This is a genomic window from Actinomadura sp. NPDC048955 (assembly GCF_040649435.1).
Taxonomy (GTDB): domain Bacteria; phylum Actinomycetota; class Actinomycetes; order Streptosporangiales; family Streptosporangiaceae; genus Spirillospora; species Spirillospora luteofluorescens.
In genome coordinates, this window is record NZ_JBEZJI010000024.1 from 1 (window position 1) to 54,868 (window position 54,868).

55 protein-coding genes, 1 rRNA gene and 1 pseudogene (1 of these 57 cut by a window edge) are annotated in these 54,868 nt (G+C 73.9%); 37 read left to right on the forward strand and 20 right to left on the reverse strand.

Annotated features, from left to right (window positions below; all coding sequences use genetic code 11):
* Positions 1-105: ribosomal RNA gene (rrf, locus tag AB0C84_RS22635) — 5S ribosomal RNA — on the forward strand; the annotation flags it as partial.
* 376 nt (positions 106-481) lie between these two features.
* Here the strand turns inward: rrf and AB0C84_RS22640 are convergent.
* The 4 genes from AB0C84_RS22640 to AB0C84_RS22655 form a co-directional block, all read right to left on the reverse strand.
* Positions 482-685, reverse strand: coding sequence for a hypothetical protein (locus tag AB0C84_RS22640; RefSeq protein ID WP_361069564.1), 204 nt, complete (start codon positions 683-685; stop codon positions 482-484).
* A gap of 291 nt (positions 686-976) precedes the next feature.
* The gene (locus AB0C84_RS22645; RefSeq protein ID WP_361069567.1) at positions 977-1,483 is read right to left on the reverse strand and encodes a tetratricopeptide repeat protein; all 507 of its coding nucleotides are present in this window, start codon (positions 1,481-1,483) and stop codon (positions 977-979) included.
* Positions 1,484-1,499: 16 nt separating this feature from the next.
* Positions 1,500-2,756, reverse strand: coding sequence for a cytochrome P450 (locus AB0C84_RS22650; protein ID WP_361069570.1), 1,257 nt, complete (start codon positions 2,754-2,756; stop codon positions 1,500-1,502).
* 233 nt (positions 2,757-2,989) lie between these two features.
* Entirely contained in the window at positions 2,990-4,222 is a 1,233-nt protein-coding gene (locus AB0C84_RS22655; RefSeq protein ID WP_361069573.1) for an MFS transporter, read from the reverse strand.
* A gap of 65 nt (positions 4,223-4,287) precedes the next feature.
* Between AB0C84_RS22655 and AB0C84_RS22660 the strand changes: the two genes are divergently transcribed.
* The 8 genes from AB0C84_RS22660 (at position 4,288) to AB0C84_RS22695 (ending at position 13,706) form a co-directional block, all read left to right on the forward strand.
* Positions 4,288-4,872: a TetR/AcrR family transcriptional regulator gene (locus tag AB0C84_RS22660; RefSeq protein ID WP_361069576.1), complete on the forward strand. Its 585-nt coding sequence runs from the start codon at positions 4,288-4,290 to the stop codon at positions 4,870-4,872.
* 185 nt (positions 4,873-5,057) lie between these two features.
* The gene (locus AB0C84_RS22665) at positions 5,058-6,083 is read left to right on the forward strand and encodes a M4 family metallopeptidase (RefSeq protein WP_361069579.1); all 1,026 of its coding nucleotides are present in this window, start codon (positions 5,058-5,060) and stop codon (positions 6,081-6,083) included.
* Between the two features lie 55 nt (positions 6,084-6,138).
* A complete protein-coding gene (locus AB0C84_RS22670; RefSeq protein ID WP_361069582.1) occupies positions 6,139-6,762 on the forward strand; it encodes a LysE family translocator in 624 nt (207 codons plus the stop codon).
* Between the two features lie 85 nt (positions 6,763-6,847).
* Positions 6,848-8,149, forward strand: a complete 1,302-nt coding sequence (gene murA, locus AB0C84_RS22675; protein WP_179848413.1) for a UDP-N-acetylglucosamine 1-carboxyvinyltransferase — start codon at positions 6,848-6,850, stop codon at positions 8,147-8,149.
* A 204-nt stretch (positions 8,150-8,353) separates the two neighbouring features.
* Positions 8,354-9,508 (forward strand): cytochrome P450, encoded by a 1,155-nt coding sequence (locus tag AB0C84_RS22680; RefSeq protein ID WP_361069586.1) that lies wholly within the window; start codon positions 8,354-8,356, stop codon positions 9,506-9,508.
* Between the two features lie 49 nt (positions 9,509-9,557).
* On the forward strand, positions 9,558-10,421 hold the full coding sequence (locus tag AB0C84_RS22685; RefSeq protein ID WP_361069589.1) for a hypothetical protein: 864 nt from the start codon (positions 9,558-9,560) through the stop codon (positions 10,419-10,421).
* Positions 10,422-10,498: 77 nt separating this feature from the next.
* Positions 10,499-12,100 (forward strand): acyl--CoA ligase family protein, encoded by a 1,602-nt coding sequence (locus tag AB0C84_RS22690; RefSeq protein WP_361069592.1) that lies wholly within the window; start codon positions 10,499-10,501, stop codon positions 12,098-12,100.
* A 106-nt stretch (positions 12,101-12,206) separates the two neighbouring features.
* Positions 12,207-13,706 (forward strand): FAD-dependent monooxygenase, encoded by a 1,500-nt coding sequence (locus AB0C84_RS22695; protein WP_361069595.1) that lies wholly within the window; start codon positions 12,207-12,209, stop codon positions 13,704-13,706.
* Here AB0C84_RS22695 and AB0C84_RS22700 read toward each other — a convergent pair whose 3' ends face one another.
* The gene (locus tag AB0C84_RS22700) at positions 13,707-14,114 is read right to left on the reverse strand and encodes a DUF2795 domain-containing protein (protein ID WP_258943270.1); all 408 of its coding nucleotides are present in this window, start codon (positions 14,112-14,114) and stop codon (positions 13,707-13,709) included.
* Between the two features lie 96 nt (positions 14,115-14,210).
* Here AB0C84_RS22700 and AB0C84_RS22705 point away from each other — a divergent pair, with 96 nt between their 5' ends.
* Positions 14,211-14,570 carry a hypothetical protein gene (locus AB0C84_RS22705; protein WP_258943271.1) on the forward strand — a complete coding sequence of 120 codons (360 nt, stop codon included), beginning with the start codon at positions 14,211-14,213 and terminating at the stop codon, positions 14,568-14,570.
* 15 nt (positions 14,571-14,585) lie between these two features.
* Here the strand turns inward: AB0C84_RS22705 and AB0C84_RS22710 are convergent, their stop codons facing one another.
* Positions 14,586-15,980, reverse strand: coding sequence for a cytochrome (locus tag AB0C84_RS22710; protein WP_361069600.1), 1,395 nt, complete (start codon positions 15,978-15,980; stop codon positions 14,586-14,588).
* Between the two features lie 142 nt (positions 15,981-16,122).
* Between AB0C84_RS22710 and AB0C84_RS22715 the strand changes: the two genes are divergently transcribed.
* Complete coding sequence (locus AB0C84_RS22715; protein ID WP_179848420.1) at positions 16,123-16,311, forward strand: DUF5302 domain-containing protein; 189 nt, start codon at positions 16,123-16,125, stop codon at positions 16,309-16,311.
* Positions 16,312-16,411: 100 nt separating this feature from the next.
* Here AB0C84_RS22715 and AB0C84_RS22720 read toward each other — a convergent pair whose 3' ends face one another.
* The 3 genes from AB0C84_RS22720 to AB0C84_RS22730 form a co-directional block, all read right to left on the reverse strand.
* A complete protein-coding gene (locus tag AB0C84_RS22720; RefSeq protein ID WP_361069604.1) occupies positions 16,412-17,050 on the reverse strand; it encodes a pyridoxamine 5'-phosphate oxidase family protein in 639 nt (212 codons plus the stop codon).
* Positions 17,051-17,118: 68 nt separating this feature from the next.
* Positions 17,119-18,156, reverse strand: a complete 1,038-nt coding sequence (locus AB0C84_RS22725; protein WP_179848422.1) for an MBL fold metallo-hydrolase — start codon at positions 18,154-18,156, stop codon at positions 17,119-17,121.
* Between the two features lie 64 nt (positions 18,157-18,220).
* On the reverse strand, positions 18,221-19,156 hold the full coding sequence (locus AB0C84_RS22730; protein WP_361069608.1) for a hypothetical protein: 936 nt from the start codon (positions 19,154-19,156) through the stop codon (positions 18,221-18,223).
* Between the two features lie 101 nt (positions 19,157-19,257).
* On the opposite strand from AB0C84_RS22730, the gene AB0C84_RS22735 reads away from it, so the two are divergent.
* The 3 genes from AB0C84_RS22735 to AB0C84_RS22745 all read left to right on the forward strand — a co-directional run bounded on the left by AB0C84_RS22735 (position 19,258) and on the right by AB0C84_RS22745 (position 21,819).
* Positions 19,258-19,902 carry a PadR family transcriptional regulator gene (locus AB0C84_RS22735; RefSeq protein ID WP_361069611.1) on the forward strand — a complete coding sequence of 215 codons (645 nt, stop codon included), beginning with the start codon at positions 19,258-19,260 and terminating at the stop codon, positions 19,900-19,902.
* Positions 19,903-20,053: 151 nt separating this feature from the next.
* Positions 20,054-21,046, forward strand: coding sequence for an ATP-binding cassette domain-containing protein (locus tag AB0C84_RS22740; protein ID WP_361069614.1), 993 nt, complete (start codon positions 20,054-20,056; stop codon positions 21,044-21,046).
* Positions 21,043-21,819, forward strand: a complete 777-nt coding sequence (locus AB0C84_RS22745) for an ABC transporter permease (RefSeq protein ID WP_361069617.1) — start codon at positions 21,043-21,045, stop codon at positions 21,817-21,819. Before AB0C84_RS22740 ends, AB0C84_RS22745 begins: the two co-directional genes overlap by 4 nt.
* Before the next feature lie 57 nt (positions 21,820-21,876).
* Here AB0C84_RS22745 and AB0C84_RS22750 read toward each other — a convergent pair whose 3' ends face one another.
* Positions 21,877-23,277 (reverse strand): M20/M25/M40 family metallo-hydrolase, encoded by a 1,401-nt coding sequence (locus AB0C84_RS22750; protein ID WP_361069620.1) that lies wholly within the window; start codon positions 23,275-23,277, stop codon positions 21,877-21,879.
* Positions 23,278-23,518: 241 nt separating this feature from the next.
* On the opposite strand from AB0C84_RS22750, the gene AB0C84_RS22755 reads away from it, so the two are divergent.
* From AB0C84_RS22755 to AB0C84_RS22790, 8 genes are all read left to right on the forward strand, one after another.
* On the forward strand, positions 23,519-25,102 hold the full coding sequence (locus AB0C84_RS22755) for an ABC transporter substrate-binding protein (RefSeq protein ID WP_258943278.1): 1,584 nt from the start codon (positions 23,519-23,521) through the stop codon (positions 25,100-25,102).
* Positions 25,103-25,108: 6 nt separating this feature from the next.
* On the forward strand, positions 25,109-26,035 hold the full coding sequence (locus tag AB0C84_RS22760; RefSeq protein WP_179848428.1) for an ABC transporter permease: 927 nt from the start codon (positions 25,109-25,111) through the stop codon (positions 26,033-26,035).
* Between the two features lie 7 nt (positions 26,036-26,042).
* On the forward strand, positions 26,043-27,005 hold the full coding sequence (locus AB0C84_RS22765; RefSeq protein WP_179848429.1) for an ABC transporter permease: 963 nt from the start codon (positions 26,043-26,045) through the stop codon (positions 27,003-27,005).
* An 8-nt stretch (positions 27,006-27,013) separates the two neighbouring features.
* A complete protein-coding gene (locus AB0C84_RS22770) occupies positions 27,014-28,048 on the forward strand; it encodes an ABC transporter ATP-binding protein (RefSeq protein WP_361069625.1) in 1,035 nt (344 codons plus the stop codon).
* Positions 28,032-29,060: a dipeptide ABC transporter ATP-binding protein gene (locus tag AB0C84_RS22775; RefSeq protein WP_179848431.1), complete on the forward strand. Its 1,029-nt coding sequence runs from the start codon at positions 28,032-28,034 to the stop codon at positions 29,058-29,060. Before AB0C84_RS22770 ends, AB0C84_RS22775 begins: the two co-directional genes overlap by 17 nt.
* Positions 29,061-29,103: 43 nt before the next feature.
* Positions 29,104-29,964, forward strand: a complete 861-nt coding sequence (locus AB0C84_RS22780; protein ID WP_361069628.1) for a fused MFS/spermidine synthase — start codon at positions 29,104-29,106, stop codon at positions 29,962-29,964.
* Positions 29,965-30,012: 48 nt separating this feature from the next.
* Positions 30,013-30,786: an NAD(P)H-binding protein gene (locus AB0C84_RS22785; RefSeq protein ID WP_361069631.1), complete on the forward strand. Its 774-nt coding sequence runs from the start codon at positions 30,013-30,015 to the stop codon at positions 30,784-30,786.
* Positions 30,787-30,879: 93 nt separating this feature from the next.
* Positions 30,880-32,847, forward strand: coding sequence for an ATP-binding SpoIIE family protein phosphatase (locus tag AB0C84_RS22790; RefSeq protein ID WP_361069634.1), 1,968 nt, complete (start codon positions 30,880-30,882; stop codon positions 32,845-32,847).
* A gap of 7 nt (positions 32,848-32,854) precedes the next feature.
* On the opposite strand, the gene AB0C84_RS22795 is transcribed toward AB0C84_RS22790, so the two are convergent.
* The 5 genes from AB0C84_RS22795 to AB0C84_RS22815 all read right to left on the reverse strand — a co-directional run bounded on the left by AB0C84_RS22795 (position 32,855) and on the right by AB0C84_RS22815 (position 38,326).
* A complete protein-coding gene (locus tag AB0C84_RS22795; RefSeq protein ID WP_361069637.1) occupies positions 32,855-33,994 on the reverse strand; it encodes a hypothetical protein in 1,140 nt (379 codons plus the stop codon).
* A 28-nt stretch (positions 33,995-34,022) separates the two neighbouring features.
* Complete coding sequence (locus AB0C84_RS22800; RefSeq protein WP_361069641.1) at positions 34,023-34,862, reverse strand: DUF4253 domain-containing protein; 840 nt, start codon at positions 34,860-34,862, stop codon at positions 34,023-34,025.
* 112 nt (positions 34,863-34,974) lie between these two features.
* Positions 34,975-35,145 (reverse strand): hypothetical protein, encoded by a 171-nt coding sequence (locus tag AB0C84_RS22805; protein ID WP_179848436.1) that lies wholly within the window; start codon positions 35,143-35,145, stop codon positions 34,975-34,977.
* 11 nt (positions 35,146-35,156) lie between these two features.
* Positions 35,157-37,598, reverse strand: coding sequence for an ABC transporter permease (locus AB0C84_RS22810; protein ID WP_361069645.1), 2,442 nt, complete (start codon positions 37,596-37,598; stop codon positions 35,157-35,159).
* Complete coding sequence (locus AB0C84_RS22815) at positions 37,595-38,326, reverse strand: ABC transporter ATP-binding protein (protein WP_218905815.1); 732 nt, start codon at positions 38,324-38,326, stop codon at positions 37,595-37,597. Before AB0C84_RS22815 ends, AB0C84_RS22810 begins: the two co-directional genes overlap by 4 nt.
* 173 nt (positions 38,327-38,499) lie before the next feature.
* Here AB0C84_RS22815 and AB0C84_RS22820 point away from each other — a divergent pair, with 173 nt between their 5' ends.
* From AB0C84_RS22820 to AB0C84_RS22830, 3 genes are read left to right on the forward strand one after another with little or no spacing between them, the layout of a single operon-like run.
* The gene (locus AB0C84_RS22820) at positions 38,500-39,720 is read left to right on the forward strand and encodes a sensor domain-containing protein (protein ID WP_361069649.1); all 1,221 of its coding nucleotides are present in this window, start codon (positions 38,500-38,502) and stop codon (positions 39,718-39,720) included.
* Positions 39,708-40,346, forward strand: coding sequence for a response regulator transcription factor (locus tag AB0C84_RS22825; RefSeq protein ID WP_179848439.1), 639 nt, complete (start codon positions 39,708-39,710; stop codon positions 40,344-40,346). The genes AB0C84_RS22820 and AB0C84_RS22825 overlap by 13 nt, the downstream gene beginning before the upstream one ends.
* Entirely contained in the window at positions 40,343-40,786 is a 444-nt protein-coding gene (locus AB0C84_RS22830) for an NUDIX hydrolase (RefSeq protein ID WP_361069654.1), read from the forward strand. The genes AB0C84_RS22825 and AB0C84_RS22830 overlap by 4 nt, the downstream gene beginning before the upstream one ends.
* Here AB0C84_RS22830 and AB0C84_RS22835 read toward each other — a convergent pair.
* Positions 40,783-42,117: an aminotransferase class I/II-fold pyridoxal phosphate-dependent enzyme gene (locus AB0C84_RS22835; RefSeq protein WP_361069657.1), complete on the reverse strand. Its 1,335-nt coding sequence runs from the start codon at positions 42,115-42,117 to the stop codon at positions 40,783-40,785. The two genes, AB0C84_RS22830 and AB0C84_RS22835, sit on opposite strands and share 4 nt — an antisense overlap.
* 130 nt (positions 42,118-42,247) lie before the next feature.
* Here AB0C84_RS22835 and AB0C84_RS22840 point away from each other — a divergent pair, with 130 nt between their 5' ends.
* The 6 genes from AB0C84_RS22840 (at position 42,248) to AB0C84_RS22865 (ending at position 47,667) form a co-directional block, all read left to right on the forward strand.
* Positions 42,248-43,186, forward strand: a complete 939-nt coding sequence (locus AB0C84_RS22840; protein WP_361069660.1) for a hypothetical protein — start codon at positions 42,248-42,250, stop codon at positions 43,184-43,186.
* Complete coding sequence (locus AB0C84_RS22845) at positions 43,183-43,992, forward strand: deaminated glutathione amidase (protein WP_258943292.1); 810 nt, start codon at positions 43,183-43,185, stop codon at positions 43,990-43,992. The genes AB0C84_RS22840 and AB0C84_RS22845 overlap by 4 nt, the downstream gene beginning before the upstream one ends.
* Positions 43,989-44,930, forward strand: a complete 942-nt coding sequence (locus tag AB0C84_RS22850) for an ABC transporter substrate-binding protein (protein ID WP_361069664.1) — start codon at positions 43,989-43,991, stop codon at positions 44,928-44,930. Before AB0C84_RS22845 ends, AB0C84_RS22850 begins: the two co-directional genes overlap by 4 nt.
* Positions 44,931-44,943: 13 nt before the next feature.
* Complete coding sequence (locus AB0C84_RS22855; RefSeq protein WP_179848444.1) at positions 44,944-45,876, forward strand: amino acid ABC transporter permease; 933 nt, start codon at positions 44,944-44,946, stop codon at positions 45,874-45,876.
* A gap of 35 nt (positions 45,877-45,911) precedes the next feature.
* The gene (locus AB0C84_RS22860) at positions 45,912-46,664 is read left to right on the forward strand and encodes an amino acid ABC transporter ATP-binding protein (protein WP_361069819.1); all 753 of its coding nucleotides are present in this window, start codon (positions 45,912-45,914) and stop codon (positions 46,662-46,664) included.
* A 133-nt stretch (positions 46,665-46,797) separates the two neighbouring features.
* Positions 46,798-47,667: an alpha/beta hydrolase gene (locus AB0C84_RS22865; protein WP_361069667.1), complete on the forward strand. Its 870-nt coding sequence runs from the start codon at positions 46,798-46,800 to the stop codon at positions 47,665-47,667.
* Here AB0C84_RS22865 and AB0C84_RS22870 read toward each other — a convergent pair whose 3' ends face one another.
* From AB0C84_RS22870 to AB0C84_RS22885, 4 genes and pseudogenes are all read right to left on the reverse strand, one after another.
* Positions 47,668-48,597: a LysR substrate-binding domain-containing protein gene (locus AB0C84_RS22870; protein WP_258943295.1), complete on the reverse strand. Its 930-nt coding sequence runs from the start codon at positions 48,595-48,597 to the stop codon at positions 47,668-47,670.
* Between the two features lie 44 nt (positions 48,598-48,641).
* A pseudogene (locus AB0C84_RS22875) lies at positions 48,642-49,238 on the reverse strand (ABC transporter ATP-binding protein); the annotation flags it as partial.
* A 70-nt stretch (positions 49,239-49,308) separates the two neighbouring features.
* Positions 49,309-49,629, reverse strand: a complete 321-nt coding sequence (locus tag AB0C84_RS22880; RefSeq protein ID WP_361069670.1) for a hypothetical protein — start codon at positions 49,627-49,629, stop codon at positions 49,309-49,311.
* A 103-nt stretch (positions 49,630-49,732) separates the two neighbouring features.
* On the reverse strand, positions 49,733-50,020 hold the full coding sequence (locus tag AB0C84_RS22885; RefSeq protein WP_179848449.1) for a hypothetical protein: 288 nt from the start codon (positions 50,018-50,020) through the stop codon (positions 49,733-49,735).
* A 211-nt stretch (positions 50,021-50,231) separates the two neighbouring features.
* Here AB0C84_RS22885 and AB0C84_RS22890 point away from each other — a divergent pair, with 211 nt between their 5' ends.
* The 6 genes in view from AB0C84_RS22890 to AB0C84_RS22915 are tightly spaced (at most 11 nt apart) and all read left to right on the forward strand, a layout consistent with a single transcriptional unit that may run on beyond the window.
* On the forward strand, positions 50,232-51,668 hold the full coding sequence (locus AB0C84_RS22890; protein WP_338742928.1) for a 2-hydroxymuconic semialdehyde dehydrogenase: 1,437 nt from the start codon (positions 50,232-50,234) through the stop codon (positions 51,666-51,668).
* Between the two features lie 11 nt (positions 51,669-51,679).
* Positions 51,680-52,465 (forward strand): fumarylacetoacetate hydrolase family protein, encoded by a 786-nt coding sequence (locus AB0C84_RS22895; RefSeq protein WP_361069675.1) that lies wholly within the window; start codon positions 51,680-51,682, stop codon positions 52,463-52,465.
* The gene (locus AB0C84_RS22900; protein ID WP_361069678.1) at positions 52,465-53,208 is read left to right on the forward strand and encodes a fumarylacetoacetate hydrolase family protein; all 744 of its coding nucleotides are present in this window, start codon (positions 52,465-52,467) and stop codon (positions 53,206-53,208) included. The genes AB0C84_RS22895 and AB0C84_RS22900 overlap by 1 nt, the downstream gene beginning before the upstream one ends.
* Positions 53,208-53,651, forward strand: a complete 444-nt coding sequence (locus AB0C84_RS22905) for a RidA family protein (RefSeq protein WP_361069681.1) — start codon at positions 53,208-53,210, stop codon at positions 53,649-53,651. Before AB0C84_RS22900 ends, AB0C84_RS22905 begins: the two co-directional genes overlap by 1 nt.
* Positions 53,648-54,220, forward strand: a complete 573-nt coding sequence (locus tag AB0C84_RS22910) for a 3-hydroxyanthranilate 3,4-dioxygenase (protein ID WP_179848453.1) — start codon at positions 53,648-53,650, stop codon at positions 54,218-54,220. Before AB0C84_RS22905 ends, AB0C84_RS22910 begins: the two co-directional genes overlap by 4 nt.
* Positions 54,213-54,868, forward strand: partial view of an amidohydrolase family protein gene (locus tag AB0C84_RS22915; protein ID WP_361069685.1) — the 5' portion only. 391 nt of this gene lie beyond the right edge of the window; only the first 656 of its 1,047 coding nucleotides appear in the window; its start codon is at positions 54,213-54,215; its stop codon lies beyond the right edge, outside the window. Before AB0C84_RS22910 ends, AB0C84_RS22915 begins: the two co-directional genes overlap by 8 nt.

Genomic DNA, 54,868 nt, shown 5'->3' on the forward strand with positions numbered 1-54,868 from the left:
GGCGAGGGGGAAACACCCGGTCCCATCCCGAACCCGGAAGTTAAGCCCTTCAGCGCCGATGGTACTGCATGGGAGACCGTGTGGGAGAGTAGGACACCGCCGGACACATATTGTAGAAAGGCCCCGCCGTTACCGGCGGGGCCTTTCTCATTTCACCGGGTCGACGCTTCGGTGTTAAATCAGGGTACGGCCGCCGGTTCGGCCGGGCAGTGAATCGCGCGAGGTCGAGTCCTTCTCCAGTCCTGACAAGGGGACTCCCACCACATCGAGGCCGAACGTGCGGCTGCCTGCTCCGAGCAGGGGCCGGAGCGGCGCACACACAGGCCGGCCCTGGTTCGCCCGGTCTTTCGCCCGCCCGCGGATCAAGGGGACGCGGGGCCGATGAGCCGGTTGGCTATGGGTGCCCGCAGCTCTTCGTGCGCTGCATGATCGCCCTACGCTGAGGCCGCCGTGCTGCCCGCTGGATGGCTGAGCCGGGCCGTCAACTCCGCGCGGGTCCCGATGCCACTTGGAGGCGATCGGCCATCGCGCCGATTCGCTCGGCGAGTTCCGGCGGGTCGTGCACCCCGAAATCGATGTCCATCAGTGCGGCCCACACGACGATCTCGTCCAGGCTGGTCGAGCCGCACCGCTGGACGGAGGTGGGCGCATCGATGGGCTCGATCTTTCCCGCCGTCGGCGGCAAGGCGCTCGGCCTCGACCTTTCCGGCCGCGTGCACGGTCAGTCGTGGCTGCGTGCTCGGGTCCGGGTAGCGGGAAGTCCGCGCGAGGCGGGGAGGGCCGCCGGACGGAGGGAGCTAGGACCAGGTCTCGAAGTGGCTCGGTCAAGCGCGCGAACGCGTGACCCTGGCCGGTGGAGCGAAGCCGGAGGCGAGCGAAACCGGGCAGATCGCGAAGCGATGCCGCGTTCGCCCAGGCCCGGTCACGTAGCGAGCCTCAAGGCGAGCGAAGTGGGCCGGGACTGAGAAAACACAGCCTAGTCGGCGGGATCGTTTTGAGTCAGGGCCGCCGCGTAGTTGGCGAGCGAGCGGTTGTAGCGGGGGAGGTGGCGCGACAGGGCGCCGAGTGCGAGGCCGGCCGCCTCGCGTTCGCGTCCGACGTCGGTGAGTGCGAGCGCGAGGAACGCGGTGACGGCGTCGTCGAGTTCGTCGGAGCCGGCCTCGCGTTCCGCGGTCAGGAGGGCGACGCTCTCGTCGGCGCGGCCGAGATTGCGGAGCGTGCTGGCGTACTGGATCGTCGCCTGCCTGCGCCGCGCTTCGGGGAGCCCCGCGGCGAAGGCCCGCCGGTAGTGGTCGGCGGCCTCCGCCTCGTTGCCGATCGAGTCGTGCGCGGACGCCAGCTCGTACTCGCCGACGGGGTCGCCGGGCGGGAGCTCGGCGGTCAGGGCCTCGACCTTCCCGAGGAAGATCTTGGGGTCGTGGTCGTCGAAGGCGCCCCAGAGGTCGGCCATTCGCTGTTCCCATTCGGGCGCGGGACTGGTCATGATCGCCAGGATACGGTCACCGCTCCGGTTCCTGGGGGGCGAGGTCGAGCCAGAGCGCGACCGGATGCCGGATCGACGTGGCGGTGTTCCAGTCGACGTCGTGCGGCGCGTGGTGCAGCCGGGCGTCGGGGAAGCGGCGGGTGAGTTCTCGCAGGGCGGTGGTCAGCTCCAGCCGGGCCAGCGGGGCGCCCAGGCAGACATGGGGACCGCCTCCGAAGGCGAGATGGTGGTTCGGGGTGCGCTGGAAGTCGATGTGCTCGGGATCCTCGAACACGTCCGGGTCGCGGTTGGCGCGGTCGACCGCCGGAATGACCAGGTCGCCCGCCCGCAGGCGAACGCCTCCGAGGTCCACTTCGCGGACGGCCCGACGCGGCTGGGCGGATTCGAAGGCCGTGCCGGGAGTGGTGCGCAGCAGTTCCTCGACCGCGCCGGGAATGCGGTGAGGCTGTGCCGTGAGGAGCCGGTAGAGGGTGTCGCCTCCCTGCTCTCTGGTGGTGAGCAGCCGGAACAGGAAGCCCGCGATCGCGGCGGCCGTGGTCTCCCAGCCCGCGATGACGACACTGGCGGCCAGGAGCGCCGGCTCTTCCAGGCCGGTCTGCCGGCGGACGGCGTTCGCGGCGATCACAGAGAGGAGACCGACGTCCTCGGAGCCGGGGTCGACATCGGACATGAGGCCGCCGAGGCGTCCGGCCATGTAGGCGGTCATCTCCAGCATGGCGCGCTCGTTGTCGGCGGCGCGGTCGGCGCCCGTGGAGAGGAACATGTCCCCCCACGTCCTGAACAGCGGCAGGTCGTCGTCGGGCAAGCCCATGGCGCTGCCGATGACGCCGAGGGTGAGGGGCATGGCGAGCTGCTCGTTGACCTCGATCGGATCGCCCGCCTGGACGAGCGCGTCGAGCAGCCGGGAGGTGAGGCGCTCGACGGTGGGGCGGTACCGGTCGATGCGGGCGGGCGCGAAGGCGTTGCCGATCAGGTCGCGGTGCGCGCGGTGCTCCCGGCCGTCCCGCGCCAGCATCGTCGGGGGCGTGTGCGGGTAGGGCGGGATCGCGTCCGCCCCCGCGCGCTGGAACGTGTCCTGCTCGCGCAGGACGCGCCGGCATTCCGCGTGCCCGGTGACCAGGAACGCCTCGTGCCCTTCCGGGAGGCGGACGCGGGAGACCGGGGCGAGCCCGTCGTAGAGGGCGGACAGCCCCATCGGGTCGGCGGGCCGGCGCCCGTCGACCGGGACGTCCTGACAGGGGAACGGGTAGCGCGGATGATCGGTGGCCGTCACGTCGCTCCTCGCGGGTTCTCGCCGGGATGCTCATCTGCCGCCTCGAAGGTCGGCCGAGCCCCCGGGTCTGTCAACCCGGGACGAGATCGATGTGGCGCCGGAGACACCTGAGGTCCCCGCAACTCGCGTGCAACGTGGGATGCGGAAGGATTGGACCGTTCGGCCACGGCCGGAATCAGGGTCGCGCCGGTGCCAACCCACACACCGCACCGGCGCGACCGCCGGGCCGCAGGTCACACGTTCGCGTCGCGGTTCCTGGCGGCGCCGAGCCCCTTCTCCGGGACGGATTTCCGCGCGCCGCGCCCGGCGAGTCCGAACAGCCCCAGCGCCCCCAGGGCGCAGGCCGCCGCGGCGAGCGGGAGCGAGCCCGGTCCCAGAGTGCCGAGCAGCCAGCCGCCGAGGCCCGCGCCCAGCGAGGCGCCGACGTAGACCGCGCTGCTGCTGAGCGCCAGCACCTGCGGGCCGGTCTCCGCGCCGGCCAGCGCGAGGACGCGCGCCTGGACGGGCGGAGGGACGGCCCAGGCCGCCGCCGACCACACCAGCAGCAGCGGGACGATCAGCAGCAGCTGCGCCGGACGCAGCGACCAGGCCAGCGCCAGTCCCGCCATCGCCGCGACGAAGGCGGCCGAGGCGATCGCGAACGCCCTCAGCGGGCCGGCACGGTCGACGAGGGAGCCGCTGAGTCGCCCGCCCGCGATGCCCGCGGCGCCGGTGAGGACCAGGAGGCCGCCGAGGCCGGACGGGCTGACGCCCGCCGTCTCGTCGAGGAACGGCGCCAGATATGTCTGGATCATCAGGTTGCCGAGCACCGCGGCGACGGCGGCGAGCAGCGCGCACGCGATGGCGGGGCGGGCCAGGGGGCGGAGGCGTTCGCCCAGGCCGGCCGCGGGCGACGGAGCCGTGTCCGGCAGGGCGGCGCGCAGGAACGCCAGGGCGGCGAGGCCGAGGAGGCCGCCCAGCACGAAGGTGGCCCTCCAGCCGAGTGCCGCACCGGTCCACGTCCCGAGCGGGACGCCGACGACGACGGCGCCGGTGAGTCCGGTCATCACGGTGGCGAGGTCGCGGCCCCGGCGTTGCGGGGGAGCGAGCGCGGCGGTGACCGCGAACACCGCGGGCAGGACGGTCGCGGCGGCGAGCGCGGCCACGATCCGCAGCGCCATCAGCGCCGGATACGACGCGGCGAGCGGGACGGCGAGGTTGGCGGCGCTGAACAGCAGCATCCCGCCGGTCAGCAGGCGGCGCCGCGGCCAGGAAGCCGTGACCACGGCCGCCACGGGCGCGACCGCGGCGCAGATGACGGAGAAGACGGTCACGAGCTGCCCGGCCGTGGCCTCGCCGACGGAGAGCCCGTCCGCGATGGAGGGCAGCACGCCGACGATCACGAAGTCGTCGGTCTGGAGGGCGAACGCGGTCAGCGCGAGCGCGGCGAGCCGGAGCCCGCCGCGGGGGCGGCGAAGGAGGGGCATGCCATTAAGGTAACACTCGTTACCCTATAGGCTGGACGCCCCGGACCCAGGGAAGGGACCCGCCAGTGCCGAGGCCGCGCGACCCCCGCCGCCGCACCGAGATACTCGACGCCGTGCTCGACCACCTCGCCGAACACGGGATGTCCGGCCTGTCGATGCGCCCCATCGCCCAGGCGCTCGGGCAGAGCACGCGCGTCCTGACCCATCACTTCGCCGACAAGGACGCCCTCCTCGCCGCCCTGCTGAAGCGCCTGGACGAGGTCCAGCACGAGCAGCTCCACGCGACCGAGGGCTGGGACGACACGGCGCGCGGCATCGGCGCCGTCGTCCGTGACTCCTGGGACCGCCACCTCGCCCCCGAGAACATCGCGCGGACCCGGCTCGTCCTCGAGATCGAAGGGCTGGCGGCGGCCGGCCGTCTCGGCGACCGGGTTCCGGCCTTCCTGACCGAACGGGCCGAGTTCGTCGCCGGGGCTCTGACCGCCCGTGGTCTCGCCCCAGGCCAGGCCCTCGTCAAGGCCACCTTCCTCAACGGCGCCTACTCGGGTCTGCAGACCGACTTCCTCACCACCGGCGACCGCGAACGCGTCGAGGTCGCGCTCGGAGAGCTGTGCGCACTCGCCGACTCCTGGACGGACAACGGCGCCTGACACGTCCTGGCGCCCGGAAGGCGCCGGATCCGGGTCTGTCGCGGGGGCGCTACTCCTGCGCCCGGAAGGGGTGCCAGCGCAAACGTCGCCAGTGTTCGACGGTGCCGACTGGCGATGCCAGACAGACTTGGGTCCGGCAGGGATTGGACCTGTCCCCGCGTGGGACCTGGTCATACCGTCCGCCCATGCGTAACACACGACGTTTCGCCCTCGCGGCCGCGGCCGCGTTTCCCCTCATGGCCGCGCTGCCGGCGGCGTCCGCCGCGGGCTCCGGTGCGACCGCCGCCGGGACCGTCTTCTATCCCAACCCCGTCCAGCAGCTCGGGGACCAGTCCCTCACCGACGCGAAGGGCGCCGATTACGCCGCCCTCGCGCCCGCCTACAGGCAGGTCACCCTCACCGACCTCGACGGGTCCGGCTCGCTCACCGGGCGGTACGTGCGGGTCAAGAGCGAGACCGGCAAGGCCGCCTTGATCGACGGCGGCGCGCTGCCCGCCTACCACCGCGACTCCGACCAGTTCGAGCAGGTGATGGGCTACTACTGGGTGACGACCGCGCAGCGGTACCTCCAGCACCTCGGGTTCGGGTCCGGTCTGCGCCCCGTGAACCAGCGGCAGATCGAGCTGCGGATCAACCAGTACGGCGGCGACAACTCCTTCTTCCGCCCCGACAAGGCGAACATCACGCTCGGCAAGGGCGGGGTGGACGACGCCGAGGACGCCGAGGTGGTCATCCACGAGTACGGCCACTCCGTGCAGGACGGCCAGGTCACGGGGTTCGGCACGAACCTGGAGTCGGGCGCGATCGGGGAGGCGTTCGGCGACTACCTGGCGGTGGCCGTGACCAGTTGGGCGACCGGCACACCGACCAGGACTCCGGAGCCGTGCGTCGCCGACTGGGACTCGGTGTCCTACACGTCCGGACCCACGCACTGCCTGCGGAGGCTGGACGGGACGAAGCACTACCCCGAGGACGTTCGCGGTGAGGTCCACGCCGACGGCGAGATCTGGTCGAGGGCCCTGTGGGACATCCGGCAGGCGCTGGGCGACTCCAAGGCGAGCACCCTGATCGTGGAGGCGCAGTTCGCGTTCGCACCGGACACCTCGTTCAAGGCGGCCGCCGAGGCGACCGTCGCCGCGGCGCAGCGCCTCTACGGCGCGACCGCCGCGCGGGCCGCGCAGGAGGCGTTCGCGGCGCGGGGCATCCTGTGACCGCTTGATCGTCGAAGGCGTGGTGCGGCCGTAAGGTGCGTCGTAGCATTCGCTCATGATCACAGCCGCACTCGCCTTCGCCGTCGCCGCGATGATCATCAACGTGGCGCCGGGGCTCGACACGTTCCTGGTGCTGCGGACCTCGGTCACGCGGGGGCGGGGCTGCGGGCTGGCCGCGGCCCTCGGAATCATGGCCGGATGCGCGGTGTGGGGGCTCGCCACGGCGATCGGGCTGACCGCTCTGCTGACCGCCTCGCACGTCGCGTACACCGCGGTGCGCGTCTGCGGCGCCGCCTACCTGGTGTGGCTCGGGGCGACCGCGCTCTGGCGCGTCAGGCGGAAGGCCGAGGCCGAAACTCCGGAGCCCGTCGTGGCGGCGGGACGGCGTGCGGCCTTCCGCGCCGGGGTCGGGACCAACCTGCTGAACCCCAAGGCGGGCGTCTTCTACATGAGCCTCGTCCCGCAGTTCATGCCGCACGGGGCGCCGGTGTTCGGCACGACGATCCTGTTCACGGCGATCGACGTGGCCGAACTGGCGCTCTGGTTCTGGGTCCTGTCGGGTGCGGCCGCCGCCATGGGGGAGCGGCTGCGGCGCCCGTCGTTCCGGCGGCGGATGGAGCAGCTCAGCGGGGTGGCCTTCCTCGGCTTCGCCGCCCATCTGCTGGCCGGCCGGCCCTGACCGGGTGAGCGTCGTCACCGGTAAGGGGCGCCGGGGTTGCGGCGAAATCGGTGGGGCGCCGTCCCGGACGCCGTAGGCTGCTCGGGTGACTGAGAAGCTGTGGCACATCGAGCCGTCGGGGCCGCTTCGCGGAGACGTCACCGTGCGCGGGGCGAAGAACGCGGTGAGCAAGCACATGGTCGCGGCGATGCTGGGGGACGGGCCGAGCACGATCGGCAACGCGCCGGACGTCGGCGAGGTCGGCATCACGGCGGGCATGCTGGAGCACGTCGGGATGACCGTGGAGCGGTCCGGCGGCGATGTGACGGTCGTTCCGGGACCGGTCTCGGACCCGAGCGTCGGCAAGGCGTTCACCGGCCTGAACCGCATCCCGATCCTGATGCTGGGCCCGCTGCTGCACCAGGCCGGCGAGGCGTTCGTGCCGCTGGTCGGGGGCGACCCGATCGGGCGGCGGCCGGTCGACTTCCACGTGGAGGCGCTGCGGGCGTTCGGGGCCGAGGTGTCGCTGGCCTCCGACGGGATCCACGCGCACGCCACGCGCCTGGTCGGAACGCGCATCGAGCTGCCGTACCCGAGCGTCGGCGCCACCGAGACGGTGCTGCTGGCGGCGGTGCGGGCCGAGGGGAAGACCGTCATCCGCAACGCGGCGACCGAGCCGGAGATCACCGAGCTGGCGCTGTTCCTCCAGCGGATGGGCGCGCGGATCTCCTTCGCCCCCGACCGGCGCATCGTGGTGGAGGGCGTCGAGCGGCTGAGCGGCGCGCAGACGCGGCTGGGCGGCGACCGGATCGAGGCGTTCTCCTACCTGGTCGCGGGCCTGGTGACGGGGGGCGAGGTACGGGTGCACGGGTGCCCGCAGGACCGGCTCGTCACCGCCATCACGACGCTGACCAGGATGGGCGCCGAGTTCGAGATCACCGACGACTGGATCATGGCGTCCGCGCCCGGCGGCCTGCGCCCCGCGGCGGTGCAGACCGACACCCACCCCGGGTTCGCGACCGACTGGCAGACGCCGCTGATGGTGCTGTTCACCCAGGCGGACGGCATGTCGGTGCTGCACGAGACCGTGTACGAGAACCGGCTCGCCTACGTCCCGGCGCTGCAGAGCATGGGCGCGGAGATCGAGGTCTACGACACGTGCCTGGGCGGTCCGGCGTGCCGGTACCACGACACGGCGGCGCTGCACTCGGCCGTGGTGCGCGGAGTGTCCAAGCTCCGCGGCGGCGACGTGACCATGCCCGACATCCGGGCCGGGTTCTCGGCCGTCCTGGCGGCGGCGGTCGCGGAAGGGCCGTCCACGCTCCGGGGCGTGCACCACATCGAACGCGGCTACCACCATCCGGTCGAGCAGTTCCGGACGCTGGGCCTGTCGCTGCGGGCGGGCTAAAACGGACGTCCGGGACGCGGCCGTCCGGGGCCAGGTGAAGGTCAGCGACCCGCCGACGGGCAGGTCGCGCAGGTAGTGGACGAGGTCGTGCGTGACGTGGTCGTCGTAGCCGGGGCGGGGTCCAACCGGCCAGGCTAGGCCGCGGGCTTCCCACGGCGCATTCCGTTTTCCTACGGTGTTGATCAGATGCCTGGAGGGCGCACCGTGGAATTCGACCGGACCGACCCGTATCCGTTCTACGCCCGGGCGCGTGAGGACGAAGGGCTGACCTTCGTCCCCGAGCTGGACGCCTGGCTCGTCGCCCGGCACGCCGACGCGCGGGCGGTGCTGCGCGATCAGGAGACGTTCTCGTCGGCGAACGCGCTGCGGCCGGACGTGGTGCCGGGGCCCGAGGCCGTCGACGTGCTGCGGTCGCTGCCGCAGGGCCGCCCCGTCGTGCTCACGGCCGACGGCGACGACCACCGGCGGGTGCGCGAGCCGCTGACGCGCGGGCTGTCGCCGAAGCGGGTCGCCGCGGCCCTGCCGTTCATCACCCGCAGGGCCCGGGAACTGGTCGACTCCTTCGCCGGTGACCACCGCGTCGAGCTGATGGGACGGTACGCGCGCGTCCTGCCGGGCGAGGTGATCGGGCACATGCTCGGCATCGACCCGGAGAAGATGCCCGCGCTGATCGAGGGCGGCTACCGGGCGGAGGACCTCATCTTCAAGCCGATGAGCACCGGCGAGCAGGTCGCCGCCGCCGAGCAGGTCGCCGGCATGAAGCGGGTGCTGGACGCGCACGTGCGGGGCCGGGAGCCGGGGGACGACCTGTGCGGCGAGATGGCGCGCGCGATCGAGCCGCACGGCACGCTCATCTCCAACCTGCAGAACATCCTGCTGGCGGGGCATCTGACGACGACGGCGCTCATCGGGACGGCGGTGCTGCACCTGCTGCGGAACCGGGAGCAGTGGGAACTGCTGTGCGCCCGGCCCGAGCTGGTCCCGGCGGCCGTCGAGGAGGCCGCGCGCTACGACACGGCCATCCAGGGCTTCCGCAGGGTCACGACGCGGCCGGTGCGGGTCGCGGGCACCGACCTGCCCGCGGGCGCCGAGGTCTTCGTCGCCTTCGCCGCGACCGGACGCGACCCGCGGGCCCACGACCGTCCCGACGAGTTCGACATCACCCGCGCGCCGGCGCGGCACCTGGCGTTCGGGCACGGCGTCCACGCCTGCCCGGGCTCGCAGCTCGCCCGCGAGCAGGTCCGCGTCACGCTGGAGGAGCTGACCGCGCGGCTGCCGGGCCTGCGCGCCGAGGAACCGGTGGAGATGCTGCCGAGCCTGATCCACCGCTCGCCCAGGGAGCTGTTCCTTACCTGGTGATGGCCGGAACCTACAAGACGGGAGTGCTCGCGGCGGCCACGCTGGAGGCATGGACCTGACCAAGGCATCCGACTTCATGGCCACTCACGCGCGTCTCCTGGACCGCCGACGCTTCGAACTGCTGACCGGGGAGGGCGACCGGGAGGCGCTGCTCGCCGCGCTCAACGCCTACCGGAACCCCGACGGCGGCTACGGCCGCGGGCTTGAACCCGACCTCCGGTCGCGGACGAGCCAGCCGGGTCCCGCGCTGCACGCGTTCGAGGTCTTCGAGGAGCTCGCCCCGGTGACCGCGCCCGAAGCGGTCGCGCTCTGCGACTGGCTGGACTCGGTGACGCTGCCCGATGGCGGCCTCCCGTTCGCTCTGCACGTCCCCGACCCGGCCGGCTGCGCGCCGTTCTGGACGCAGGCCGACCCCCGGGCGTCCTCGCTGCAGATCACCGCCGTGGTCGCTGCCATGGCGCAGCGCGTCGCCGTCCACGACAAGGCGGTCGCAGGGCACCCCTGGCTCGACCGCGCCACCCGCTACTGCCTCGACGCCCTCCGCGCCAAGGACGCGATGCACGCCCTGGAGGTGGAGTTCGCCATGTGGCTGGCCGACGCCGTCGACGACACCGAGGCCATCGCCCTGCTCGGCGAGCGCATCCCGGATGACGGCCTCCTCCACGTGGAGGGCGGCCTGGAGGACGAGACGCTGCGGCCGCTCGACTTCGCGCCCTTCCCGGGCCGTCCCTCCCGGTCCGTCTTCAAGCCGGACGTCGTGGCCGCCGAGCTTCGACGGCTCGACGGCATGCAGGGGGACGACGGCGGATGGCGTGTCGACTTCGCGTCCTACTCGCCGGCCGCCGAACTGGACTGGAGCGGGTACGCCACCGTCAGGGCGGTCTCCATCCTGACCCGCAACGCCGACCGCTAGCCGCCGTCCGGGGCGGGGCGGGCACGCGTGGGATCCTGGAGGCGCAGGCCACCATCCCACGGCACCGGAGGCTCCCGATGGACAACGGCCCGGGTCACACGGCGCTCACCCCGCTCGCGTTCCTCGAACGGTCGGCTCAGGTGTTCCCCGGCAAGACGGCCTACGTCCACGGGGACCGGCGCGCCACCTACGCCGAGTTCGCCGCCGAGACGACGCGGCTGGCGAACGCGCTGCGCGCCTCGGGGATCGGGCCCGGAGACCGCGTCGCCTACCTGGCGCCCAACATCCCGGAGTTGCTCGTCGCGCATTTCGCGGTGCCGCTCGCCGGGGCCGTGCTCGTCGCGATCAACACCCGGCTCGCGCCGGACGAGATCCGCTACATCCTCGACCATTCGGGCGCGAAGGCGCTGGTGGTGGACGCGGGGCTGCATCCGTCCGTGGCGCCGCTCGCGGGCGGCCTGCCCCTGACGGTCACCCTTCCCGCGACCGGCGCCGGCCCCGACCCGGCGGTCGGTGGCATCGGCTACGAGGAGCTGACGGCGCGCAGCTCGGACGACCCGCTGCCCTGGGCCGTCCGGGACGAGAACGCCCCCATCTCGATCAACTACACGTCCGGCACCACGGGACGGCCGAAGGGCGTCGTCTACACGCACCGCGGCGCCTACCTCAACGCTCTCGGCGAGGTCGTGCACTCGCGGCACACGCCCGAGAGCGTCTACCTGTGGACGCTGCCGATGTTCCACTGCAACGGCTGGTGCACGCCCTGGGCGCTCGCCGCGATCGGCGGGACGCAGGTGTGCCTGCGCGCCGTCGTCGCCGCGGAGATCTGGCGGCTCATCGGCACCGAGGGCGTCACCCACCTCAACGGCGCCCCGACCGTCCTCGTGACGATCGCGAACGCGGCGGAGGCGCACCCGCTGGAGCGGCCGCTGACCGTCACGACGGCGGGCGCGCCGCCGAGCCCGACGATCATCGGGCAGATGGAGGGGCTCGGGGCGGGCATCGTGCACGTGTACGGGCTGACGGAGACCTACGGCCCGTACTCGGTGTGCGAGCCGCAGCCCGGCTGGGCGGGGCTGCCCGCCGGGGACCGGGCCCGGCTGCTGGCCCGGCAGGGCGTCGGCATGATCCAGACCGACGGACTGCGGGTAGTCGACGGCGACATGAACGACGTCCCGGCCGACGGGACGACGCTCGGCGAGATCGTCATGCGCGGCAACAACGTCATGAAGGGGTACCACCGGGACGAGGAGGCCACCGCGCACGCGTTCCGCGGCGGGTGGTTCCACTCCGGCGACCTCGGCGTCCGGCACCCCGACGGCTACGTCGAGCTGCGCGACCGCTCCAAGGACATCATCGTCTCCGGCGGGGAGAACATCTCCACGGTCGAGGTCGAGCGGGCGATCGACTCGCATCCGGCCGTGCTGGAGGTCGCGGTCGTCGCGGTCCCGGACGAACGGTGGGGCGAGCGCCCCAAGGCGTTCGTGGTTCTGCGCGACGGGCGCGGCGCCACCGAGGCCGAGCTGGTCGAGCACGTCAGGGCGAGCCTCGCCCGGTACAAGGCGCCCGACACGGTGGAGTTCGTCGCCGAGCTGCCCAAGACCTCCACCGGGAAGATCCAGAAGTTCCAGCTGCGCGAGCGGGAGTGGGCGGGGCGCGACCGCCGCGTCCAGGGCTGAGGATCCCGCCGCGGCGGGGCCTCCCGCCGTGTGAGGCGCGGCCGTTCGTGGGAAGTGTCCTGTGCGCCGGGCGCCCGGGCCGCCGGGTGCGATGCGAGAGGGGAGCATGATGCCGCCCACCGACGTGCCGACCGGGAACGTGCTGATCGTGGGGGCGGGCCCGACGGGCCTCCTGCTGGCGGGGGACCTGGCCGCGGCCGGGGTCGGCTGCACGGTGCTGGAGTGCCGCGCCGAGGAGACGACCGATCTGACGCGGGCGTTCGCCGTGCACGCCCGCACGCTGGAGATGCTGGACGCGCGCGGCGTCGCCGACGAGCTGGTCGCGACGGGGACGCGGGCCGGCCGGCTGCGGTTGCTCGGTTCGACCGACCTCGACATGTCCCGGCTGCCGGGCCGCTTCCCGTACGTCCTCGTCACGCCGCAGTACGAGACCGAACGCGTCCTGAAGGAGCGGGCCGTGGCCGCCGGCGCGACGATCGTGTACGGCGCCGAGGCGGTAGGGCTACGCCAGGACGCGGCGGGCGTGGACGTCGAAACGCGGATCGCCGGCGGCGCGACGCGGACCTTCCGCGCGTCCTACGTCGTCGGCGCCGACGGCGTCCGCAGCACCGTCCGGCGGGCGCTCGGGCTGCCGTTCCCCGGCCGCGCGGTGGTGCGGTCGGTGATGCTCGCCGACGTCCGGCTGGACGAGGCGCCCGCGGGCGCGCTCACCGCGGGCGCCGTCGGCGACGCGTTCGCGTTCGTCGCCCCCTTCGGGGAGGGCTGGTACCGGGTGATCGCGTGGAACCGCCACCATCAGGTCCCCGACTCCGAACCGGTCGACATGGAGGAGTTGCGCGAGGTGGTCCGCCGCGCCCTCGGCACCGACCACGGCATGCGGGACCCCCGCTGGACGTCCCGGTTCCACAGCGACGAGCGGCAGGTCCCGCACTACCGGGTGGGACGGGTCTTCCTCGCCGGGGACGCCGCGCACGTCCACTCGCCGGCGGGCGGGCAGGGCATGAACACCGGGATGCAGGACGCGGCGAACCTCGGGTGGAAGCTGGCCGCCGAACTGCGCGGCTGGGCGCCGTCATGGCTGCTCGACAGCTACCACGAGGAGCGGTACCCCGTCGGCAGGGTCGTCCTGCGCAGGAGCGGCGCGCTGCTGCGGTTCACGCTCGCCGAGCCCCGCTGGCTGCGGGCCGCCCGCGCCGCGGCGGCGTTCGCGGCGACCCGCGTCCCGCCCGCGGCGCGGCGGGTCGCGGCCGCGGTCTCCGGCATCGACATCGCCTACCCGCCGCCGCGCGGCTCGCATCCCCTGACCGGGAGGCGGGCGCCGGACGTCCCGCTGGCGGGCGGCGCGGGACGGCTCTACCGCCTCTTGGCGGACGGGCGGTTCGTGCTGGTCGTCGCCGTCAACGACCCCGCGGTCACCTACCTGGCGGCCAAGCGGTGGGCCGGGCGCGTGCACTGTGCCCTCGCCGGCGGCGCCACGCGCACGACCGTCCTGGTGCGTCCGGACGGCTACATCGCCTGGGCGACCGACGAGACGGCCCCCGACCGGCGCGCGGAGGCGATCCGGGACGCGCTGAGCCAGTGGTGCGGGCGCGGCGCCGACCACTAGTCAGTAGCGCCGCTCCTCGCGGCCGTAGCCGAGCTGCTCGGCCACGTCGGCGACGTTCTCGTACTCGCGTTTCGGCAGCGTCCGCAGCTGGTCGAGCGCCCGGTCCGGGGCTCCGCCCTCGGCCGCGTGCCGGACCAGCTCGTTCGGGCGGGCCGGATAGCGGGCGCCGCTGAGCATCCGGGCCAGGGCGCTGCGGCCCTCCACGTCCCGCGCGCTCATCCCGGGCGGGGAGCCCTCCCGGTCCCCGGCGGCGGCCGCCGCCGGGTCGGCGGGGTAGTCGTTGGAGAACGGCTCGGTCTCCTTGAACTCCTCGGCGTGCGTGGGATGGCCGCCGCTGACCATGCCCCGGGTCTCGCGGCCGATCTCCTCGTCCAGCCTCGCACCGTGCTTGTCGCTCTTGTCCGGCATCTCATCCTCCCTGCGCCTACCCGACGGAGCGTTCCCGGGCGCGCGCGTCCAAACACGCGGCCGGTCTCGCGGCGGCGGCGCGGTACGGTGTGGCGCATGCTGCCGGAAGAGGGCGTGAACGCGGTCCGGGTCGTGGTCGGGCTGCTGGTCCGCGGCGACTACGAGGAGCTGGAGACCCTCACCGAGGGGCGCAGGCTGAGCGCCTCGGAGATGGCCGGCGCGGTGGCCGCGTCCGGGCTCGACCTGATCAGTCCGCCTGAGGACGCCTTCGCCGACCTGGAGGTGACCGGGATCGAGCAGGTCTCGGGCGGGGAGCGCGCCTTCCGCGCGGCCCTCCCGCTGTGGACCGCGCAGGAAGGCCGGTCCGCGCTCGTCCTGCGGCTCACCCTGACCGAGGTCATGGACGGCGTGTGGACCGTGGAGGTCGACGGCATCGGGGAGGCTCTCCCCGGCTGAGCCGGCGGCGGCCGGTCAGGACTGCGACAGCCGCATCATCCGCAGGACGCGCCGCACCAGCGAGTTCTGCCCGCCCTCGCCCGGGTCCTCCTGCTCGGCGGCCTCCTCGGCGGCGGGGGAGGGCTGCGGCGCCGGCGGGTCCCCGACCGGATCGTAGGTGACCGGCAGCGATCGCAGGCCGCGTATCAGCGGTGACGAGCGCCAAGGGAGGAGGTCGGCGGGCACCGCCAGCCTCAGCCCGGAGAACCGGTCGAACAGCCGCTCGACCGCGATCGTGGTGATGGTGGTGGCGAGGTCGCGGCCGAGGCAGGCGTGCGGCCCCGCGCTCCACGCCAGATGGGCGCGCGAGCTGTAGATCGAGTCGGGCCCGCCGCCCGCCGCGAACGCCGGGTCCCGGTGCGCGGCGGCGGGCGAGACCATGACGGGGTCGCCCGCCGCGATCTGGAACCGGCCGAGGCGCACGTCGGCCTTGGCCCACCGGAACGCCAGGTTCGCCATCGGCGGGTTGGCGGCCGCGGCCCGGTTGATCGCCTCCTGCAGCATCCCGGACGACAGGCTGTCGCGGGCGCCGGTCTCGCCGATGAGCACCTCGGCGATGGTGTTGCCGATCAGCGTGGCCGTCACGTCGCCGACGAGGCCGGTCAGCATCGCCATCTCGGCGGCCAGCTCCTCGGTGGTCAGGTCGGGCACGGCGGCGAGCATGTAGGACGGCAGGTCCTCGCCGGGGGTCCGCGCTCGCGCCGCGCACAGGTCCGTGACCCGCTCGATCAGCCGGACCGACGCCTCCTGGGCGTCCGGGCCCGCGTCCATCACCCGCCACAGATCGGTGATCAGCTCGTCGCCGTCACCGGCCCCCGTTCCGAGCAGCCGGCCGATCACCATCAACGGCAGCGGCCGCGCGTACTGCGCCGACAGGTCGGCCTCCCCTGCCGGGCCGCCGCTCTCGGCGATCACCGTGAGCAGTTCGTCGGCGTACCGCCGGACGGCCTGCTCCAGCGCCTTCGCCTCCGGCCGGCTCCGGTCCTGGAACGGCCGCAGCCCCTCGCTCCAGGCGCCGCGCAGCCGGGTGGAGTCGGCGCCGTCGCGGAACCCGCAGTTGTCCGACTCGACCACCGGCAGCATCGGCCAGTCGGCCGGCACCGCGCCGTCCCGGTAGGCGCGCCAGGTGCCGACGCGGCGGCTCCAGTTCCCGCGGGCGTCGCGCAGGATGTCGAGCGTCTGGGTGTAGCCGACGACGAGCCAGGCCGGCACCCCGAGGACGTCCACCGGCGCGACGGGCCCGTACTCCTCCCGCAGCCGCTCGTAGAACACCGCCGGACGGGTCTCGTAGTCGTGGTTCAGCAGCGGCTGGACGGCGAGCGCCTCCAGCGGGGGATGGGCGGGCTCGGCCTGCGGCGTCTGGGGCTCCACGTGCACAAACCCTAGGAGAGATCGTTGACCGGAGGTCCGTTTATGCTGGAATCTCCCACGGCGATCTTTCGGCGTGCACGGACCCGCGGCCACCGCGGGGTATGTGACGCTAGGGGTGCCCATAGAAGAGCTGGAGGTCCGCATGGCCGACTCCGCAAAAGCGCCCGAAGACGGCGAGGACGAGGTGAAGCGCAGGTTCCGGGAAGCCCTGGAGCGCAAGCGCGGCGCCGAGAGCAAGAACGCCGGCGCCGGTGGCCGGAGCAGCTCGAAGGTGCGCGGCACCCACGAACGCGCCGACCACCAGCGGCAGTTCCGCCGCAAGAGCGGCTGACCGGGCCGCCCCGGCCGGCAGACCCCCGCGCGCAGGGCGCGGGGGTCGCTCCGTTCTCACGGCGCCGCCACCGACGACCGCGAGCGGCGCCCGGGCCCTGTCAGCCCTGGTAGAGCTTCTTGGTGTAGTTCGCCTCGCTGTAGTACTCCCGGAGCTCCTCGACGCTCTCCTCGGTGTACTGGACGTCCTTGATGATCTGGGCGTGCGGCGGCAGCGCCTCCGGGGTCCACGACTCCGGCTTCCACAGCTTCGACCGCATGAACGCCTTCGCGCAGTGGAAGAAGATCTGCTCGATGTCCACGACGAGCGCGAGGGCCGGCCGGTGCCCCTTGACGACCATCGCGTCGAAGAACGGCGCGTCCCGGACCAGCGTGGCCCGGCCGTTGATCCGCAGCGTCTCGGTGCGTCCCGGCACGAGGAAGATCAGGCCGACGTGCGGGTTGCTCAGCACGTTCAGGAACCCGTCCGCGCGGCGGTTGCCGGGCCGGTCCGGGACGGCGATCGTCGTGCCGTCGATGACGTGCGCGAATCCCGGCGGGTCGCCCTTGGGGGAGACGTCGCAGTTCCCGGCGGCGTCGCTGGTGGCGATCAGGCAGAACGGGGACAGGGCGAGCCACTCGCGGTCACGGTCGTGCAGCGTGACCCGCTCCTTGTCGATCGCCCGCCGCATCGGCGTGCCGAGGAGCTCGCGCAGCTCCGCCGCTGAGGTGATCGCAGTGAACTCGGGGGCGACCGTCATCGCCGCTCCTTCCGCCGGGAGACTCCGAAGATCAGCGTAACGCGGGCGAATCCGAGCGCGCGGGCAGGTCAGCGCCCGGCGGCGTAGCGGCGGACGCCGCCCTCCTCGTGGGCGTCCAGCACACCGCGGTCGGCGAGGACGTCCAGATGCGCCTCGATCTCCAGCACGGCCAGCATCCGGCTGAAGGCGTCCAGGTCGCCGAGGCTGCGCCTGCGGCGCGTCCACGGCATCGCCGCCGCCACCTCGAACGCCGTGGCGCGCCCGGCGCGGACCTGCGCGGCCGCGGCGTCCAGCCGTTCGGCGTGGTGCTCCAGCAGCTCGTCGATCCGGGTGTGCACGCTCGGCCTCACGGGACCGTGCGCCGGCAGCAGCACGGTGTCCGGCATGTCGCGGACCAGCCGCAGCGACTCCAGGTAGCTGCGCAGCGGCTTGGGCTCCGGCTCGGTCTCCAGCCCGATCGACGGCGTGATGTGCGGCAGGATGTGGTCGCCGGCGAACAGCAGCCCGGCCGCCGCGTCGCGCAGGACGATGTGGCCGCGCGTGTGCCCCGGGGTGGCGAACACGTCCAGGCCCCGTTCCGTCAGGGCGACGCGCTCCCCGTCGTCCAGCCACGCGTCGGGCATGGTGTGCGGGACGTCCTGTTCGGAACGCTCCACGGGCCGGCCCGCGATCTCGTCGGCCACCTCGTCCGCGCCGCACCGGCGCAGCAGCTCCACCTGCCGGGGGTGCAGCCCGCGGCGGGTGTCGAACGCCTCGATCGACGGCCGCTCGCCCCGCCCGATCCGCACCCGCGTCCCGAACGACTCGCGCAGTGCCAGGGCCTGCGAGTAGTGGTCCCAATGGGCATGGGTGACGAGGAACTGCGCGACGTCGTCCAGCCGGTGCCCGAGAACGGAGAGGGCGGCTTCGAGCGAGGCCTTCGTGTCGGGCATGGCCCAGCCGGAGTCCACGACCACGAGGCCCTCGGCGTCCTCGATGACGTACACGTTGACGGCGTGCAGCGACGGGATCGGCAGCGCCAGGGGGATCCGGTGCACCCCCGGCGCCACCGGATGAGCGCCCGGCTCGGTCCAGTCAGTCGGCTGCTCCACGACCGGTGCCGCCACCGCGCGCCCCCTCTGATTGTCGAATCACGTTCGGGACGAACCTACTTCATCCCGGACATCCGTTTTATCCCCGCCCCGCCGTGGACGAGGGGCGACCGGGATGGGGGTCGCGGGCGGCGGCGCGGCGGGCCTCGGTGGCGGCCTTACGGGCCTCCCGCGCGACCTCCTCGGCGCGGGCGCGGTTCTGCTCGGTGCGGTCCGCTCTCCTGGACGCGGCGTCCCGCTCGGCGATCGCGCGTTCCAGTTCGTGCCGGAGACGCCCCACCTTGGTGGACGCCTCCTGCACCTCGCGCCGGGCAGCGTCGGCGCGCTCCTCGCGTTCGGCCAGCTTGTCCTCGGCCTCCTCGGCACGCTTGCGCAGCGTCTCCGCCCGCTTGGCGCGGGCGGCGCTCGTGCGCGTGACGTTCGACCTCGCCGGCTCCGCCTTCTTCTCGGACGGCCGCTTCTCCCCGGCGGGCGTCCGCTTGGCGGGCTTCTCCCTGGGCTCCGGTTTCGCGCGTTCGCCCTGGTCCTCGGGCGCCATGGGGAACCCGGCGGGGACGAAGCCGGAATGGCTGCGGGGCTGCGGCAGTCGCCCTTGGCGGACCTCCTCGGCGACTCCGGCGTCCACCGTGGCGGCCTGGAGGGTGTCCTCCACCTCGCGGACCGCCTGCTCGCGCAGTGCGCCGCCCGCGTCCGCGGCGAGTTCGCCGGCCGTCCGCACGAGCGACCCGACGAGCCTGGCGCGGCGCTGCTCCAGGTCCCCGAGGCCGCGGCCCGAGCCCCACGCCGCCCGCATCTCCTCGCCGACGTCCAGGAGGCCGGTGAGTTCGTCCGCGGCCGAGCGCGCCAGGAGGTTCACCGCCCACGCCGAGAGCGTGGGGCGCCGCAGCGCTCCGATCCGCTTCGCGAGCGCCGCGTCGCCCGCCCCCTTGGCCTCCTGGACCAGGCGCTTGCGGGTCTCCACGAAGTCGGCGGGCGGGACGCCGTACAGCTCGTCGGCGGCACTGGAGAAGTCCACGTCCGATCTCTACCCGCACCGGGCCCGCGCGCATCGGGGTGGACGGAGACGCTCGCCGGTGCCATACTCGCCTACGAATACTCGTCTACGAGGAGTCGAAGATGGCCAGGCGGCGCAAGGTGAGCAACCTGCTGGGGCTCGCCGTGCTGTCGACAGTCACCGCCAGGCCGATGCACCCGTACGAGATGGCGTCGCTGATGCGCGCTCGCGGCAAGGACCGCGACATGGACATCAAGTGGGGCTCGCTCTACACCGTGGTCGGCAACCTGGAGAAGCACGGCTTCCTGGCCGTCGAGGGGAGTGCGAGGGAAGGGGCGCGGCCCGAGCGCACCGTCTACGGCATCACCGACGCGGGACGCGACGAGCTGGCCGACTGGGTCCGGGAGCTGATCGGGGTGCCCGAGCGCGAGCGGCCGCGGTTCGAGGCGGGTCTCTCGGTGCTCGGCGCCCTCGGCCCCGACGAGGTGGCGGCGCTGCTGCGCGGCCGCCTCGACGCGATGGAGCGGGAGATCGCCGCCGACCAGGCGGCCCTGGAGGCCGAGGAGGAGGTGCCGCGCCTCTTCCTGCTGGAGTCCGAGTACGACCTCGCGATGCGGCGCGCCGAGGCCGCCTGGGTGCGCGGCCTCCTCGCGGAGATCGAGGACGGCACGTTGCCGCACCTCGACCTGTGGCGCTCCTTCCACGCGACCGGCGAGATGCCGCCCGAGATCGCCGAGCTGGCGGAGAGGGGAGGCCCGGAGGAGTAGCGAGCGCGAGGCCCGGCGGCGGTGCTGCAACACCTCCGCCGGGCCGGGACCCACCACCGAGAACCCGCGCGAGGCGGGCCCTGGCGGCGTGACGCGACACCAGCCTATCCGGGGCCCTTCGTGCGGCACGTTTCCTTGCACGGAGGAGAACATGGCGCATGCCATCGAGGCCGAGGGCCTCGTGAAGAACTACCCCGGCGACGTCCGGGCCCTGGACGGCCTGTCGATCACGGTCGGGCGGGGCGAGATCCTCGGGCTGCTCGGCCCCAACGGGGCGGGCAAGTCCACCACCGTCAAGATCCTCACCACGCTGGTCCGGCCGGACGCGGGCGCCGCGGCCGTGGCCGGGCACGACGTGCTGCGCAGGCCCGACCGGGTCCGCCGCGTCATCGGCGTGGTGTCGCAGCGGTCCGGCGCCGACCCCGAGGCGAGCGGCCGCGACAACCTCGTCCTGCAGGGCCGCCTCTACGGGATGGGCGGGGCGCGGGTGCGCGGCCGAGCGGCCGAGCTGCTCGCCCGGTTCGGGCTGGAGGACGCGGCGGGCAGGCCGGTGAAGACCTACTCCGGCGGCATGCGGCGGCGGCTCGACGTCGCGCTCGGCCTCGTCCACCGGCCGCAGGTGCTGTTCCTGGACGAGCCGACCACCGGCCTGGACCCCGAGGCCCGCGCGTCGATGTGGGCCGAGATCGCGCGGCTGGCGGGCGACGACGCGCTCGCGATCCTGCTGACCACCCACTACCTGGAGGAGGCCGACCGGCTCGCGCGGCGGCTGGCGATCGTCGACCGGGGCCGCGTCGTGGTGCAGGGCACCCCCGACGCCCTCAAGGGCGAGCTGCGCGGCGACGCCGTCCACGTGGAATGGCGGGAGGCGCCGCCCGAGGCGCCGGTGCGGGAGGCGCTCGGCCGGCTGCCCGGCGTGCGCGAGGTCGTGCTGGACGGGCCGCGCCTGAGCGCCCGCGCCGACGACGGAGCGTCGGCCGTGCCCGCCGTCCTCGCGGCCCTCGACCAGGCGGGCGTCCCCGCCGCGGCGGCGACAGTCGCCCGGCCGTCCCTGGACGACGTTTACCTGCGCTACGCCGGACGCCGGTTCGCGGGGGCCGGCGCCCCCGACCTCGCCGGGACCGCCTCGGGAGGCGCCCGATGACCGCGCTCGCGACCGGTACCTGGTGGATGACGCACCGGCGGCTTTCGGCGCTGGTGCGCAACCCCGCCGTCGTCGTCATGACGCTGGCGCAGCCGATGATCTGGCTGTTCCTGTTCGGCGAGCTGTTCAGGAAGGTGGTCGAGCTGCCCGGGTTCGGCGCGCCGTCCTACCTGGACTACATCGTGCCCGGCGTGGTGGTCATGAACGCGGTGTCGCTGAACTCCTTCGCCGGGATGGCGACCATGGACGAGATCGAGCGCGGCACCCTCGACCGGTTCCTCGTCACGCCGGTGCGGCGGGGCGCGATCGCGAACGCCGGCGTCGTCGAGCAGGCCCTCAGCACGGCGTTCCAGTCGATGGTGATCATCGGGCTCGGCCGGGTGGCGGGCGCGCACTACCCGGGCGGGCCCGCGGGCCCGGCGGTGCTGGTCGCCGCGTCGGTGCTGATCGGCGTCGTGCTCGCCGCGCTGTCCAACACGCTCGCGCTCCTCGTCCGCGACCGCAACACGATCATCGGCCTGAACGTGATGCTGCTGCTGCCGCTGACGTTCCTGTCGTCGGCGTTCATGGCCAAGGGGCTGATGCCGTCCTGGATGCGGCATGTGGCGGAGGGGAACCCGGTGAGCTGGGCCCTGGACGCGGCACGCGGCGCGCTCGCCGACGATCCCGACTGGGCGACGGTCGCGACGCACGGCGGAGGGCTGCTCGCCCTGGCCGCGGCCGCGGTCGGGCTCGCGGTCCACTCGCTCCGGAGCTACCAGAGATCCCAGTGACGGGGGAGAGGCCCGGGGGGTTCCGGCGGCGGCGGGCGCCGGAACCCCCTTCCCGGTTCAGCGGGTGTCGAGGAAGCGGTCCAGCACGCGGGTCCCGAAGGCGAGGCCGTCCAGCGGGACCCTCTCGTCCACGCCGTGGAACATCCCGAAGTAGTCGAGGTCGGGGCCGAGCAGCAGCGGCGCGAAGCCGAAACTCGTGACGCCGATGCGGTGGAACGACTTCGCGTCGGTCCCCCCGGCCATCACGTACGGGACGGGACGCGCGAGCGCGTCCTCGGCGCGGAGCGAGCCCGCGAGCGCGGCGAACGTCGGGCCCGCCGGGTCGGCGGCGGGGGCCTCCTCGTAGTTGATGAACTCGCGGGTCACCTTCGGGCCGAGCAGCCGGTCGATCGTGGCGAGGAACTCCTCGCCCGTGCCCGGCAGGTAGCGGCCGTCGACCTGCGCGGTCGCCGTGCCCGGCACGACGTTGACCTTGTAGCCGGCGTCGAGCCGGGTCGGGTTCGCCGAGTTGCGGATCGTCCCGGCGAACAGGTGCCCGGCGCGGCCGAGCCGGGCGGCCTCCGCGTCGAGCCGGTCGTGGTCGATGGACGTTCCGAGGGCGTCCGCGAGCCCGTCCAGCAGCGCCCGCACGCCCGGCGTCAGCCGGACCGGCCACTCGTGCGCGGCCAGCCGGGAGACCGCGTGCGCGATCTCGGCGACCGCGTTGTCGGGCGCGGGCTTGGAGCCGTGCCCGGCGGTCCCGCGCGCCGTCAGCCGCATCCAGGTCGTGCCGCGCTCGCCGGTCGCGATCGGGTAGATCCGCGCTCCGCCGGCGTCCACGCTGAACCCGCCGGACTCGCTGATCGCCTCCGTGCAGCCCTCGAAGAACCCGCGGTGCTCGCGCGCCACGTACCGGGAGCCGTAGTCGCCGGTGCACTCCTCGTCGGCCAGGAACGCCAGCACGAGGTCGCCGCGCGTGCGGCGCCCCTCGCGCAGCCGCGCCCGCACGGTCGCGAGCGTCATCGCGAGGCTGCCCTTCATGTCGACGGCGCCGCGCCCCCACACGCACCCGTCCCGCACCTCGCCCGAGAACGGCGGGACCGTCCAGTCCGCCGGGTCCGCGGGCACCACGTCCAGGTGCCCGTGGACCAGGAACGCCGGATGGGACGGATCGGTGCCGGGTATGCGGGCGAGCACGCTCGCGCGGCCCGGGGCCGCCTCCACGATCGACGCCTCGACGCCCACCTCGTCCAGCAGGGCGGCGACGTGCTCGGCGGCCGGACGCTCCGGCTCGGCCACCCCCTCCCCCCGGTTCACGGTGGCGAACCTGATCAGGTCCGCGCAGATCGCCGCCGCCTCGGCGCCCGCCCGGTCGCCACCGGTCGCGTCCGCCCTGCCCTCCACCGGGTCGTCCACCGTGCCGTCCACCGTGCCGTCCACCGTGCCGCCGGCCGTCCCGCCCGCCTGATCGAAGCGCACCACTGCCCCCTTGCTCCCCTTCCGCAACGAGGCTTCATTTTGCTCCCTCGCTGACCAGTGTCAACGAATGATCAAGTTCGTCTCGATCCGGTTGCGACTCCGTCAGTGCCGTACCCAAACTGCCACGCTGAGTACGACGCTGCGAGCGTTCCAGGGACGGCGGGCGGCCAGAGCCCGTGCGCCGAACGACAGGCCGAGGAGGAGCATGACCAGCCTGAGGGGTGCCGGAAGGGGTCTCCGGTTGAACGTCGCGGGTCTCGCGGCGGTGGCGCTGGCCGCGTCGCTCGGCCTTTCGGCCTGCGGCGGGGACGACGCCAAGGCGAGCGACGGCACGTTCACCGTGGGCCACTCCGAGCCGGACCACCTGATGCCCGCCAACACGACCGGCAGCTACGCCTTCGACGTGATCACCGAGCTGTTCGACAACCTGATGGACCTGACCAAGGACGGCAAGGCCGTCCCGCTGGCGGCCGAGTCGGTCACCTCCGACGACCAGAAGGTCTGGACGATCAAGGTCAAGGCCGGCCAGAAGTTCCACAACGGGGAGCCGGTGACGGCGCAGAGCTTCGCCGACGCGTGGAACAACGCCGCCTACGGGCCCAACGCGATGGGCGCCAACGACTACTTCTCGTACATCAAGGGGTACGAGGACCTGAACCCCGAGGACGAGAACGCCAAGCCGAAGGCCGACAAACTCTCCGGGATCGAGGTCGTCGACCAGAACACGCTCAAGGTCACGCTGAACGACCCGTTCAGCCAGTTCCCGCTGCTGCTGACCTACCCGGCGTACGCGCCGATGCCCAAGGCCGGGCTCAAGGACCCCAAGGCGTTCGACGACCACCCGATCGGCAACGGCCCGTACATGATGGACGGGAACTGGGAGCGCAACAAGCAGGTCAAGCTCGTCGCGTTCCCCGGCTACACCGGGGCGCGCAAGCCGAAGAACAAGGGCGTCACCTGGAAGAGCTACTCCAGCGCGGACACCGCCTACACCGACCTGCGGGCGGGCCGGATCGACGTGCTGCAGACGATCCCGTCGGCCAAGGTCCCCGAGGCCAAGCGGCTCCTCGGCGACCGGTTCCTGGCCCGCAAGATGAGCACGACCGACTACCTCGGCCTCCCGGTGTTCGACAAGCGGTTCGCCAACCCCGACCTGCGCAAGGCCATCTCGATGGCCATCGACCGCCAGGGCGTCAACAAGGCGGTCTACAACGGCAGCTACTTCCCGGCCGACTCGCTGATCCCGTCGATCATTCCCGGGCACCGGGCCAACGCCTGCGGCGAGCTGTGCACCTACGACCCCGCCAAGGCCAGGCAGCTGTTCGACAAGGCCGGCGGGTTCTCCGGGACGCTGGAGCTGTACTTCTCCAACGCGCAGCCGACCTACGCCCAGTGGATGCGGATCGTCGCCAACTCCCTGCGCGACAACCTCGGCATCAAGGACATCCAGTTCCGGCAGGTCCCCGCGTCCGACTACTTCTCCCTGCTGGGCGACCGCAAGGAGAAGGGCCCCTACCGGCAGAACTGGGAGGCCGACTACCCGAGCCCGCAGAACTACCTGGAGAACATGTGGGGCTCGGCGGGCAACCGCATGGGCTGGAAGAGCACCGAGTTCGACGACCTCATCGCCAAGGCCAACAAGACGTCGGACCAGCAGCAGGCCAACGCGCTCTACAACCAGGCCGAGGACGTCGCCATCCGCGAGATGCCGATGATCCCGCTGTGGACGTGGGCGGGTGAGGGCGGCCGCTCCAAGCGGGTGGACAACGTCACGATCACCCCGTTCTCGACGGGTCTGATCGCCACCGAAGTGACGGTGAAGTAGCCGGCGATGTGGCGCTACGTCCTCCGGCGGCTCCTGCAGGCGATCCCCGTCTTCATCGGCACCACGCTGCTCATCTACGCGATGGTGTTCGCGCTGCCGGGCGATCCGATCCAGGCGCTCGCCGGGGACAAGCCGGTCCCGGAGAACGTCCTGGCCGTCCTCCGGGATCGCTACAACCTGAACGACCCCCTGCTGGTGCAGTACGCGAAGTACATGTGGGGGCTCTTCCAGGGCGACCTCGGCGAGAACTACACCGGCCAGAGCGTGTCGGAGATGCTCAGCGGGCGCTGGGCGGTGACGGCGCAGCTCGCCGTCACCGCCTGGGTCTTCGAGCTGGTCCTCGGGGTCCTGCTCGGCATCTGGGCGGGGCTGCGCCGCGGCAGGTTCGCCGACACCCTCGTGCTGAGCGGGACCACGCTGGTGATCGCGGTGCCGGTGTTCGTGCTCGGCTACGCCGCGCAGCTCCTGTTCGGGCTGCACTGGCAGATCTTCCCCACGGCGGGGACGGACGACGGCTGGCCGATGTCCTACCTGCTGCCGGGAATGGTGCTCGGCTCCCTCGGCCTGTCGTACGTGGCGCGGCTGACCCGCACGAGCCTGTCGGAGAACCTGCGGGCCGACTACGTGCGGACGGCGAACGCCAAGGGGCTGTCGCGGGCCCGGGTGGTCGGCCGGCACGCCCTGCGCAACTCGCTGATCCCGGTGGTGACCTATCTCGGCGTCGACTTCGGCAACATGATGGCCGGCGCGGTCGTGACCGAGGGCATCTTCAACCTGCCGGGCATCGGGGGGCAGGTGTTCGAGTCGATCCAGCTGAAGGAGGGGCCCGTCGTGGTCGGCGCGGTCACCCTGCTCGTGCTGATCTTCCTGCTGGTCAACCTGGTCGTGGACCTGCTGTACGGGGTGCTCGACCCGCGGATCAGGTACGAGTGAGGAGCGCATGACCATCAAGCAGCCGGACGCGGGGCCGCCGGGCACCGAGCCGGAGCCGGCGCCCGGCGCCGGGGCCCCGGGGACGAGCGCCGCCGCGGTCGCCGTCGCGGGCGGGCAGATCGGCCGGGCCTCGCTGTGGGACGACGCGTGGCACGAATTGCGGCGCCGCTGGGTCTTCTGGGGTTCGGTGGCGGTCCTCGCGCTCGTGACGGTCATGGCGGCGGTGCCGCGGGTGTTCACCGCCAAGGGCGTCAACGAGGGCTGCGACCCCAACGACGCCAAGCTCGGGCCCTCCGGCGGCCACTGGTTCGGCACCGACCTCGCGGGCTGCGACTACTACGCGCACGTCGTGCACGGCGCCCGCCCGACGCTGCTGATCGGCGTCGCGGTCACCCTGTTCGCACTGCTGATCGCGCTGCTGTTCGGGCTGCTCGCCGGATACTACGGCGGGATGGTCGACGCCCTGATCGCCCGGCTGACCGACATCTTCTTCGGGCTGCCGTTCGTGCTCGGCGCCACCGTGATCCTGGTCGCGTTCCCCTCGCACGGCGTGTGGGCGATGACGCTGGTGCTGGTCCTGCTCGGCTGGACCACGATGATCCGCATCATGCGGGGGCAGGTCATCTCCGTCCGGGACGCCGACTACGTGCAGGCGGCGCGGCTGCTCGGCGCGTCCGACCGGCGGATCATGATCCGGCACATCCTGCCGAACGCGATCGCCCCGGTGATCGTGGTGGCGACCCTCAACGTGGGCCACGTGATCGTGGGAGAGGCGACGCTGGACTTCCTCGGCGTCGGCCTGCAGTACCCGGAGGTCTCCTGGGGGCTCCAGCTCAACCAGGCGAAGGACTCCTTCGTCGACCACCCGCACCTGCTGATCTTCCCCGCGCTGTTCCTGTCGGCGACGGTGCTGAGCTTCCTGATGCTCGGCGACGCCGTCCGCGACGCCCTCGACCCCAAGCTGCGGTGAGCCGAGACATGACCACGGACCTGAAGGACGACCCGGTTCCCGCCCCGGAACCGGAGGCGCCGCTGCTGAGCGTCGAGGACCTGCACGTCCGGTTCCGCGTGCGGGACCAGGACGTGCACGCGGTGAACGGGCTGTCGTACACGCTCGCCGAGGGGGAGACGCTCGCGATCCTCGGCGAGTCGGGCTCGGGCAAGAGCGTCGCGGCGCAGGCCGTGATGGGCATCCTGGACGTCCCGCCCGCCCGCATCGAGCGCGGCTCGGTCCGGCTGCGCGGCGAGGAGCTGCTCGGCCTGCCCGAGCGGCGGCGCCGCGCCTACCGCGGCGACCGCATCTCGATGATCTTCCAGGACGCGCTGACCGCGCTGAACCCGGTCTTCACGGTCGGCGACCAGCTCCGCGAGATGTTCCGGGTGCACCGGGGGCTCGGCCGCCGGGAGTCCACGGCGAAGGCCGTCGAGCTGATGGAGCGGGTCCGGATCCCGTCGGCCGCCAAGCGGCTCGGCGACTACCCGCACCAGTTCTCCGGCGGCATGCGGCAGCGCATCATGATCGCGATGGCGCTGGCGCTGGAGCCGGACGTGCTGCTCGCCGACGAGCCGACCACCGCGCTCGACGTGACCGTGCAGGCGCAGATCATGCGGCTGCTGGCGGGGCTGCAGGACGAGCTGCGGATGGGCATGGTGCTGATCACCCACGACCTCGGCGTCGTCGCGGGCGTCGCCGACCGGATCGTCGTCATGTACGCGGGGTCGGTCGCCGAGCAGGCGCCCGCCCGGGAGCTGTACGCGCGGCCCGCCCACCCCTACACCCGCGGCCTGCTGGCCTCGGTGCCGCGGCTCGACCGGCGCGGCGGCCCGCTCGTCCCGATCAAGGGGGCGCCGCCGAACCCGGCCGCGCTCCCGCCGGGCTGCCCGTTCCAGCCGCGCTGCCCCCGCGTGGAGGCGCTCTGCGCGGCGGAGCGGCCGCCGCTCGTCACCGTCGCCCCCGGGCACGAGGCCGCCTGCCACTTCGCCGAGGAGGTGCACGGTGCCGGAGCCGAGTGAGGACCCGATCCTGCGGGTGGAGGGGCTCGTCAAGCACTACCCCGTGACCCGCGGCGTCGTGGTCAAGCGGGCGGTCGGGCAGATCAAGGCCGTGGACGGGGTGGACCTGGAGCTGCGGCGCGGCGAGACCCTCGGGGTCGTCGGCGAGTCCGGGTGCGGGAAGTCGACGCTGGCCAAGCTGCTGCTCGCCGCGGAGCGTCCCACCGCCGGGACGGTCCGCTTCGACGGCCGCGACATCTTCGCGCTGCCGAAGCCGGAGCTGCGGGCGCTGCGCCGCCGCGTGCAGATGGTGATGCAGGACCCCTACTCCTCGCTCAACCCGCGGATGACCGTCGGCGACATCGTCGGGGAGCCGTTCGCCGTCCATCCCGAGGTCGCGCCGAAGGGCGAGCGGCGCGGGCGCGTGCAGGAGCTGCTGGAGCTCGTCGGCCTCGACCCCGCGCACGTCAACCGCTACCCGCACCAGTTCTCCGGCGGGCAGCGCCAGCGCGTCGGCATCGCCCGCGCCCTGGCGCTGCGGCCCGACGTCATCGTGTGCGACGAGCCGGTGTCGGCGCTGGACGTGTCCGTCCAGGCGCAGGTGATGAACCTGCTCGCCGAGCTGCAGCGCGAGCTCGGCCTGGCGTACGTGTTCATCGCGCACGACCTGGCCGCCGTCCGCCACATCTCCGACCGGATCGCCGTGATGTACCTGGGCAAGGTCGTCGAGACCGGTGACGAGACCCAGATCTACGAGCACCCCACCCACCCGTACACGCAGGCGCTGCTGTCGGCCGTCCCGGTGCCCGACCCTGACGCGCCCGGCTGGGCGGAGCAGATCCGGCTGGAGGGCGAGCCGCCCTCGCCGCTGGACCCGCCGTCCGGCTGCCGGTTCCGCACCCGCTGCTGGAAGGCGCGCGACGTCTGCGCGGAGCAGGTGCCCGCCCTGGAGGAGCGGGACGGCTCCGCCCACCCCAGCGCCTGCCATTTCGCGGCGGAGGCCGCCCTGACGGACCTGACGGAGCAGACCTGAGGTGTCGCGGGCCGCGCGCCGCGCGGTCCGTAGGGTAGGGGCCATGGCACGCAAGGGCAGGCACGGCCCCCGTCCGCGAACCTACGAGATCGCGGGCGGGGAGGCCGAACTGCTGCGCGACGCCGACCGCGACGGTGGCTGGATGCTGCTCGTCGACGGCGTCCCCCAGTCGTACGTGGACCTGTCCGACCCGACCTACCTCGACTTCGAGTACATGCGGCTGATGGGCGACGTGGTCGACTCGCTCGGCCTGGCGGGAGAGGCGTTCGACGCGGTCCACGTCGGCGGCGCCGGGTGCACGCTGCCCCGCTACATCGCCGTGACCCGGCCGGGCTCGCGGCAGGTCGTGCTGGAGCCGGACGCGGAACTGGTGCAGGTCGTCCGGGAGCAGCTGCCGGTCAAGGGCGTCCCCGGCCTGCGGATCCGCATCACCGACGGGCGCTCGGGGATCGCCGCGCTGGCGGACGAGGCCGACGACCTGGTCGTGATGGACGCCTTCGCCGGGGCGTCGATGCCGCCGGAGCTCGCGACCCGCGAGTTCGTGCTGGACGCCGCGCGGGTGCTGCGGCCCGGAGGCGTCTACCTGGCCAACGTCGCCGACGGCTTCCGGCTGCCGTTCGCCCGCCGGGTGGCCGCGACCGTCCGGTCGGTGTTCGGGCACACGCTGCTGATGGGCGATCCGGGCGTGCTGCGCGGCCGCCGGTTCGGGAACCTGATCGTGGCCGCGTCCCGGGAGCCGCTCCCGGTGGCGGAGCTGACGCGACGCGCCGCGGGCGGCGCCGTGCGCGCTCGCCTGCTGGAGGGCGGCGACCTCGCGGCGTTCTGCGCGGGCGCCGCGCCGCTGCGCGCCGGCGAGGAGATCGTCGCGCCCGTCCCGCCGCCGCAGGTGTTCGGGAGGTCCTGACCGAGGGCGCCGCGGCCTCCCGCATCCGACGACCGACAAGGAGCACCCATGATCCTCGTGACCGGGGCGAGCGGCACGCTCGGCCGGCCCGTCACCCGCCTGCTGGCCGAGGCCGGCGCGGACGTGCGTGCGCTCAGCCGCCGCGCGCGGGAAGCGGAGGCCGGGGTGACCTGGTGCAGGGGCGACCTGGTGACCGGTGAGGGCGTCGAGGACGCGCTCGCCGGCGTCGAGACGGTCGTGCACTGTGCCAGCGACCCCCTGCACGCCAAGCGGGACCTGCCCGCCGCGCGGAACCTGATCGGGGCCGCGCGCCGGCAGGGCGCGCCGCACCTGGTCTATATCTCGATCGTCGGCGTCGACACGATCCCTTACAGGTATTACCGGATCAAGTACGCGGTGGAGCGGGCGATCGAGGATTCGGGCCTGCCGTACACGATCCTGCGGGCCACTCAGTTCCACACCCTGCCGGACGCGGTCTTCAGGGCGCTGACCAAAGTCCCGGGCCTGATGCTGCTGCCGAGAGGGCTGCGCGACCAGCCCGTCGACGTCGGCGAGGTCGCCGGGCGGCTCGCCGAACTGGCTCTGGCCGCCGGGCCCGCGCGGCGGGTCGACGACATGGGCGGCCCGGAGGTGCTCACGGCCGAGGAGATGATGCGGGACTACCTGGAGGCGCGGGGGCTGCGGCGTCCCGTCCGGATTCCGGTGCCGCTTCCCGGGCGCGCCGCGCGGGGCTTCCGGGAAGGCCGTCACCTCACACCGGACCGCGCCGTGGGGAAGCGGACCTGGCGTCAGTTCCTGGCCGAGACCCATACGCATCGGTAAGGGACGGATTCCCCGCCCGTATCGGTCTCATCCGGCCGCGCCATGTCCCATAATCGAGCGATGGAGTCGTCCACCCGAATTCTCATTCTCGGCATGGATTCGTCGGGGAGAATTCTCCAGTTCGACCGTAACGCCGCTTCGGTTCTGTGCCCGAATGGGGACGCCCTGCTGGGCGCCCGGCTGGACGAGGTGATCCCCGGCGCGCACAGGCCGCTGCTGGAGGCGCTGCGGGCCGGGCGGGAGCGCACCGCGATGCTCGCCGTGGAGACCCCGGTCGGCGGCCTGCTCGACGCGGTCGTGACCGTCCACCCGATGAGCGGCGGCGCGCCCGAGATCGCGGCGCTGGCCGTGGTGAAGGTGCCGGTGCCGCTCGCGGACCGGTTCGTCGACCCGGCCGTCATCCGCCGCGCCCTGCTGGACGACGCGCTCCCGCGGATCGGCTCCACGCTCGACCTGGAATTGCTGGCGCGCGGACTGATGGACGTGCTCGTCCCGCACTTCTGCAATTCCGGCGCGCTGATGCTGCTGGAGAGCCACATCGACGCCGACGAGGGGCCGCAGGGCCCCGACGGCCCGCAGCTGCGCCGGATGGCGATCGGGTTCGACGACCAGGACCCGGCCTGGGACGCGACGTTCCCGACCGGGGAGTCCCTCGTCTACCCGCAGGAGACCCCGCACGCGCTGTGCCTGGAGTCCGGCGAGCCGGTGCTGCGGGTGCTCGGCGGGGAGGGCGCGGCGAGGCTCGCCTCGTCGTGGCGCCGCCCGCCGGTCGCCGAACTGCTCAAGGGGGCGTCGATGCTGCTGCTGCCGATCAGCTCGGCGGTGGGCGTCCTCGGCTTCTTCGTCTGCACGCGCAACGTCGCGCACCGGCCCTTCGACGCCTACGACGTCGAGATCGGGATGGAGTTCGCCAGCCGCGCCGCCATCTTCGTCGAGAGCGCCCGGCAGTACTCGCGGGAGCGGGCGACCGCGCTGACCCTGCAGCGCAGCCTCCTGCCGACCGGGCTGTCGGCGCCGTCGCCGGTGGAGGTGCACCACCGGTACCTGCCGGGCAGCCGGCTCATCGAGGTCGGCGGCGACTGGTACGAGTCGATCGCGCTGCCGGGCGCGCGGGTCGCGCTGGTGGTCGGGGACGTGGCCGGGCACGGCGTGAAGGCCGCCGTCACCATGGGACGGCTCCGCACCGCCATCCACACCCTCGCCGGGCTGGAACTGCCGCCCGCCGAGGCGCTGGAGCGGCTCGACTCCCTGATGCGGACGCTCGGCGAGCGCGAACCGCACTTCGCCACCTGCGCCTACGTCGTCTACGACGCGGTCAGCGGCCGGTGCGAGGTGGCCAGCGCCGGGCACCTGCCGCCGCTGCTGGTCCCGCCCGGCACGGCCTCGGAGTACCTGCCGGTGCCGCCCGCGCCGCCGCTCGGCGTCGGCGGCGAGGGCCCCATCGTCAGCCGCGAGTTCACCGTCGAGGACGGGACGCTGCTGTTCCTGTACACCGACGGGCTGGTGGAGAACCGGGCCCGCGACATCGACGACGGTCTGGCCCGGCTGCGCGCCACCTTCGGGCCCGGCGCAGCCGCCCGCCCCCTGGAGGACCTGTGCCAGGCGGCGCTCGACGGCGTCTACGACGACCAGCACCGCGACGACATCGCCATGCTGGTGGCGCGGCTGGCGCGGATCCCGGCCGACCGGCACGCCGCGTGGGAGCTGCCCGCCGAGCCCGCCGCCGTGCGCCGGGCGCGCGGCCTCATCCGCGACCAGCTCGCCCGCTGGGGCCTGGAGGACATGTCCTACACCACCACGCTGCTGGCCTCCGAGCTCGTCACCAACGCCATCCGGCACGCGGGCGGCCGCATCGGGCTGCGGCTGGTGCGCGAGGGCGGGCTGGTCTGCGAGGTGTTCGACTCCTCTGACGGGCGCCCCCGGATCCGCCACCACGACGAGGAGGACGAGGCGAGCGAGTCGGGCCGGGGCCTGCACGTCGTGGGCCGGCTGGCGCAGCGCTGGGGCGTGCGCCGCACCAAGGGCGGCAAAGTGGTGTGGTGCGAGCAGTCGCTTCCGTGAAGGGCGGCTAGCGCAGCACCGAGATGTGGACGTGGTCGTAGTGGTTCTGGGTGATGCTTCCCCGGTCCTCCATCGGCCGCCATCCGCCGCCCCGCACGTTCCAGATGTGCTGCCTCCAGATGACGTAGGAGATCCCGAGCCGCCGCGCGTTCGCGACGGCGTACCGGGCGACCTCGTCGCCGTGCCGCTGCGCGCCGGCGCTCGGCGCTCGGCCGCCGGTGCTCTCCATGAAGTCGCAGGCGCGGCCGTCGCCGTGGTCCTGCGGGTCGCCGGTGGAGCGGTGGCAGCCGATCACGGGGAAGGGGCCGAACATCCCGGCGATCTCCAGCAGGACGGTCCGCATGGTGGGCGTCATCGCGTTGCCGGTGATGGGGGAGCGGTCGCCGGCCGCGCCGTCCGGCCGCCCGGTGACCCGCGGGACGCTCTTGCGCCGCGTGCCGTCGCTGCGCTTGGGCGCCGCCAGCGTCGCCACCCTCGTGCCGCGCGGGAGGATCTTCTTCAGGCGTTTCACCAGCGCCGCTGTGTCGGCCTTCGGGGCGCTGATGACGAGGCCGTTCCCGTCAGGCAGCCCCAGTGCCCGGGCCTGCCCGCGGGACACGACGGCGTCGATGTCGCCGATGCCCATCGAGGCGTAGGCGCCGACGCGGACCCGCGCCGGGTTCGCGCTGCGGCCCGCCGGGACCACCGCGCCGAGCGGCAGCGCCCCGTCGCGGCCCTGCTCGAACGACACCGCCAGGCCGCCGGACGCGACGGTCTGCCACAGCTGGTCGGAACCGGCGGTCGGCTCGGGCGCGAACGCGCGGAACCCCGACGGGTCGACCCCGAGCAGGCCCATGCGGCGGTCGCCGACCATGGCCCGCGCGGCGTCCACGACGGTGACCCCGGCGACGCCCTTGAGCCGCCTCGCCCGCTCGACGGCCTGCGGCGGCAGCGAGGACGTCCCGGCGACCAGCAGGTGCGGGGTGTAACGGCGGGTCAGCGGCGCGACGGTGGGCGTCCGCGGCGCCTCGCCGACCGACACGAGGTTCCCCGCGCCGCGGGGCCCGCCGCCCCTCCGATCCCGCGCGAGCAGGGTGACGTCGGCCGCGAGGGTGAGGACGATCCCGGCCGCGATGACCGCGGAGAGTGCCCTGCCATTGCGTCGCATCCGTGCCCGCCCCCGTCTCCGTCGCCGCTCAGTCCCACCAGAACGACCAGTGCGTCTTGCCGCGGATCTCCTCCGCGTACCCGGCGAGGGTGCCGGGCCCCTGGAACAGGATGTCGGGGCAGAACGCCCAGTGCTCGGCGGCGACGTGCACGGCGTGCCGGGTGCTCACGGGCGGCGCGGCGACGCTGAGCTCCAGGGTGTTGAATCCGAGGGCGACGACGCGGGCGCCGAAGCGGTCCTCCCAGCTGCGCAGGACGGCCGCGAGCGGCGCCGTCCACTCGTTGTGGTTCAGCGCGCCCTGCCAGCCGACGGCGGCGAGCGCGTCGGCGCCGCGGTCCACGGCGACCAGTCCGAGCGACAGGCCGCGGGCGGCGAGGGCGCGGGCGTGCCGGCCGGCCATGGCGCCCGGGTCGTCGACCGGGACGCCCGCGGGCGCCGGGCCGGGGCAGTGCCGTCCGTAGGGGGCGAGGTCGTCGTGGTCGTCGTCGGCGGCCTGCTCGGCCCAGTCGGCCCACACCTCGTACATGAACGCGTGGGGGTGGTAGTTGCCGATCTCGGCCACCGGTTCGGGGGCGATCTGGCCGGCCGCCCAGGGCTGGTCGGACTCGTCCATGAGCAGCGGCCACAGCCCCGACCGGGTGTGCTCGGCGTGGAACCGGGCCCACAGCTCGCCGCCGACGGGCTCGTCGCTCAGCCAGAACGCGGGCCGCAGGAGGTGCTGCCGTTGCGGGTACCCGGGGTCGGGCCAGACCAGATCCCCCTCGGGCAGCGGAACCGACAGCGTCCGGCCGGGCGCGCCGTCCCCGGCGCCGCCGTCGAACAGCTGCGGCAGATCGCCCGGCAGGTGCCGGACCTCCACATCATCCATTTCACGCCGTTCCGGTACAGAGCATGCCAGTGGCGATCGTAACGGCGGTGAGGGCCGACCGGGGGACGAGCCGTGCGGTTCGGTCGTCCCCCGGCCGGGCGGCCCGGCGGGCTCAGGGCTCGCGGCGGCCGCGGAGCAGCAGGTCGATCAGGACGGCGACGGCGGCGAGGCCGGTGACCGCGCTGACGGCGATCTGGATCCAGCCGTCCCCGAGGACCACGTTCGACAGGACGTTCACGCCGATGAGGACGCAGATCAGGGTCCAGCGGGTGGAGGTGCTCATGGAGGCGCCTTTCAGGAGAGGGAGGGAGGGGTGCGCCGGCGCAGCACGGCGCGCGCCGGGAGGAGGATCGCGGCGGCGCCGGATCCGGCCACGCCGAGGAGGACCGCCGCGCATTCCAGAGGAGGGACGGAGGGCAGGGGGAGGCCGGTCACGCGGGCCGCGAACGCCGTCAGGGTCACCGCCGCGATGAGGGCGCCGACCGCGATGCCGGTGCCGAGCACGATCGCGGCCTCGAGGCGGAGCATCCGCAGGACCTGGCGGCGGGTGGCGCCGACCAGCCGCAGCAGCGCGAACTCGCGGCGGCGCGCCGCCGTCGCCGTCGCCAGCGTCGTGACGAGGCCGACGAGGATGAATCCCGTGATCGCGGCGACCACCAGCAGGCTGACGAAGCCCTGGAGCCTGATCTCCTGCGAGAGGCCCGCCTGGAAGGCGTCCGGGGCGACCGCCCCGGCCCCGGCGTAGGCGGCCGTGACCGCGCTCAGGTCGGCGCGTCCGCGGACGAGCACGCGGTCGTCGAGCGGCGAGGCGGAGTGCGCGGTCACGACGTCGTGGGGGAGCAGCACATCGCCGAAGCCGAGACCGCGTTCGTAGACGGCCACGACGCGCGCCCGGATCCGCGTCCCGTCCGCGAGCCACAGCGGCGCGGTCGAACCGACGCGCAGGCCGCCGGCCACGTCCCTGCTGAGCGCGACGGCGCCGCCGCGCAGGTCGCCGAGCCGGCCGGACGAGACTCCCGGATCCATGGTCGCGGCGGCGTCCGCGCCGATGCCGCTGCCGTTCAGAGAGCGCAGGTTCTTCTCGCCCATCTCCTTGACCGCCATGACGACGGTGGTGCGCTTGACCGGCGTCGCGGCCGTCACTCCGGGGACGAGGCGCACCGACTCGGCGACGTCGTGCGGGAGCCCGGGGCCCGACGCCACCACGATCCGGTCGGCGCGGTTCCCGTCCTCCGCCTGCGTCCGCGCGGCATGGGCGACGGTGGTCTGCGCGAAGAGCTGGACGCCGGCGAACGCGACGGCCAGGGCGACCGGAGTGATCAGCGACCCGGCGCGCAGGGCGGCGGCGCCGGCGGCGTGCTGGGCCATCCGCCCGGCGACCGGCGAGGCGGCCCGGGCGGCGCGGCCCAGGACCCGGTTCCCGGCCCGCGCCACCAGCGGCCCGAGGAAGGCCGTGGCGACGATCAGCGAGATCACCAGGCCGCCGATCGAGGCGCTCGCGGCGGCGCCCGTGGCGCCGGCCGAGAAGCCGAGCGCGTTCAGGGCGGCGATGAGGAAGACGGCGCCGGTGACGACGCGCCAGCGCGGCAGGCGCGGGTTCTCGGCGGCGGCCTCGCCGAGCGCCTGTACCGGCCGGATCCGCGACAGCCGCAGGGAGGCGAGGAACGCGGTCGCGGTGGCGGCGATAAGCGTGACTGCGACCGCCGCGAGGGCGGGCAGCGGACCGAGCGCCAGCCCGAAGCCGTCGGGCAGGACGCCCTCGCGGAGCATCGCGGCGTGCAGCGCTGCGCCGACCCCGAGGGACAGCGCGCCACCGGCCAGCGCGGCCGGCGCCCCGACCCGCAGCGTTTCGCGCAGGAGGCGTCCCCGCACCTGCCCGGGCGTCGCGCCGACCGCCCGCAGCAGCGCGAACTCGCGTGCCCGCTCCCGCACCGACAGCACGATCAGGCCGCCGACGACCACCAGCGCGGTCATCACGGCGACGCCGCCGAGGGAGGCGGACAGCTCCACGATGTCGGGGCGCGCGGTGGCGACGGCCGGATCCTCGGTGTCACCGCGCGCCGCGCCAGTGGATACGGCGAGGCCGGGAGCGGCTTTGCGGAGCGCGTCCTCGTCGGGGGCGCCGAGCACCGCGAGGGCGTCGGCGAGGCCCGGGCGCCCGTCGAGGGCCCGGGCCGTCGCCGCGGTGAAGAACGCCGCCGCGGGACCCTCGGCGACGAGCCCGGACACCCGGTACGGGCGGGGCGGCCCGTCTACCTGGATGCGGACCACCGTCCCGGGCGCCGCGCCCGACGACCGGCTCAGCACGACCTCGTCGGGTGCCCGCGGGGCGCGGCCCGCGCTCAGCCGGTAGGGCCGGAGCGCCGCCGACTCCCAGCCGTGCCCCGCCACCGGCCGCCCGGAGGAGAGCAGGGCGGGGAAGGACACGTCCGCGACCACGTCCCGCACGCCCGGAACGCCCCGCAGCCTCGCCGCGGCCGCGACCGGGACGGGGGCGGGCTCGCTCAGCGGCCGGCTCTGCTCCTCCGGCTCGTCCGCGAACCTGCCCATCCGGTCCGTGACGCTCCGCGGGCCGGTCACCACCGCGGCGGCGGCGCCGAACCGCTCGACCGGCGCGTGCGCCCGCAGCGCCGACTCCAGCAGCACCCCGCACGCCCCCACGAGCGTCGCCGCGAACGCCAGCGCGACGAAGATCCCGGCGAACGCCCCCCTGCCCTTCACGGCCGCGCCCTTCACAGCGTCTCCCAGCGGGACATGACCGCGTCCGCGGTCGGGGACGCCAGCTCGTCGACGATGCGGCCGCGGCTGAGGAACAGCACCGAGTCGGCCCACACGGCGGCCATCGGGTCATGGGTGACGAGGACGACCGTCTGGCCGGTCAGGTCGGCGGCCTCGCGCAGCATCCGCAGGACCTCACGGGCCGTGCGCGGGTCGAGCGCGCCGGTCGGCTCGTCGGCGAAGACGACCTCGGGGCGGGTGATCAGCGCGCGGGCGAGCGCGGCGCGCTGCTGCTGCCCGCCCGACAGCTCGGAGGGGCGGTGCCGCAGCCGGTCCGCGAGGCCCACCCGCCGGACGATCTCCTCCAGCCGGGCCGGGTCGGGCTCGGCGCCGCCGAGCCGCAGCGGGAGCGTGATGTTCTGCTCGACGTCCATGGACGGGATCAGGTTGAACGCCTGGAACACGAACCCGATCCGCTCGCGGCGCAGCCGCGTCCGCCTCGCCTCGCTCAGCCCTCCGATGTCCACGCCGCCGATCCGGACCGTGCCCCCGCTCGGGCGGTCGAGTCCGGACGCGCAGTGCAGGAACGTGCTCTTGCCCGACCCGGACGGCCCCATCACCGCGGTGAACCCGCCGCGGCGGAACGTCCAGGTGATGCCGTCCAGGGCCCGCACGGCCCCGTAGGTCTTGGCGACCGCGTCCAGGCCCACCGCCTCCGCGGTCGCCTCGGCCGTCATCGTGGTCATGGTTCCCCTCCGTGGGATGCCGCCTCTCACCTGGACGAACCTAGGTTCCGCCGGGGTCCGGGCACATGGGCGCGCGCTCCCGAAACGGTGGTGTAGCGGGCTACACCACCGGCCCGGGGGCAGGCCCGGGTGCGCGGGCCGCCGGCGTCGCCTACGGTGTGCAGCGAGGTGAGATGAACGCAGCCCTGAGACGCAGCGCGCGGGCGACCGGTGAGCTGGTCGGAGCCCTGCGCACGGGCCTGCCCGCGATGGCCGGGCTCGTCCCGCTCACGGCGGCGCTGGCCCTGTCGCTCCTCCTGCTGCCGTGGCTGCCGTCGGCCGTGAAGCCGCTGCGCGCGCTCGCGAACGCCGAGCGGCGACGGGCCGGACGCGTCCTCGGCCGCGAGATCCCCGAGCCGTACCGGCCGTCCTCCGGTGAGGGCCTCGGGGAGGCGCGCCGCCTGCTGCGATCGCCCTCCACCTGGAGGGACGCGGCCTGGATGGCGGCGCACGGGCTCACCGCCCTGATGGCGGCGGCGGTCGCGGTCGCGGTGTGGCCGGCCGTCCCGTTCACGCTGTCGCTGCCGCTGTGGTGGTGGGCCGCGCCCGAGGGGTCCCAGGCGGCGTTCATCACCCTGGACAGCTGGCCGAAGGCGCTGACGATGCCGTTCCTCCAGGGCGCCTTCGACCTCGCCATCCTGCTGTGGCTTGTACCGAGGCTCCTGCGGTGGCAGGCGAGGCTCGCCGAGGTCCTGCTGTCGCCCACCCGGCGCACCAGCCTCGCCGAGCGGGTCGAGGAGCTGACCGAGACCCGCGCCGAGGCCCTGGAGGCGCACGGCGCCGAGCTGCGCCGCATCGAACGCGACCTGCACGACGGGACGCAGGCCCAGCTCGTCGCCGCGGCCCTGCGGCTCGGCCTCGCCGACCGCCGCTTCGACGCCGACCCGGACGCGGCCCGGACGCTGTTCCTGGAGGCCCGCAACGGCGTCGAGGAGGCCCTCACGCAGCTGCGGACGGTGATCCGCGGCATCTACCCGCCGATCCTGTCCGACCGCGGCCTGGCCGGGGCGCTGCGGGCCCTCGCCGCCGCGCAGCCGATCCCCGTCGAGCTGCACGTCGAGGAGGCCAGGGCGCCCGCCGCCGTCGAGGCCGCCGCCTACTTCGTCGTGGCCGAGGCCCTCACCAACATCGCCAGGCACAGCGGTGCCCGGCACGGGTGGGTCGTGCTCCGCCGCGAACCCGCCCGCCTCACGATCATCGTGCGGGATGATGGCAAGGGCGGGGCCGACCCGGACCGGGGCAGCGGCCTGGCGGGCATCCGCCGCCGGGTGGCGGCGCTCGACGGGACGACCCGCCTCGACAGCCCCGACGGGGAAGGGACGACGCTTCAGGTGGAGCTGCCGTGCGGATCGTGATCGCGGAGGACAGCGTGCTGCTCCGCGAGGGCCTCGCCATGCTGCTGGACGCGGGCGGCCACGAGGTGGTCGCCGCCGCCGGCAGCGGCCCGGACGTGCTGCCCGCACTGCTGGAGCACCGGCCCGACGCCGCCGTCCTCGACGTGCGGCTGCCGCCGGGGTTCCGCGACGAGGGGCTGCGCGCGGCGATCGAGGCGCGCAGGCGGCTGCCGGGCCTGCCGGTGCTGGTCCTGTCGCAGTACGTCGAGCAGACCTACGCCGCAGAGCTGCTCGCCGGCGGCGCCGGGGGCGTCGGCTACCTGCTCAAGGACCGGGTCGGCCGCGTCGACGAGTTCCTCGACGCCCTCGACCGTGTCGCCGCCGGGGGCACCGCCCTGGACCCCGAGGTCGTGTCCCAGCTGATGACGTCCCGCCGCGACCCGCTCCAGGAGCTCACGCCCCGCGAGCGCGAGGTCCTCGGGCTGATGGCGCAGGGCCTCGACAACGCCACGATCGCCGCGACCCTCGTCATCACCGAGCGCTCGGTGAGCAAGCACATCGGCGCCGTGTTCGCCAAGCTCGGCCTCCCGCCCACCGACAGCGGGCACCGCCGCGTGCTCGCCGTCCTGGCCTACCTGAACGCGTGAGGGTCCGCCGGGGCGCCCGCGCCCTCCTGCTGGACAGCGGCTCGCTCGTCCTGCTGCGCCGGACCGTGCCCGGCCGTCCCGTCTACTGGACGACCCCGGGCGGCAAGATCGAGCCCACCGACGCCTCCACCGAGGCCGCGCTGCGCCGGGAGCTGGACGAGGAGCTCGGCGCGACCGCCGGGCCCGTCCGGCAGGTCTTCGCGTGCGCCGAGCAGAGCCCCGAGCTGTACCGCCTCAACACCTTCTACGTCTGCCGCCTGGTGACGATGGACCTCTCGCGCCGGCACGGCCCCGAGTTCGACGACCCCTCGAAAGGGCGCTATGACGTCGACCTCGTCCCGTGCACGCCCGCCGGTCTGGAGCACCTGAACCTCGTCCCCGAGATGCTCGCCGCCTACCTGCGCGACCACGCCGGCGACCTCCCCGGGCTCGTCCCCTAGCGGGGCCGGGCGGCCAGGGCGATCAGGTCGGCCAGCTCCGGGAGCGGGAACGGAGCGTCGTGCAGGCGGCTCGTCGCGATCCGCAGGTGCGGGCCGGACGGGACGATCTGGTAGCGGCTGCCGGGCGCGGCGGCGACGCCGTGCGCGGCCAGCGTGACCAGGGCGCCGGACTCGTCGGCGACCGGAACCCACAGCATCAGGCCGTCGCGGTTGCCCGTCGGCACTCCCCGCTCGGCGAGCGCGGCGGCCAGCCCTTCGCGGCGCTCGGCGTAGGCCAGGCGCGCCCGTGCCACGATCTCCCCGGCGGCGGGGTCGGTCAGCAGGTGCGCCAGGGCGTCCTGCAGGACGCGGCTCGTCCAGCCGGTGCCGAAGCTGCGCAGGACCCGGACCCGCTCCACCGGCTCGGCCGCGCCGCCGATCACGGCGATGCGCAGGTCGGGGCCGTGCGACTTGGAGTAGGAGCGCACGAGGACGGTGCGGTCCGGCAGGTGGGAGCCGACGCTGACGGCCGGTGAGGCGGACGCCTCGCCGGTGCCGTCGTCCTCGATCACGAGCGTGCTGACCGGGGCGAGGAGCGCGGCGAGCGCGGCGGCCCGCGCGGGGGTGAGCGCGTGCCCGCGGGGCGTGTGGGCCCGCGGCTGGTACACGAAGGCGGCCGGCCCCGCCGCGAGGGCCTCGGCGAGCGAGTCCGGCTCCGGGCCCTCGGCGTCGCAGGCGACCGGGACGATCTCCGCGCCCTGCGCCTCCAGGATGTCCAGCAGCCGGGCGCCGGTCGGATCCTCCACGGCGATCCGGTCGCCGGGGACGGCGACGGTCTGGCAGACGAGCTGGACGCCCTCGTAGCCGCCGCCCGCGGTGAGCATGGCGGCGGCGGGGAACGGCCAGCCCGGCTCGACGGCGGCGCGCAGCGCGGGCGTGATCGTCTCGCGGGTGTAGTCGTTGAGGCGCGGGGTCCGCGCGCCGGCCGCGAGCGCCGCCTCCAGGGGCGGCAGCAGCGCCGGGTCGGGCGCGGCGACGGCGAGGTCGATCGCGAGCCGGGTGCCGAACTCCCCGATCCGCTCGTACCGCGCCGGGTGCGGGACGTTCGGGGGGCCGATCACCACGGTGCCGCGCCGCCGCTGGGCGCTGACGACGCGGTGGCGGCGCAGCGTCGCCCAGGCGTCGGCGACGGTGCCGGGGCTCACCCCGAGCTCCGCCGCCAGGCCCCGGACGGTCGGCAGCCGGGTGCCCGCCGGGATCTCCCCGCCGCGGATCAGGCCGGTCATCGCCGCGGCGATGCCCCGGGCCGTGCGGTCGCCGATGCGCTCGGCCAGCCACGCCGCGTCGGTCACGGTACCTCCGGACAAGTTATGTGCAGTAACAAAACGCCCATTGTACTGGCTACAAACAGAGCCTAAAGTCGGGTCCCATCGCGCCCCGATGGGCGGGCAAACCCCCTTCTACATGCGGAAATGGAGTGCTGTGCCGATTCCACGGATTCGTCTGGCGGTGCGGGACTGGGACCATCTCGTCCCGCTGCTGACCGGCCGGGCGGGCGCCCGGGGGGCGGCCCTGGAGGTCGAGACCCGGGACGTCACCCCCGACGTCCTCGCCGAGCCGGACCTGGACGGCGGCGAGACGTCCTTCAGCCGCTACGCCCTCGCCCGGGCGAGCGGCGACGACCGGCTCGTCGGCCTGCCGGTGTTCCTGATGCGCGGCTTCCGGCACCGCTGCGTGCTCGTCCGCTGGAGCAGCGGCCTGTCCTCCCCGCGGGACCTGGCGGGCGCCACGATCGGGCTCACCGGCTGGCCCGACTCCGGCAACACCTGGACGCGGGCGCTGCTGCGGGCCGAGGGCGTCGACCTGTCCGGCGTCCAGTGGCGCGTCGGGTCGCTCGCGGCCGGCGAGACCGGCAAGGACCGCGTCGGTTCCCGGCCGCTGCCCGGCAACGTGCGGGTCACGGGCACGCCCCTCGTCGAGGGGCTCGCCGACGGGAGCCTCGACGCGGTCTTCACGCCGTTCATGCCGCCGGAGATGTTCACCGCCCGCGGCCGCTTCCGCCACCTCTACGGCGACTACCGCGCCGCCGAGACGGCCTACTACGCCCGGACCGGGTTCGTCCCCGGCATCCACCTCCTCGCCCTCAAGCGCGAGGTCGTGGACGCCCACCCCTGGCTGCCCGAGGTCGTCCAGGACGCCTTCGAGGCGTCCAAGCGCCTCTGGCTGGAGCGCCGCCGGCTGCTCGCCGACACCACGCCCTGGCTGCTGGACGAGCTGGAGGCGCAGGCGCGGATCTTCGGACCCGACTGGATGCCCTACGGGGCCGAGGCCAACGCCGCCATGACCGCCGCGTTCTGCGCGGAACTGCACGAGCAGGGCATCGCGCCCCGCCCGATCAAGGCCGAGGAGCTCTTCGGATGAGGATCGCCGTGGGCCAGTTCGCCTCCACCGAGGACTGGCAGACCAACCTCAAGACCTGCGTGACGCTGATCGACGAGGCCGTCCGGGGCGGCGCCGGCCTGCTGGTGCTGCCCGAGGACGCCCTCGCCCTGTTCATCGACGAGCCCGCCCGCATCGCCGGCGCGGCGCAGCCGCTGGACGGCCCCTTCGTCACGGGCCTGCGCGCCCACAGCGAAGGCTCGCCCATGACGATCGTCGCGGGCGTCCACGAGCCGGCCGGGGACGGCAAGGTCCACAACACCCTCGTCGCGGTCCGCGACGGCGAGCTCGTCGCCGCCTACCGCAAGGTCCACCTCTACGACGCGTTCGGCGCGCGGGAGTCCGACCGGGTGGCGCCCGGCGACGGGGAGCCCGTGGTCGTCGACTGCGACGGCTGGAAGGTCGGCCTCATGACCTGCTACGACATACGATTTCCGGAAATGGCCAGGCTGCTGGTCGACGCGGGCGCCGACGTGCTCGCGGTGCCGGCCGCCTGGGTGCGCGGTCCCGCGAAGGAGCGGCACTGGGAGGTCATGGTGACCGCCCGCGCGCTGGAGAACACCTGCTATGTCGCGGCGTCGGGGGAGTGCGGCCGCCGCAACATCGGATCGAGCATGGTCGTCGACCCGCTCGGCACCGTCCGCGACCGGCTGGGCGACCGGCCCGGCCTCCTGTGGGCCATCGCCGACCGGGAGGAGCTGGCCGAGGCGCGCCGCGCGCTGCCCGTGCTCGCCAACCGCCGGTTCCGCGTCGACCCGTCCATCCGCCCGCTGAAGGAGACCGCATGAGACGCGCCATCGCCGCCCTGTCGGCGGCGGCCCTGCTCGCGGGGACCGCCGCGTGCGGGGCGAACCCGCCCGAGGCCGAGGGGATCCTCAACGGCGAGTCCTCGCAGGGCGTCGGCGCCGCCGACCTGCGCCAGACGCTCGACCACGGGCTGCACGACCGGCTCCCCGCCAAGAACAAGGCGTCCGGAACGCTGGTCTCGGCCAACAACGGCTCGTTCCCGCCCTACGAGATCGCGGGCTCGGACGGCCGGTCGCTGAGCGGCGCCTCCGCCGACCTGTCCACCGCGCTCAGCCAGCTGCTCGGCGTCAAGATCGAGCACGTCACCGTGGACGGGCTGCCCAGCCTGCTCACCGGCATCAAGGCCGACCGGTACGACTTCGCGATGGGCCCGGTCGGCGACTTCCCCGAGCGCGAGAGCGCCAACGACTTCGTCGACTGGGTCCGCGAGTTCGTCGTCTTCGCGGTCCCGAAGGGGAACCCCAAACACATCGGCTCCATCACCGACACGTGCGGGATGAAGATCTCGGTGATGGCGGGCGGCTCCGCCGAGGACGTCGTCAAGTCCCAGTCGGCCGCGTGCGTCCAGCAGGGCAAGCCCGCCGTGGGGGTGCAGTCCTACAAGGACCAGCCGACCGCGATCCTCGCCGTCCGTTCCCACCGGGCCGACGGCTTCTTCTCCTCGCAGGCGCCGCTCAGCTACTTCGTGAAGCAGTCGGGCGACGACCTGGAGCTCGCCGGGACGGGCAAGGCCAACGGGTTCGGCGACCTCTACCAGGGCTCGGTCGTCGCCAAGGACTCGCCGCTGCGGGACGTCCTGCTCGAAGGGTTCCGGAAGCTGATCGAGAACGGCACCTACAAGAAGGTCATGACCAAGTGGGGCCTGACCGCCAACATGCTCGACAAGCCGGGCGTGAACCTGGCGCCCAGGAAGGGGTGAGGCCGAGGTGACCATGACCAAGGAGCATCCGCGCGGCACCGTCGGCGACGTCGACGTGGCGGGCGCGGCGCGCGTGCGGCATCCCCTGCGGTGGGTCGCCTCGCTCGTCGTGCTCGTGCTGGCCGCCCAGTTCGCCCACCTGCTGTGGACCAACGACAACTTCCAGTGGGACGTCGTCGGCCGCTACATGAACGCCTCCATCATCGGAGACGGCATCGCCATCACGCTCGAACTGACCGTCATCGCGATGACGGTCGGCATCGCGGGCGGCATCATGCTCGCGGTGGGGCGGCTCTCGGACAACCCGCTGCTGCGCACCGCGTGCGGCCTGTACGTGTGGTTCTTCCGCGGCGTGCCCGTGCTGGTGCAGCTCGTGCTCTGGTACAACCTGTCGGCGCTGCTGCCGCGGCTGTCGGTCGGCGTCCCGTTCGGGCCGGAGTTCCTGCACGGCGACACCAACCACCTCATCACCCCGCTCATCGCCGCCATCCTCGGCCTCGGCCTGAACGAGGCCGCCTACATGGCGGAGATCATCCGCGGCGGGCTGCTCGCCGTGGACCCCGGCCAGACCGAGGCCGCGCAGGCGCTCGGCATGGGCGGCGCCCGCACCTTCCGGCGGATCGTGCTGCCGCAGGCGATGCGGTTCATCGTCCCGCCGACCGGCAGCCAGGTGATCAACATGCTGAAGGCCACCTCGCTGGTCAGCGTGATCGCCCTCGCCGACCTGCTCTACACCGTCCAGTCGATCTACAACCGGACGTTCCAGACCATCCCGCTGCTGCTCGTCGCCTGCCTCTGGTACCTGGTGATCACCTCGATCCTGTACGTCGGGCAGTCGTTCATCGAGCACCACTACTCGCGCGGCGCCACCCGCGACGCCCGGCAGGGCTTCTGGGACTTCGTCCTGATGCGGCGCCGCCGTCCCGCCCCGGAGGTGTCGCCGTGACCGCGCTGGAGAAGGACCGGGCGGCAGCCGTCCCGATGGTGCGGGCGCGAGGCGTCCGCAAGAGGTTCGGCCACCTGGAGGTGCTGAAGGGCGTCGACCTGGACGTGAGCCCCGGCGAGGTCGTCGTCGTCCTCGGGCCGTCGGGTTCGGGCAAGTCGACGTTCCTGCGGTGCGTGAACCACCTGGAGACCATCGACGGCGGCTCGGTCCACGTGGACGGCGAGCTGATCGGGTTCAGCGTGTCCGGCGGGAAGCCCCGGCACCTGCGCAAGCGCGAGATCACCCGGCAGCGCCGCGAGATCGGCATGGTGTTCCAGCAGTTCAACCTGTTCCCGCACCTCACCGTCCTGCAGAACGTCGTCGAGGCGCCGACCGGCGTGCGCGGCGAGTCCCGCGCCGAGGCCCGGGCGCGGGCCGGGGAGCTGCTGGCCAAGGTCGGCCTCGCCGACAAGGCGGGCGGCTACCCCCGCCACCTGTCCGGCGGGCAGCAGCAGCGCGTCGCGATCGCCCGCGCGCTGGCGATGCGGCCGAAGCTGATGCTGTTCGACGAGCCGACCTCCGCGCTGGACCCCGAGCTGGTCGGGGACGTGCTGGACACCATGAAGACCCTCGCCGAGGAGGGCCTCACCATGATCGTCGTCACGCACGAGATCGGCTTCGCGCGCGAGGTCGCCGACCGCGTCGTCTTCATGGACGGCGGCGTGATCGTGGAGTCCGGCACCCCCTCCGAGGTCCTGGACCGCCCGAGGAACGAGCGCACGAAGGCCTTCCTCGGCAAGGTGCTCTGACGGCCCCCCTCCCGGCCGGCGCGGCGGGGGCCGCCGCCCGGGTATGGCGAGGGCGTGATACCGCGAGGCGGGGAAGGTATTGGATCGTGGCCCGGGCGGGCGCGAGGCTTGCCCCGGAGGGGAAGGGGCGTTCGTGGACGATCTGGACGACTGGCCGGGCAGCGAGCTGAGCGACGAGGAGCTTGACGTCGCCTACAACGTGCGCAGGAAGGCCGGGCCCGAGCTGTTCGACCGGTACATGGCCCGGTACCGGGCCATGTCGGAGGCGGCCGTCGACGGGCTGCCGGGGCACCCGGGGATCGTCTACGACGAGGCGAGCGGGGAGCGGCTCGACGTCTGGGGCACCGGCGAGGAGCTGCGGCCGGTGTTCGTCTTCCTGCACGGCGGCTACTGGATGGCGCTGTCGCGGGACGTGTCGTCGTTCATGGCGGGGATGCTGCACGAGCAGGGCGTCGCGACCGTGGTGCCCGACTACACGCTGGCGCCGAAGGCGACGCTGGAGGAGATCGTCCGGCAGGCTCGGGCGTCCGTGGCCTGGGTGTACCGGCACGGGCGCGAGCACGGCCTGGACCCCGAGCGGATCGTGGTGGGGGGCAGTTCCGCGGGCGGTCACCTGACCGGGATGACGATGGTCGGCGGCTGGCAGGAGCCGCTCGGGCTGCCCGCCGACGTCGTCAAGGCCGCGATGCCCTTCAGCGGGCTGTTCGACATCCGCCCGATCACCCGCGTCTACGTCAACGAGGCCGTGCGGCTCGACCTGGCGCGGGCCGCGGCGCTCAGCCCGGCGCTGCTGCCGGCACCGTACCGCTGCCCGGCCGTCCTCGTCGCCGGGGAGGACGACGGGGACGGCTTCCTCGCGCAGTCCCGGATGTTCCATCCGCGCTGGGACGCGGGGGACCTGATGATCGTGCCGGGCCGCGACCACTTCGACGTGGTCCTCGACCTCGCGGATCCGGACTCCGCGGTGGGCCGGGCGCTCGTCGACCTGGTCCGCGCGGTGTGATCAGCCCGCGGTGATCTCGGCGGCCGCGCGGCGCAGGTGGTCCAGCATCAGCCGGGCGGACGGGGTCGGGGCGCGCCGCGCGGGCAGCGTGACGCCCACCTGGCGGCGGACGGTCTCCAGCGGCACCGGGAGCGGCGCGATGTCGGCGTCGGTCCGCGCGACCAGCTCGGGCAGGGCGGCGATCATGTCGGTGTCGCGGACGAGGGTGCGGACGGTCAGCACGGAGGTGCACTCGACGAGGTCGCCGGGCGGGTCAAGGCCGCCGGCGCGGAAGACCTGCTCCAGCTCCGACCGCAGCGCCGTCTGCTCCAGCGGCAGCACCCACGGGTAGGCGAGCAGGTCGGCCAGGCCGAGGTCGGGAACGGAGCGCGCCGGATGGCCGAGGCGGGCGACGAGGCGGACGGGTTCGCCGTAGAGGGTGATCTGGCGCAGGCCGCGCAGGTCGCCGATCGGGTTGAGGCGGCCGAGGATCAGGTCGATCTCGCCGTCCAGCAGGCGGGGGACCTGCGCGTCGAAGGTGGCCTCCTGGACGATGACGGTGATGCCGGGGCGGTCGCGCTTGAGCGCCGCGATCGCGCGGGGGAGCAGGACGCTGGAGCCGGCGAGCAGGGTGCCGATCGTGACCGTGCCGACCTCGCCGTCGGCCAGGCCGCTGATGCGCTCGCCGGCGCGGCGGAGCTCGGCCAGGACGGCGCGGGCGTGCTCGACGAACGCGTCGCCGAACATCGTCGGGGTCATGCCGCGCGGGCCGCGGGTGAACAGCTCGACGCCGAGGACGCCCTCGACCTCGCGCAGGCTCCGCGTCACCGCTGGCTGCGCGAGGCGAAGATGCTCGGCGGCCCGCAGGACGCTGCCGTGGTCGGCGATGGCGACGACGAGCACCAGGTGCCGCAGCTTGAGCCGTCCGTTGAGCAGGTCGATCGCGCGCATGCTGACTTGGTATCACAGTTCGGTCATATCCGGCGGCTCTGGGGTCACCGTCCGGGTATGGCGGCCGGGTCGAGGTACCCCTCCGCCTGGAGGGCGAAGAGCTCGGCGTAGCGCCCGCCGGCGGCCATCAGCGACGCGTGGGTGCCGTGCTCGGCGATCCGGCCGCCGGCGAGCACGTAGATGTGGTCCGCCGTCCGGACGGTCGAGAAGCGGTGCGAGATGAGCAGCACGGTCCGTCCCGCGAGCAGGTCCCTGAGGCGCTCGAAGAGGTCGTGCTCGGCGCGGGCGTCCAGGGTGGCGGTCGGCTCGTCGAGGATGACGAACGGCGCGTCGCGGAAGAACGCCCGGGCGAGGGCCACCCGCTGCCACTGGCCGCCGGACAGGTCGGTGCCTCCGGCGAACTCCGGTCCGAGCAGCGTCTCGTAGCCGTCCGGCAGCCCGCGCAGGAACGGGTCCGCCCCCGCGGCGCGCGCGGCGCGCTCGACGGCCTCCCGGTCGCGGGCGCGCTCCGGCCTGCCCAGCGCGATGTTGTCGGACGCCGGCAGCAGGTAGCGCTCGAAGTCCTGGAAGAGCACGGCGACGGAGGCGCGCAGTTCCTCCGGGGCGGCGCTCGCGACGTCGACTCCGTCGTACAGGATCCGTCCCGACCGGGTCGACCGTGGGGTCGAAGTCCTGCGTGAGGACCAGGACCTCGGCCTCGGCGCCCACGCGTCAGGCGCACACGTCGTCGAGGATCTTGTCGCCCCACGGCGGCTGGCCTGATCCCGTGGTCGTGTACGAGCTGTACCCGGCGGTGACGTCCTCGCCCTCCGGGCCGACCCAGGTCTGGGTCGCGGGGTCGTAGTGGCCCGCCTGCGGGTCGGCCGCGGGGGCGCCGTCGTCGGGCGTCCCCCACGGGGTGGAGTAGGCGTAGCCGAACGGCCGCTCGTCACCGTCCGGGGTGGGGACGCCCGCCGGATCGAAGCCGGCGTGGTCGGGGGAGATGAAGGCGCGGGTGGTGCGGAGAGCGGGCCTGGTCAGGGTTCCGGGCATGGGCGTGCCTTTCTGCTGGGCGGACGTGCCTGTCCGACATGCGGGCGTGCGTGGGCGGAGCGGGAGCGCCGAGGAGGGCGGGGGCGGGGCGCGGGGGCGGCCGCTAGGGGGAGGTCGGCTCGGTGATCCCGATGATCCCCGGGATGTCGCCGGAGAACGTCCAGGTCAGGCTGCTGCGGTCGTAGTGGCCCGCCGCGAGCCTCGTCGTCCGCTCCGGTTCGTGCTCGTCGGGGCGCTCGTAGAGGTAGGCCAGCGGGGCGCGGGGGCTGGTGCGGGTCCGGGCCCGGGACTCGGTCGGCCTGGCCCGGACGACCAGGTCACCGCCGTCGAGTTCGGGCGGGTCGAGACGGAGGAAGGGGGGCGGGTCCAGCGGGCCGGTGCCGCGGGTCATGACTGCGGGCCTCCCGGAGATCACCGGCGATCACAAGATCAAAGTGACATGGATCACGGGGCTCGGCAAGGCGCGATCTTGTCCGTATCCGGCCAGCGGACGGAGGGGACCACCATAGCCGTTCCGTCATAGCGGCCGGGGGATTTGGTATTTGCCAGGCATAGCTTCGCGGGTGAGTATCGGGGGGTCGAGCCACGCGGGAGGGAAGCGGATGAAGGCTGAGCACTACGTCGGCGGGGTGTTCCGTTCGGACGGTCCGGCCTTTCCCCTCATCGCGCCGGTGGACGGTACCGAGCTGGGCGCCGTCCCCGAGGCCACGCGGGAGGTCGTGGACGACGCCGTGGCCGCGGCCCGTGCCGCGCTGAAGGGCCCCTGGGGCGCGATGGCCGCCGAGGAGCGGGCCGCGGCGCTGCGGCGCGTCGCGGACGGCGTCCAGGCGCGGTTCGAGGAGTTCGTCGACGCCGAGGTCGCCGACACCGGCAGGCCCCGTGCGTTCGCCGAGACCGTCGACGTGCCGCGCGCCGTCGGCAACTTCCGCGCCTATGCCGACCTGCTGTACGGGCGCCCGGAACGGGCCTACACCACGCGGGTCCCGGGGTGGAGCTCGGGGACGGGCGAGGCGCTCAACTACACCGTGCGCCGGCCGCTCGGGGTGGTGGCGGTCGTCTCGCCGTGGAACCTCCCGCTGCTGCTGTCGACCTGGAAGATCGCGCCCGCGCTCGCGTGCGGGAACGCCGTGGTGGCCAAGCCGTCGGAGGAGACGCCCTCCACCGCGACGCTGCTCGCCCGGGTGATGGACGACGCGGGCCTTCCCCCCGGCGTGTTCAACCTGGTGCACGGGCACGGCCCGGGCGCGGCCGGGGAGTTCCTCACCGGGCACCCCGGGGTGGACGCGATCGCGTTCACCGGCGAGTCGGCCACCGGCGCCGCGATCATGCGCAACGCCGCCGACCACGTCACCCCCGTCTCGTTCGAGCTGGGCGGCAAGAACCCCGCGCTCGTCTTCGCCGACGCCGACCTGGACGCCGCCGTCGACGGCACGGTCCGCTCCTGCTTCACCCACTCCGGGCAGATCTGCCTGTGCACCGAGCGCGTCTACGTGGAGCGCCCCGTCTTCGAGGAGTTCGTCGCGAGGCTTGGCGAGCGGGCCCGCGCGCTGGACGGCTACGGGCCGATGATCTCGGCCGGGCACCGCGACAAGGTCCTGTCGTACCTCCGGCTCGCCCGCGAGGAGGGCGCCACGGTCGTCGCCGGCGGCGGCGCCCCCGAGTTCGGGGACGCGCGGGACGGCGGCTTCCACGTCCAGCCGACCGTCCTCACCGGGCTCCCCGAGACCGCCCGGGCCGTGCGGGAGGAGATCTTCGGGCCCGTCTGCCACGTGGCGCCGTTCGACACCGAGGACGAGGCCCTCGCGCTCGCCAACGACAGCCCCTACGGGCTCGCCGCCACGGTGTGGACGCGGGACCTGTCGCGCGCCCACCGGGTGGCGCCGCGTGTCGAGACCGGGATCGTCTGGGTGAACTGCTGGAACCTGCGCGACCTGCGCACCCCGTTCGGCGGCGTCAAGGCGTCCGGGATCGGCAGGGAGGGGGGAGAGTACTCCCTGGACTTCTTCTCCGAGCCCGTCAACGTCTGCGTCCAGATCTGAGAGCGAGCCAAGTGACCACGAACCTCGACGCCGCCGCCGAGCGTCTCCTCGGCGCCTACGCCGGCGGCACGCCGTGCGCGCCCGTACGCGACCTGATCGGTACGGCGGACGACGCCTACGCCGTCCAGGACCGGCTGACCGACCGCTGGCTGGGGGAGGGGCGCCGCCTCGCGGGCCGCAAGATCGGCCTAACGTCGCGCGCCGTGCAGGCGCAGATCGGGGTGGACAGCCCCGACTTCGGGATGCTGTTCGCCGACATGGCCGTTCCCGACGGGGAGGAGATCCCCGCCGGCGCCGTGCTCCAGCCGCGCGCCGAGGCGGAGGTCGCCCTCGTGCTGGAGCGCGACCTGACCCACGAGCGGCACACCGCCGCCGACGTGATCCGCGCGACGGCGTTCGCGCTGCCCGCCATCGAGGTGGTGGGGAGCCGCGTCCGCGACTGGGACATCACGCTCGCCGACACGGTCGCCGACAACGCCTCCTCCGGCATGTACGCGCTGGGCAACCGGCCCGTCCCGCTCAAGGACGTCGACCTGCGCCTGTGCGGGATGGTGATGGAGCGCCGCGGCGAGCAGGTCTCGACCGGCAACGGCGCCGCCTGCCTCGGGCATCCGCTGAACGCCGCGCTCTGGCTCGCCGACACCCTCGTCCGCGTGGGCCGCCCGCTGCGCGCGGGCGACACCGTCCTGACCGGCGCGCTCGGCCCGGTGGTCCCGGCCGGCCCGGGCGACGTGTTCGAGGCGCGCATCGACGGGCTCGGCGACGTCCGCGTCGCGTTCGGCAAGGAGGAGTCCTGATGGTGGACGTGCACGCCCTCGCGGCGGCGCTCGACGACGCCGCCCGGGACGTCCGGGCGATCCCCAAGCTGACCGCCCGGACGCCGCTGGACGTCGCCACGGCGTACGCGGTGCAGCGCGCCGGGATCGAGCGGCGGCGCCGCAGGGGCGAGCGGCTCGCCGGGGTGAAGATGGGGTTCACCAGCCGGGCCAAGATGGTCCAGATGGGCGTGGACGACGTCATCTGGGGCCTGCTGACCGACGGCATGGCGGCCGAGGGGGCGGTGGACGTGTCCCGCCTCGTCCATCCGCGGATCGAGCCCGAGATCGCCTACCTGATCGGGCGGGAGGTCCGCTCCGCCGCCGAGGTCGAGTCGGCCGTGGCCGGCGTCGCGGTCGGGTTCGAGGTGCTCGACTCCCGCTACGAGGACTTCGCGTTCACGCTCCCGGACGTCATCGCCGACAACGCCTCGGCGGCGCGGTTCGGCGTCGGCGCCTGGCACGCGCCCCGCGACCTGTCCAACGCCGGGCTGCTGCTGGAGATCGACGGGCGGCCGGTGCAGGCGGGCTCGTCCGCCGCGATCCTCGGGGACCCGGCGCGGTCGCTGCGGGCGGCGGCCCGGCTCGCGCTCGGCGCCGGGATGACTTTGGAGCCGGGCTGGATCGTCCTCGCCGGCGCCGCGACGGCCGCCGTCCCGCTGCCGAAGGACGCCCACGTCCGGGTCGTCGGGGCGGGCCTGGGCGCCGTGGAGGTGACGACCTGATGGACGACGCGATCCTCGTCGAGGGCAAGGCCCCGCCGCGCGGCCGGTTCCCGCACCTGCGGCGGGCGGGCGACCTGGTGTTCGTGTCCGGGACGAGCTCGCGCCGCCCGGACGGGACGTTCGCCGGGGCGAGCGCCGACGCGATGGGCGTCACCGACCTCGACGTCCGGGAGCAGACCCGCGCCGTCATCGAGAACATCCGCGACCTGCTGGAGGCGGCGGGCGGCGGCCTGTCCGACGTCGTCAGCGTCACCACCTACCTGGTGAGCATGAACGACTTCGGCGGCTACAACGAGGTCTACGGGGAGTACTTCGACGAGACCGGCCCCGCCCGCACGACCGTCGCCGTCCACCAGCTCCCGCACCCGCACCTGCTCATCGAGATCTCGTGCGTCGCGCACATCCCGCGGGCGACGCGGACCGGAAAGGAGGGCGGAGCATGACCCTGCCCCAGCTGTCGTTCGGACGGCCGTTCAACTTCGACGCCTGGATCGAGGAGCACCGCGACCTGCTGAAGCCGCCGGTCGGCAACGTGCAGGTCTTCGACGACGCCGGGCTGATCATCATGGTGGTCGGCGGCCCCAACCAGCGCACCGACTTCCACGACGACCCGACCGAGGAGTTCTTCTACCAGCTCAAGGGCAACATGGTGCTGCGGGTCATGGAGGAGGAGGGCCGCCCGCCCACCGACCTGCAGATCAACGAGGGCGACGTCTTCCTGCTGCCCGCGCACGTCCGGCACTCGCCGCAGCGGCCCGAGCCCGGGTCGATCGGCCTCGTCGTGGAGATCCCGCGCCCCGAGGGCCTCACGGAGGCGTTCGAGTGGTACTGCACCGAGTGCCACCACCTCGTCCACCGCGCCGAGCTCCAGGTCCGCTCGATCGTGGACGACCTGCCGCCCGCCTTCGAGGGCTTCTACGGCGGCGACAGGAAATGCCCGAACTGCGGCGCGGTGCACCCGGGCCGGCAGTGGCCGCGGTCCATGACCCCGACGACGGCGCCCCGTGTCTGACGGGGCCTCGGTGACGGTCTTCGACGTCCACACGCACGTCTTCCCGGTGATCGGCCGCGACGAGGGGCGGCTGCTCGCCGACGAGGGCCAGCCGTGGCTGCGCGTCGACGGCGGAGGCGCCGGCATGATGATGTGCGGCGACGCCGAGTACCGGCCCGTCGGGGAGGCGCTCTGGGACGCCGCGCGCCGCGTGGCCGACATGGACGCCGCCGGCGTCGACCGGCAGGCCGTCTCGTCCACGCCGCTGATGTTCGGGTACGCGGCCGAGCCGTCCCGCGCCGCCGACTGGTGCGACTTCGTGAACGAGCGCATCCTGGCGTTCTGCTCGGACGTCCCCGACCGGCTCCTGCCGCTCTGCCAGGTGCCGCTCCAGGATCCCGAGCTCGCCTGCGAGGTCGCCAAGCGGGCCGCCGCCGCCGGGCACCGCGGCGTCCACATCGGCAACCATGTCGGCGACCGCAACCTCGACGACGAGGGGATCACGGCGTTCCTCGCGTACTGCGCGGAACTCGGCCTGCCGGTCCTGGCGCACCCGTGGGACATGCTCGGCGGCGACCGGATGCGCGGCCACATGCTGCCGTGGCTGTCCGGCATGCCCGCCGAAACGCAGCTGAGCATCCTCGGGCTGATGCTGTCGGGGGCGTTCGA

Excerpts from the sequence above, each read along its gene's own strand:
- AB0C84_RS22645 (WP_361069567.1), bottom strand. The coding sequence starts at position 1,483 with ATGACCAGTCCCGCGCCCGAATGGGAACAGCGAATGGCCGACCTCTGG.
- AB0C84_RS22655 (WP_361069573.1), bottom strand. The coding sequence starts at position 4,222 with ATGCCCCTCCTTCGCCGCCCCCGCGGCGGGCTCCGGCTCGCCGCGCTC.
- AB0C84_RS22665 (WP_361069579.1), top strand. The coding sequence starts at position 5,058 with ATGCGTAACACACGACGTTTCGCCCTCGCGGCCGCGGCCGCGTTTCCC.
- AB0C84_RS22670 (WP_361069582.1), top strand. The coding sequence starts at position 6,139 with ATGATCACAGCCGCACTCGCCTTCGCCGTCGCCGCGATGATCATCAAC.
- AB0C84_RS22685 (WP_361069589.1), top strand. The coding sequence starts at position 9,558 with ATGGACCTGACCAAGGCATCCGACTTCATGGCCACTCACGCGCGTCTC.
- AB0C84_RS22690 (WP_361069592.1), top strand. The coding sequence starts at position 10,499 with ATGGACAACGGCCCGGGTCACACGGCGCTCACCCCGCTCGCGTTCCTC.
- AB0C84_RS22695 (WP_361069595.1), top strand. The coding sequence starts at position 12,207 with ATGATGCCGCCCACCGACGTGCCGACCGGGAACGTGCTGATCGTGGGG.
- AB0C84_RS22700 (WP_258943270.1), bottom strand. The coding sequence starts at position 14,114 with ATGCCGGACAAGAGCGACAAGCACGGTGCGAGGCTGGACGAGGAGATC.
- AB0C84_RS22705 (WP_258943271.1), top strand. The coding sequence starts at position 14,211 with ATGCTGCCGGAAGAGGGCGTGAACGCGGTCCGGGTCGTGGTCGGGCTG.
- AB0C84_RS22715 (WP_179848420.1), top strand. The coding sequence starts at position 16,123 with ATGGCCGACTCCGCAAAAGCGCCCGAAGACGGCGAGGACGAGGTGAAG.
- AB0C84_RS22720 (WP_361069604.1), bottom strand. The coding sequence starts at position 17,050 with ATGACGGTCGCCCCCGAGTTCACTGCGATCACCTCAGCGGCGGAGCTG.
- AB0C84_RS22735 (WP_361069611.1), top strand. The coding sequence starts at position 19,258 with ATGGCCAGGCGGCGCAAGGTGAGCAACCTGCTGGGGCTCGCCGTGCTG.
- AB0C84_RS22740 (WP_361069614.1), top strand. The coding sequence starts at position 20,054 with ATGGCGCATGCCATCGAGGCCGAGGGCCTCGTGAAGAACTACCCCGGC.
- AB0C84_RS22745 (WP_361069617.1), top strand. The coding sequence starts at position 21,043 with ATGACCGCGCTCGCGACCGGTACCTGGTGGATGACGCACCGGCGGCTT.
- AB0C84_RS22760 (WP_179848428.1), top strand. The coding sequence starts at position 25,109 with ATGTGGCGCTACGTCCTCCGGCGGCTCCTGCAGGCGATCCCCGTCTTC.
- AB0C84_RS22765 (WP_179848429.1), top strand. The coding sequence starts at position 26,043 with ATGACCATCAAGCAGCCGGACGCGGGGCCGCCGGGCACCGAGCCGGAG.
- AB0C84_RS22770 (WP_361069625.1), top strand. The coding sequence starts at position 27,014 with ATGACCACGGACCTGAAGGACGACCCGGTTCCCGCCCCGGAACCGGAG.
- AB0C84_RS22780 (WP_361069628.1), top strand. The coding sequence starts at position 29,104 with ATGGCACGCAAGGGCAGGCACGGCCCCCGTCCGCGAACCTACGAGATC.
- AB0C84_RS22785 (WP_361069631.1), top strand. The coding sequence starts at position 30,013 with ATGATCCTCGTGACCGGGGCGAGCGGCACGCTCGGCCGGCCCGTCACC.
- AB0C84_RS22790 (WP_361069634.1), top strand. The coding sequence starts at position 30,880 with ATGGATTCGTCGGGGAGAATTCTCCAGTTCGACCGTAACGCCGCTTCG.
- AB0C84_RS22795 (WP_361069637.1), bottom strand. The coding sequence starts at position 33,994 with ATGCGACGCAATGGCAGGGCACTCTCCGCGGTCATCGCGGCCGGGATC.
- AB0C84_RS22800 (WP_361069641.1), bottom strand. The coding sequence starts at position 34,862 with ATGGATGATGTGGAGGTCCGGCACCTGCCGGGCGATCTGCCGCAGCTG.
- AB0C84_RS22805 (WP_179848436.1), bottom strand. The coding sequence starts at position 35,145 with ATGAGCACCTCCACCCGCTGGACCCTGATCTGCGTCCTCATCGGCGTG.
- AB0C84_RS22815 (WP_218905815.1), bottom strand. The coding sequence starts at position 38,326 with ATGACCACGATGACGGCCGAGGCGACCGCGGAGGCGGTGGGCCTGGAC.
- AB0C84_RS22820 (WP_361069649.1), top strand. The coding sequence starts at position 38,500 with ATGAACGCAGCCCTGAGACGCAGCGCGCGGGCGACCGGTGAGCTGGTC.
- AB0C84_RS22845 (WP_258943292.1), top strand. The coding sequence starts at position 43,183 with ATGAGGATCGCCGTGGGCCAGTTCGCCTCCACCGAGGACTGGCAGACC.
- AB0C84_RS22850 (WP_361069664.1), top strand. The coding sequence starts at position 43,989 with ATGAGACGCGCCATCGCCGCCCTGTCGGCGGCGGCCCTGCTCGCGGGG.
- AB0C84_RS22855 (WP_179848444.1), top strand. The coding sequence starts at position 44,944 with ATGACCAAGGAGCATCCGCGCGGCACCGTCGGCGACGTCGACGTGGCG.
- AB0C84_RS22860 (WP_361069819.1), top strand. The coding sequence starts at position 45,912 with ATGGTGCGGGCGCGAGGCGTCCGCAAGAGGTTCGGCCACCTGGAGGTG.
- AB0C84_RS22870 (WP_258943295.1), bottom strand. The coding sequence starts at position 48,597 with ATGCGCGCGATCGACCTGCTCAACGGACGGCTCAAGCTGCGGCACCTG.
- AB0C84_RS22880 (WP_361069670.1), bottom strand. The coding sequence starts at position 49,629 with ATGCCCGGAACCCTGACCAGGCCCGCTCTCCGCACCACCCGCGCCTTC.
- AB0C84_RS22885 (WP_179848449.1), bottom strand. The coding sequence starts at position 50,020 with ATGACCCGCGGCACCGGCCCGCTGGACCCGCCCCCCTTCCTCCGTCTC.
- AB0C84_RS22890 (WP_338742928.1), top strand. The coding sequence starts at position 50,232 with ATGAAGGCTGAGCACTACGTCGGCGGGGTGTTCCGTTCGGACGGTCCG.
- AB0C84_RS22900 (WP_361069678.1), top strand. The coding sequence starts at position 52,465 with ATGGTGGACGTGCACGCCCTCGCGGCGGCGCTCGACGACGCCGCCCGG.
- AB0C84_RS22905 (WP_361069681.1), top strand. The coding sequence starts at position 53,208 with ATGGACGACGCGATCCTCGTCGAGGGCAAGGCCCCGCCGCGCGGCCGG.
- AB0C84_RS22910 (WP_179848453.1), top strand. The coding sequence starts at position 53,648 with ATGACCCTGCCCCAGCTGTCGTTCGGACGGCCGTTCAACTTCGACGCC.